General features: G+C 70.7%; 58 protein-coding genes (2 of these 58 only partly in view). 31 read left to right on the top strand and 27 right to left on the bottom strand.

The window, feature by feature from the left end:
• Window positions 1-393, bottom strand: partial view of a bile acid:sodium symporter family protein gene (locus tag OO70_RS07515; protein ID WP_051740849.1) — the start only. 723 nt of this gene lie to the left of the window's left edge; only the first 393 of its 1,116 coding nucleotides appear in the window; its start codon is at window positions 391-393; its stop codon lies off the left edge, out of view.
• A 239-nt stretch (window positions 394-632) separates the two neighbouring features.
• On the opposite strand from OO70_RS07515, the gene OO70_RS07510 reads away from it, so the two are divergent.
• From OO70_RS07510 to OO70_RS07495, 4 genes are all read left to right on the top strand, one after another.
• A complete protein-coding gene (locus OO70_RS07510) occupies window positions 633-995 on the top strand; it encodes a BlaI/MecI/CopY family transcriptional regulator (RefSeq protein WP_043665890.1) in 363 nt (120 codons plus the stop codon).
• A gap of 30 nt (window positions 996-1,025) precedes the next feature.
• Entirely contained in the window at window positions 1,026-1,958 is a 933-nt protein-coding gene (locus tag OO70_RS07505) for a M48 family metalloprotease (protein ID WP_043665887.1), read from the top strand.
• A 165-nt stretch (window positions 1,959-2,123) separates the two neighbouring features.
• Entirely contained in the window at window positions 2,124-2,519 is a 396-nt protein-coding gene (locus OO70_RS07500) for a VOC family protein (protein WP_043665884.1), read from the top strand.
• 42 nt (window positions 2,520-2,561) lie between these two features.
• Window positions 2,562-3,632, top strand: coding sequence for an adenosine deaminase (locus OO70_RS07495; protein WP_043665880.1), 1,071 nt, complete (start codon window positions 2,562-2,564; stop codon window positions 3,630-3,632).
• Here the strand turns inward: OO70_RS07495 and OO70_RS07490 are convergent.
• Together OO70_RS07490 and OO70_RS07485 are read right to left on the bottom strand one after the other, a co-directional pair.
• Window positions 3,614-4,129, bottom strand: a complete 516-nt coding sequence (locus tag OO70_RS07490) for a mycothiol transferase (RefSeq protein ID WP_043665877.1) — start codon at window positions 4,127-4,129, stop codon at window positions 3,614-3,616. The two genes, OO70_RS07495 and OO70_RS07490, sit on opposite strands and share 19 nt — an antisense overlap.
• 27 nt (window positions 4,130-4,156) lie before the next feature.
• Entirely contained in the window at window positions 4,157-5,047 is an 891-nt protein-coding gene (locus tag OO70_RS07485; protein ID WP_043665874.1) for a LysR substrate-binding domain-containing protein, read from the bottom strand.
• 125 nt (window positions 5,048-5,172) lie between these two features.
• Between OO70_RS07485 and mgrA the strand changes: the two genes are divergently transcribed.
• Window positions 5,173-6,165, top strand: coding sequence for an L-glyceraldehyde 3-phosphate reductase (gene mgrA / locus OO70_RS07480; RefSeq protein ID WP_043665872.1), 993 nt, complete (start codon window positions 5,173-5,175; stop codon window positions 6,163-6,165).
• Between the two features lie 3 nt (window positions 6,166-6,168).
• Here mgrA and OO70_RS07475 read toward each other — a convergent pair whose 3' ends face one another.
• Window positions 6,169-7,152: an oxidoreductase gene (locus OO70_RS07475; RefSeq protein WP_043665869.1), complete on the bottom strand. Its 984-nt coding sequence runs from the start codon at window positions 7,150-7,152 to the stop codon at window positions 6,169-6,171.
• Window positions 7,153-7,256: 104 nt separating this feature from the next.
• Between OO70_RS07475 and OO70_RS07470 the strand changes: the two genes are divergently transcribed.
• Complete coding sequence (locus tag OO70_RS07470; RefSeq protein ID WP_051740846.1) at window positions 7,257-8,186, top strand: AraC family transcriptional regulator; 930 nt, start codon at window positions 7,257-7,259, stop codon at window positions 8,184-8,186.
• Window positions 8,187-8,254: 68 nt separating this feature from the next.
• On the opposite strand, the gene OO70_RS07465 is transcribed toward OO70_RS07470, so the two are convergent.
• On the bottom strand, window positions 8,255-8,638 hold the full coding sequence (locus OO70_RS07465) for a nuclear transport factor 2 family protein (RefSeq protein WP_043665861.1): 384 nt from the start codon (window positions 8,636-8,638) through the stop codon (window positions 8,255-8,257).
• A 368-nt stretch (window positions 8,639-9,006) separates the two neighbouring features.
• Between OO70_RS07465 and OO70_RS07460 the strand changes: the two genes are divergently transcribed.
• From OO70_RS07460 to OO70_RS07445, 4 genes are all read left to right on the top strand, one after another.
• Window positions 9,007-9,417, top strand: a complete 411-nt coding sequence (locus OO70_RS07460) for a hypothetical protein (protein ID WP_043666776.1) — start codon at window positions 9,007-9,009, stop codon at window positions 9,415-9,417.
• Window positions 9,418-9,489: 72 nt separating this feature from the next.
• Complete coding sequence (locus tag OO70_RS07455; RefSeq protein ID WP_043665858.1) at window positions 9,490-11,829, top strand: ABC transporter ATP-binding protein/permease; 2,340 nt, start codon at window positions 9,490-9,492, stop codon at window positions 11,827-11,829.
• 9 nt (window positions 11,830-11,838) lie between these two features.
• Window positions 11,839-12,384 carry a hypothetical protein gene (locus OO70_RS07450; protein ID WP_043665855.1) on the top strand — a complete coding sequence of 182 codons (546 nt, stop codon included), beginning with the start codon at window positions 11,839-11,841 and terminating at the stop codon, window positions 12,382-12,384.
• Entirely contained in the window at window positions 12,374-13,351 is a 978-nt protein-coding gene (locus tag OO70_RS07445) for a serine/threonine-protein kinase (protein WP_043665852.1), read from the top strand. Before OO70_RS07450 ends, OO70_RS07445 begins: the two co-directional genes overlap by 11 nt.
• On the opposite strand, the gene OO70_RS07440 is transcribed toward OO70_RS07445, so the two are convergent.
• Window positions 13,348-13,800, bottom strand: a complete 453-nt coding sequence (locus OO70_RS07440; protein WP_043665849.1) for a nuclear transport factor 2 family protein — start codon at window positions 13,798-13,800, stop codon at window positions 13,348-13,350. The genes OO70_RS07445 and OO70_RS07440 overlap by 4 nt on opposite strands.
• Window positions 13,801-13,831: 31 nt before the next feature.
• Window positions 13,832-15,121, bottom strand: a complete 1,290-nt coding sequence (locus tag OO70_RS07435) for a streptophobe family protein (RefSeq protein WP_043665847.1) — start codon at window positions 15,119-15,121, stop codon at window positions 13,832-13,834.
• 171 nt (window positions 15,122-15,292) lie between these two features.
• Here OO70_RS07435 and OO70_RS07430 point away from each other — a divergent pair, with 171 nt between their 5' ends.
• Both OO70_RS07430 and OO70_RS07425 read left to right on the top strand, forming a co-directional pair.
• Window positions 15,293-16,558 (top strand): DUF6777 domain-containing protein, encoded by a 1,266-nt coding sequence (locus OO70_RS07430; RefSeq protein ID WP_199827268.1) that lies wholly within the window; start codon window positions 15,293-15,295, stop codon window positions 16,556-16,558.
• 83 nt (window positions 16,559-16,641) lie between these two features.
• Window positions 16,642-17,106, top strand: a complete 465-nt coding sequence (locus tag OO70_RS07425) for an ATP-binding protein (protein ID WP_043665844.1) — start codon at window positions 16,642-16,644, stop codon at window positions 17,104-17,106.
• A 4-nt stretch (window positions 17,107-17,110) separates the two neighbouring features.
• On the opposite strand, the gene OO70_RS07420 is transcribed toward OO70_RS07425, so the two are convergent.
• Window positions 17,111-17,890: a class I SAM-dependent methyltransferase gene (locus OO70_RS07420; RefSeq protein WP_043665842.1), complete on the bottom strand. Its 780-nt coding sequence runs from the start codon at window positions 17,888-17,890 to the stop codon at window positions 17,111-17,113.
• An 87-nt stretch (window positions 17,891-17,977) separates the two neighbouring features.
• Between OO70_RS07420 and OO70_RS07415 the strand changes: the two genes are divergently transcribed.
• Window positions 17,978-18,367, top strand: coding sequence for a helix-turn-helix domain-containing protein (locus tag OO70_RS07415; protein WP_043665837.1), 390 nt, complete (start codon window positions 17,978-17,980; stop codon window positions 18,365-18,367).
• A 9-nt stretch (window positions 18,368-18,376) separates the two neighbouring features.
• On the opposite strand, the gene OO70_RS07410 is transcribed toward OO70_RS07415, so the two are convergent.
• The 3 genes from OO70_RS07410 to OO70_RS07400 form a co-directional block, all read right to left on the bottom strand.
• Window positions 18,377-18,979: a ClpP family protease gene (locus OO70_RS07410; protein ID WP_043665834.1), complete on the bottom strand. Its 603-nt coding sequence runs from the start codon at window positions 18,977-18,979 to the stop codon at window positions 18,377-18,379.
• A gap of 1 nt (window position 18,980) precedes the next feature.
• Complete coding sequence (locus OO70_RS07405; RefSeq protein ID WP_043665831.1) at window positions 18,981-19,634, bottom strand: ATP-dependent Clp protease proteolytic subunit; 654 nt, start codon at window positions 19,632-19,634, stop codon at window positions 18,981-18,983.
• A gap of 122 nt (window positions 19,635-19,756) precedes the next feature.
• Window positions 19,757-20,980: an epoxide hydrolase family protein gene (locus OO70_RS07400; protein WP_043666772.1), complete on the bottom strand. Its 1,224-nt coding sequence runs from the start codon at window positions 20,978-20,980 to the stop codon at window positions 19,757-19,759.
• A gap of 121 nt (window positions 20,981-21,101) precedes the next feature.
• On the opposite strand from OO70_RS07400, the gene OO70_RS07395 reads away from it, so the two are divergent.
• Window positions 21,102-21,608 (top strand): VOC family protein, encoded by a 507-nt coding sequence (locus OO70_RS07395; protein ID WP_078651317.1) that lies wholly within the window; start codon window positions 21,102-21,104, stop codon window positions 21,606-21,608.
• Window positions 21,609-21,635: 27 nt separating this feature from the next.
• Here OO70_RS07395 and OO70_RS07390 read toward each other — a convergent pair whose 3' ends face one another.
• Complete coding sequence (locus OO70_RS07390; RefSeq protein WP_043665828.1) at window positions 21,636-22,394, bottom strand: ABC transporter ATP-binding protein; 759 nt, start codon at window positions 22,392-22,394, stop codon at window positions 21,636-21,638.
• Window positions 22,395-22,549: 155 nt separating this feature from the next.
• Between OO70_RS07390 and OO70_RS07385 the strand changes: the two genes are divergently transcribed.
• From OO70_RS07385 to OO70_RS07345, 9 genes are all read left to right on the top strand, one after another.
• Entirely contained in the window at window positions 22,550-23,584 is a 1,035-nt protein-coding gene (locus tag OO70_RS07385) for an ABC transporter substrate-binding protein (RefSeq protein ID WP_051740844.1), read from the top strand.
• Window positions 23,585-23,589: 5 nt separating this feature from the next.
• Window positions 23,590-24,390: a class I SAM-dependent methyltransferase gene (locus OO70_RS07380; RefSeq protein ID WP_234336778.1), complete on the top strand. Its 801-nt coding sequence runs from the start codon at window positions 23,590-23,592 to the stop codon at window positions 24,388-24,390.
• Window positions 24,387-25,178, top strand: a complete 792-nt coding sequence (locus OO70_RS07375) for an ABC transporter permease (protein ID WP_234336777.1) — start codon at window positions 24,387-24,389, stop codon at window positions 25,176-25,178. Before OO70_RS07380 ends, OO70_RS07375 begins: the two co-directional genes overlap by 4 nt.
• Before the next feature lie 184 nt (window positions 25,179-25,362).
• Complete coding sequence (locus OO70_RS07370) at window positions 25,363-26,946, top strand: ABC transporter substrate-binding protein (RefSeq protein ID WP_043665822.1); 1,584 nt, start codon at window positions 25,363-25,365, stop codon at window positions 26,944-26,946.
• A gap of 2 nt (window positions 26,947-26,948) precedes the next feature.
• On the top strand, window positions 26,949-27,905 hold the full coding sequence (locus tag OO70_RS07365; RefSeq protein ID WP_043665819.1) for an ABC transporter permease: 957 nt from the start codon (window positions 26,949-26,951) through the stop codon (window positions 27,903-27,905).
• Window positions 27,902-28,780, top strand: a complete 879-nt coding sequence (locus OO70_RS07360; RefSeq protein WP_043665816.1) for an ABC transporter permease — start codon at window positions 27,902-27,904, stop codon at window positions 28,778-28,780. The genes OO70_RS07365 and OO70_RS07360 overlap by 4 nt, the downstream gene beginning before the upstream one ends.
• Window positions 28,780-30,510, top strand: coding sequence for a dipeptide ABC transporter ATP-binding protein (locus OO70_RS07355; protein ID WP_043665813.1), 1,731 nt, complete (start codon window positions 28,780-28,782; stop codon window positions 30,508-30,510). Before OO70_RS07360 ends, OO70_RS07355 begins: the two co-directional genes overlap by 1 nt.
• A complete protein-coding gene (locus OO70_RS07350; protein WP_043665809.1) occupies window positions 30,507-32,513 on the top strand; it encodes a CocE/NonD family hydrolase in 2,007 nt (668 codons plus the stop codon). Before OO70_RS07355 ends, OO70_RS07350 begins: the two co-directional genes overlap by 4 nt.
• Window positions 32,480-33,184 carry a TetR/AcrR family transcriptional regulator gene (locus OO70_RS07345; RefSeq protein WP_043665806.1) on the top strand — a complete coding sequence of 235 codons (705 nt, stop codon included), beginning with the start codon at window positions 32,480-32,482 and terminating at the stop codon, window positions 33,182-33,184. Before OO70_RS07350 ends, OO70_RS07345 begins: the two co-directional genes overlap by 34 nt.
• Here OO70_RS07345 and OO70_RS07340 read toward each other — a convergent pair.
• From OO70_RS07340 to OO70_RS07330, 3 genes are all read right to left on the bottom strand, one after another.
• Window positions 33,141-34,052: a lipoprotein gene (locus tag OO70_RS07340; protein WP_043665803.1), complete on the bottom strand. Its 912-nt coding sequence runs from the start codon at window positions 34,050-34,052 to the stop codon at window positions 33,141-33,143. The genes OO70_RS07345 and OO70_RS07340 overlap by 44 nt on opposite strands.
• 77 nt (window positions 34,053-34,129) lie before the next feature.
• Window positions 34,130-35,794, bottom strand: a complete 1,665-nt coding sequence (locus OO70_RS07335; RefSeq protein WP_043665802.1) for a hybrid sensor histidine kinase/response regulator — start codon at window positions 35,792-35,794, stop codon at window positions 34,130-34,132.
• Between the two features lie 47 nt (window positions 35,795-35,841).
• Complete coding sequence (locus tag OO70_RS07330) at window positions 35,842-36,516, bottom strand: response regulator transcription factor (RefSeq protein ID WP_043665799.1); 675 nt, start codon at window positions 36,514-36,516, stop codon at window positions 35,842-35,844.
• Window positions 36,517-36,748: 232 nt separating this feature from the next.
• On the opposite strand from OO70_RS07330, the gene OO70_RS07325 reads away from it, so the two are divergent.
• Window positions 36,749-37,144 carry an STAS domain-containing protein gene (locus OO70_RS07325; protein WP_234336776.1) on the top strand — a complete coding sequence of 132 codons (396 nt, stop codon included), beginning with the start codon at window positions 36,749-36,751 and terminating at the stop codon, window positions 37,142-37,144.
• Between the two features lies 1 nt (window position 37,145).
• On the opposite strand, the gene OO70_RS07320 is transcribed toward OO70_RS07325, so the two are convergent.
• The 4 genes from OO70_RS07320 to OO70_RS07305 all read right to left on the bottom strand — a co-directional run bounded on the left by OO70_RS07320 (window position 37,146) and on the right by OO70_RS07305 (window position 41,801).
• Window positions 37,146-38,021: a geranyl diphosphate 2-C-methyltransferase gene (locus tag OO70_RS07320; RefSeq protein WP_043665796.1), complete on the bottom strand. Its 876-nt coding sequence runs from the start codon at window positions 38,019-38,021 to the stop codon at window positions 37,146-37,148.
• Between the two features lie 49 nt (window positions 38,022-38,070).
• Window positions 38,071-39,120, bottom strand: a complete 1,050-nt coding sequence (locus tag OO70_RS07315; protein ID WP_043666758.1) for a family 2 encapsulin nanocompartment cargo protein terpene cyclase — start codon at window positions 39,118-39,120, stop codon at window positions 38,071-38,073.
• A 16-nt stretch (window positions 39,121-39,136) separates the two neighbouring features.
• Window positions 39,137-40,579: a family 2B encapsulin nanocompartment shell protein gene (locus OO70_RS07310; protein WP_043665793.1), complete on the bottom strand. Its 1,443-nt coding sequence runs from the start codon at window positions 40,577-40,579 to the stop codon at window positions 39,137-39,139.
• Window positions 40,580-40,790: 211 nt separating this feature from the next.
• Window positions 40,791-41,801 carry a zinc-binding alcohol dehydrogenase family protein gene (locus OO70_RS07305; RefSeq protein ID WP_199827281.1) on the bottom strand — a complete coding sequence of 337 codons (1,011 nt, stop codon included), beginning with the start codon at window positions 41,799-41,801 and terminating at the stop codon, window positions 40,791-40,793.
• 121 nt (window positions 41,802-41,922) lie between these two features.
• Between OO70_RS07305 and OO70_RS07300 the strand changes: the two genes are divergently transcribed.
• Window positions 41,923-42,717 (top strand): VOC family protein, encoded by a 795-nt coding sequence (locus OO70_RS07300; RefSeq protein WP_043665789.1) that lies wholly within the window; start codon window positions 41,923-41,925, stop codon window positions 42,715-42,717.
• A gap of 16 nt (window positions 42,718-42,733) precedes the next feature.
• Here OO70_RS07300 and OO70_RS07295 read toward each other — a convergent pair whose 3' ends face one another.
• Complete coding sequence (locus OO70_RS07295) at window positions 42,734-43,345, bottom strand: TetR/AcrR family transcriptional regulator (protein ID WP_043665786.1); 612 nt, start codon at window positions 43,343-43,345, stop codon at window positions 42,734-42,736.
• Between the two features lie 57 nt (window positions 43,346-43,402).
• Between OO70_RS07295 and OO70_RS07290 the strand changes: the two genes are divergently transcribed.
• A complete protein-coding gene (locus tag OO70_RS07290) occupies window positions 43,403-43,870 on the top strand; it encodes a nuclear transport factor 2 family protein (protein ID WP_051740842.1) in 468 nt (155 codons plus the stop codon).
• Window positions 43,871-43,882: 12 nt separating this feature from the next.
• Here OO70_RS07290 and OO70_RS07285 read toward each other — a convergent pair whose 3' ends face one another.
• Together OO70_RS07285 and OO70_RS07280 are read right to left on the bottom strand one after the other, a co-directional pair.
• Window positions 43,883-45,094, bottom strand: a complete 1,212-nt coding sequence (locus OO70_RS07285; RefSeq protein ID WP_043665783.1) for a low temperature requirement protein A — start codon at window positions 45,092-45,094, stop codon at window positions 43,883-43,885.
• 16 nt (window positions 45,095-45,110) lie between these two features.
• The gene (locus OO70_RS07280) at window positions 45,111-46,043 is read right to left on the bottom strand and encodes an SDR family NAD(P)-dependent oxidoreductase (protein ID WP_043665781.1); all 933 of its coding nucleotides are present in this window, start codon (window positions 46,041-46,043) and stop codon (window positions 45,111-45,113) included.
• Window positions 46,044-46,161: 118 nt separating this feature from the next.
• Between OO70_RS07280 and OO70_RS07275 the strand changes: the two genes are divergently transcribed.
• Window positions 46,162-46,857, top strand: coding sequence for a ribonuclease H family protein (locus tag OO70_RS07275; protein WP_043665778.1), 696 nt, complete (start codon window positions 46,162-46,164; stop codon window positions 46,855-46,857).
• 7 nt (window positions 46,858-46,864) lie between these two features.
• Here the strand turns inward: OO70_RS07275 and OO70_RS07270 are convergent, their stop codons facing one another.
• Window positions 46,865-47,329 (bottom strand): hypothetical protein, encoded by a 465-nt coding sequence (locus tag OO70_RS07270; RefSeq protein ID WP_043665776.1) that lies wholly within the window; start codon window positions 47,327-47,329, stop codon window positions 46,865-46,867.
• Between the two features lie 86 nt (window positions 47,330-47,415).
• Here OO70_RS07270 and OO70_RS07265 point away from each other — a divergent pair, with 86 nt between their 5' ends.
• The 3 genes from OO70_RS07265 (at window position 47,416) to OO70_RS07255 (ending at window position 50,830) form a co-directional block, all read left to right on the top strand.
• On the top strand, window positions 47,416-48,633 hold the full coding sequence (locus tag OO70_RS07265) for an FAD-dependent monooxygenase (RefSeq protein ID WP_043665774.1): 1,218 nt from the start codon (window positions 47,416-47,418) through the stop codon (window positions 48,631-48,633).
• Between the two features lie 119 nt (window positions 48,634-48,752).
• The gene (locus tag OO70_RS07260; protein ID WP_043665772.1) at window positions 48,753-50,246 is read left to right on the top strand and encodes an MFS transporter; all 1,494 of its coding nucleotides are present in this window, start codon (window positions 48,753-48,755) and stop codon (window positions 50,244-50,246) included.
• Window positions 50,243-50,830: a TetR/AcrR family transcriptional regulator gene (locus tag OO70_RS07255; protein WP_043665770.1), complete on the top strand. Its 588-nt coding sequence runs from the start codon at window positions 50,243-50,245 to the stop codon at window positions 50,828-50,830. The genes OO70_RS07260 and OO70_RS07255 overlap by 4 nt, the downstream gene beginning before the upstream one ends.
• On the opposite strand, the gene OO70_RS07250 is transcribed toward OO70_RS07255, so the two are convergent.
• A complete protein-coding gene (locus OO70_RS07250) occupies window positions 50,827-51,750 on the bottom strand; it encodes a phytoene/squalene synthase family protein (protein ID WP_043665768.1) in 924 nt (307 codons plus the stop codon). The genes OO70_RS07255 and OO70_RS07250 overlap by 4 nt on opposite strands.
• A gap of 42 nt (window positions 51,751-51,792) precedes the next feature.
• Window positions 51,793-53,526, bottom strand: a complete 1,734-nt coding sequence (locus tag OO70_RS07245; protein WP_051740958.1) for a cholesterol oxidase substrate-binding domain-containing protein — start codon at window positions 53,524-53,526, stop codon at window positions 51,793-51,795.
• A 136-nt stretch (window positions 53,527-53,662) separates the two neighbouring features.
• On the opposite strand from OO70_RS07245, the gene OO70_RS07240 reads away from it, so the two are divergent.
• On the top strand, window positions 53,663-54,646 hold the full coding sequence (locus OO70_RS07240; RefSeq protein WP_043665765.1) for an aldo/keto reductase: 984 nt from the start codon (window positions 53,663-53,665) through the stop codon (window positions 54,644-54,646).
• Here OO70_RS07240 and OO70_RS07235 read toward each other — a convergent pair.
• The gene (locus OO70_RS07235) at window positions 54,618-55,307 is read right to left on the bottom strand and encodes a DUF2238 domain-containing protein (RefSeq protein WP_043666754.1); all 690 of its coding nucleotides are present in this window, start codon (window positions 55,305-55,307) and stop codon (window positions 54,618-54,620) included. The two genes, OO70_RS07240 and OO70_RS07235, sit on opposite strands and share 29 nt — an antisense overlap.
• A 111-nt stretch (window positions 55,308-55,418) precedes the next feature.
• Window positions 55,419-55,561, bottom strand: the 3' end of a protein-coding gene (locus tag OO70_RS07230; RefSeq protein WP_043666752.1) for a hypothetical protein. Its footprint extends 880 nt past the window's final position; 143 of the gene's 1,023 nt are visible here — the last part of the coding sequence; its start codon lies off the right edge, out of view; it ends in the stop codon at window positions 55,419-55,421.

Here is a 55,561-nt window from a genome sequence, read left to right as displayed (position 1 = left end):
GAGGATCATCGCGGCGATCATGCCGCTGCCCCCGTCGTGGTCCGGCGAAAGACGCAGCGCGAGGGCGACCCCGGGGACGATCAGCAGCGGCACCAGGATGTGCAGCGCGAGGCCCGCGAGCAGGGCGGCGGGGCGTCGTACCAGCAGGCGCAGTTCACGCAGCGGCACCTGGAGACCGGCGCCGAACAGGACGAGGCCGAGGAGTAACTGGGGTGTTCTGAAGGGGAGTTCGGCGATACCCGTCGCATGCGGGTACCGGAGCCACAGGCCCGGGCCGGGCAGCACGGCCGCGGCGACATACGTCACGGCGACGGCTCGCCCCAGGTGGCGGCGCAGCAGGGTGAACAGGTGAGGTACGGAGGGAACCCTGGCGGGCTGGGGCTGGGGACACATCGCGGCGCTCTTCCGTCGTAGGACCTGGGCGGAGACGGAACGCCGGTATCGCGTGGAAGCTCGTCGACGCGCGCGGGGGAATGAGTGTGCGAAGCCCTGCGGTCATCGGCGACGGTCCCTTCCATAATGGGCACGCGGGAATGGGTACACGGGTGCGGTGACGAGACGGCACCCGAGTGACTACAATCCTGTAGACGGTCTACTGAACTGTAGACGAGGACGGGGTGAGGATCGTTCCCATGGCCGACGCGAAGGACGAACGCCGACCGGCGGGTGAGCTGGAGGCCACCGTCATGGCCGCCCTCTGGGCCGCCGGCGACCCGCAGACCCCCGGCGAGGTGCAGCTGAGCCTCGGCACGGGGCTGGCCCGCACCACCGTGACGACGATCCTGACGCGGCTGCACGACAAGGGTGTTGTCGATCGCCGGCGTCAAGGCCGGGGCTACGCCTACTTTCCGGTGCAGGACGCGCAGGGGCTCACCGCCCGCCGTATGCACACCGAGCTCGACCGGGACGCCGACCGGGAGACGGTCCTCGCCCGTTTCGTCGCCCAGCTCAGCGCCGACGACGAGCGTGTTCTGCGCGACCTCCTGGAACCATGACACCCTGAGCGTGATGAAACTCGGTGAGCGATGATCGCCCTGCTGCTCCTCCCGCTCGTGCTGCCGTTCGCGCTGCGGTCGCCGGCCCGGCGTGCCCTGGAGCGGCTCACGCCGGTGGCCGCGCTGTGGCTGCTCACCGGCTCCGCGGTGATCGCGGCCGGTTGTTCTCTCGCCGCGCTCGGTGTGTTCGTCCTGACCGGACTGCTCCGGCTGCCGTTGTTCGCGGCGCTCGGTGAACTCGTGCACCCGTTGCGCACCTCCGCCAACGGTCTCGTGGTACCGGCGGCCGTGGTGTCGGCCGGTGCTCTCGCCGGGTGCGCCTGGTCGCTGACCCGGTGGGCGCTGCGGCAGTCCCGTGCCCTCCGTGACGCTCGCGCGCAGGCCGGGTGCGGGCCCGCCGCGGGCGACCTGTGCGTGGTCGAGTCCGCGCACCCGGACGCGTACGCCCTGCCCGGACGGCCGCACCGCATCGTCGTCACCACCGGGATGCTGCGCAGTCTCGACGCCGCCGAGCGCGAGGCGCTGTTCGCGCACGAGCGGGCGCACAACGCGGGCGGCCACCACTACTTCCTCGCCGCCGCCGAACTCGCCGCCCGCTGCCACCCCGCGCTCCGCCCGGTCCGCGACGCGATCCGGCTCGCGGCCGAACGCGCCGCCGACGAGGCTGCCGCCAGGGTCGTAGGCGACCGGCGCCTGATCGCCCGCGCCATCGCCCGAGCGGCCCTCGCCGGACAGTCGGCCCGCGCCGCGCGCCCGGACTTCGTCCCCGGCGCCACGACAGGGCCGGTCCCGCAAAGGGTGAAGGCCCTCCTGGCGACCCCGCACGTCACCCACCGTGCCGCCGCCTGTGGACTTGCCGCCCTGCTCATCGCCTGCGCCACGGTCTCTTTCGCGGCCTCGGCGACCGGGATGGTCGACGTCCACCATCGGGTGGAGGTGGCTCAGGGGGAGGAGGCGGGGTGACGGGCGCCCCGCTGACCTGCAGATATGCCCGGCCGCCCGGGACTCCCTGAAGTTCGGGAAACCCCGTCGGCTCACCTCTCTCCGGCTCGGACTGGCATCCGTGACGTTTTACGTATAACCTCACCCGTCAATCCCACCGAACGGAACCCGCACGGAGACCCCCCGATGAGCCGTATCGCCCTGGTCACCCTCGTCGTCGACGACTACGACGAGGCGATCCGCTTCTACACCGAAGCCCTCGGCTTCCGCCTCGTCGAGGACGCGGCCCGCCCCGACGGCTCCCGCTGGGTCGTCGTGACGCCGCCCGGCACGGACGGCGACGGCACCGGACTGCTGCTCGCCCGTGCCAAGGGCGAGGACCAGCGTGGCCGGGTCGGTGACCAGACCGGTGGGCGCGTCGGGTTCTTCCTGCACACCGACGACTTCGCCCGCGACCACGCCCGCATGCTCGCCGCGGGCGTGACCTTCCTGGAGGAGCCGCGCCACGAGCCGTACGGCTCGGTCGCCGTCTTCCAGGACCTGTACGGAAACCGCTGGGACCTGCTCCAGCCCGCCGCCTGACCCGAACCCGCTCACCCGAGAACCGTCGAGGAACGACCGCACATGACTTCTACGCGCATAGACCCCGAGATCATCCGCCGGCTGCCCAAGGTCGTGCTGCACGACCACCTCGACGGCGGCCTGCGCCCCGCCACCGTGGTGGAGCTCGCGGAATCGGTCGGCCACACCCTGCCCACCACCGACCCGGACGAGCTCGCCGCCTGGTACTTCGACGCCGCGAACTCCGGTGACCTGGTGCGCTACATCGCCACCTTCGAGCACACCCTCGCCGTGCTGCAGAACCGCGAGGGCCTGCTGCGCGTCGCCGAGGAGTACGTCCTCGACCTCGCCGCCGACGGTGTTGTGTACGGCGAGGTGCGCTATGCCCCCGAGCTGAACACCAATGGCGGGCTCACGCTCGCCGAGGTCGTCGAGACCGTCCAGGAGGGTCTCGCCGCCGGTATGGCGAAGGCCGCGGCGGCGGGGACGCCGGTCCAGGTGCGGACGTTGCTGTGCGGGATGCGGATGTTCGACCGGGTCGGCGAGGCCGCCGACCTCGCGGTGGCCTTCCGGGACGCCGGTGTCGTCGGCTTCGACATCGCCGGTGCCGAGGACGGTTTCCCGCCCGCCGACCACCTCGCCGCCTTCGAGCACCTGCGCCGCGAGAGCGTCCCGTTCACCATCCACGCCGGTGAGGCGCACGGCCTGCCCAGCATCCACCAGGCCCTCCAGGTCTGCGGCGCCCAGCGCATCGGCCACGGCGTCCGCATCACCGAGGACATCGTCGACGGCAAGCTCGGCCGCCTCGCGGGCTGGGTCCGTGACCGTCGTATCGCCCTGGAGATGTGCCCGACCTCCAACCTCCAGACGGGCGCCGCCACTTCGATCGCCGAGCACCCCATCACCGCCCTGAAGGACCTCGGCTTCCGCGTCACCCTGAACACCGACAACCGACTGGTGTCCGGTACGACGATGACGCGCGAGATGTCCCTCCTGGTCGAGGAGGCGGGCTGGAGCGTCGAGGACCTGCGCACGGTCACGGTGAACGCCCTGAAGAGCGCGTTCATCCCGTACGACGAGCGCAAGGCCCTCATCGAGGACGTCGTCCTGCCGGGTTACGCCTCCGCGCTCTGAAGCAGCCCCCGCACATACTGGGCCTGTCCGACGTGCTCCAGATCGTCGGACAGGACGCTGACCAGCCGCACGCCCAGACTGACCGGCGGGTCCCAGCGCTCGTCCACGATCCGCTCGTAGTCCTCCGGGGTCAGCCCGCGCAGGTACTCCAGGGTCTGCTCGTGTACGGCGTCGTAGTACCCGGTCAGCTGCCCGGCCGACTCGACGCGCACCTTGCCGACCTGCTCGGAGGTGTGGCCGTATCCGTGGTCCCGGGGCGGTAGATCGAGTCCGAAGCGCTTCTCCCAGCCCTGGGTGAGCCACACCTGGTCGAGGCCGGCGGCATCGGCGACATGGTCGTCCTGGATGCGCGTGAGATGCCAGATCAGCCAGGCGATGGAGTTGGCGTCGGCGCCCACGCGCGCGTGCAGTTGGTCCGGGGTCAGGCCGTCGAGGGCGGCATGGACTTCTTCCTGGATACGGCCGTAGGCGTCAATGAGGATGTCGTTGGCATGCATACGGCCACCTTCGCGCATTGTCGTTCGTCACGCGGGCGGAGTCCCGGTTTCGAGGAGGGTCATGAGCGCCCTCGCCGCCGGACTGGTGGCCTGGGGAGGCGGCAGCAGTGCGACCGTCTCGTAGACCTCCTCGCCGGTGCCCTTGAGGGGGAGTGCGGTGAGGGGCTCGCGCTTGTGGCGGAAATGCTGGGGGACCACCGCGATACCGAGGTTCTCGTCGATCAGGTCGAGGAGGCTGTGCACGTCGTTGACCTCCAGTGCGACCGTCCGCCGTACGCCCGCGGTGGCGAAGACGGCGTCGGTGGTGCGGCGCGAGGCCCAGTCCGGGTGGAAGTCGACGAAGACCTCGCCGCCGAGATCGTCCGGAGTGACCGCCGCGCCGACCTGTGCGAGCCGGTGGCTGGGATGGCACAGCACGGTCATCGGCTCGCTGGTGAGGGACACCGAGCGCAGCTGGTCGGTGTCCGCCTGGGTGCGGTAGGCGAAGGCCAGGTCGAGGCGCCCGGCCGCGACCTCCTCCGCCAGCGCACCGGAGCCCGCCTGCCGCAGCCGGATCTCCACGTCGGGATGCCGGCGCCGGAACGCGGCGAGCAGCCCCGCCACATGCACCCCGGCGATGCACTGCTCGGTGCCCAGGGAGAGGGTGCCGCGCAGCACGCCCTGCACCGCGGCCACCGCCTCGTGCGCCGACCGCACCTGCGCCAGAATGCGCTCCGCCTCGCCGAGCAGCGCCCGGCCGGCCTCCGTGAGCGTGACCCGGCGCGTGGTGCGGACGAACAGCGGGGTCTGCAACTCCCGCTCCAGGGCACGGATCGACGCCGACAGGCCCGACTGGGACACCATCAGCCGCTCGGCCGCCCGGGTGAAGTGCTGGTCCTCGGCCACGGCGATGAAATGCTGGAGATGACGCAGTTCCATGATTGAGAAGCGTAGCCGCTGAATTCCATCGGATTCTTCTGTTGGACCACTGCCCGCAGGTCGGACAGAGTGGACGACGGTTCCCTGGAACCGGTATCTCGTGTGCCAACCCCTCTGGAGTCGCGTTGTACACCGCACACCCCGACCGCTACACGGACCTGCCCTACCGGCGCACCGGACGCAGCGGCCTGAAACTTCCCGCGATCTCGCTCGGCCTGTGGCACAACTTCGGGCCCGACCGCCCGGTCGACACCCAGCGCGCCATCCTGCGCCGCGCCTTCGACCTCGGCGTCACCCACTTCGACCTGGCCAACAACTACGGCCCGCCCCCCGGCGCCGCCGAGTCCGCCCTCGGCGAGGCGCTGAAGGCGGACTTCGGGTCGTACCGCGACGAGCTCGTGATCTCCACCAAGGCCGGCTATCTGATGTGGCCCGGCCCCTACGGCGAGTGGGGTTCGCGCAAGTACGTGCTGTCCTCGCTGGACCAGAGCCTGAGCCGGATGGGCCTGGACTACGTCGACATCTTCTACTCGCACCGCCCCGACCCGGAGACTCCCCTGGAGGAGACGATGGGCGCCCTGCACTCCGCGGTCCAGCAGGGCAAGGCGCTCTACGTCGGCATCTCCAACTACTCGGCGGAGCAGACCCGGGAGGCCGCCCGCATCCTCGGCGAGCTGGGCACCCCGCTCCTCATCCACCAGCCGCGCTACTCGATGCTCGACCGCCGCCCCGAGGACGAGGGCCTGCTCGACGCCCTCGACGAGTTGCAGGTCGGGTCCATCGTCTTCTCCCCGCTGGAGCAGGGGCTGCTCAGCTCCCGCTACCTCGACGGCATCCCGGAGGGGTCCCGGGCGGCGAGCGACAGCCCGTTCCTGAACTCCGACGCCGTCACCGAGGACCTGGTGGGACAGCTCCGGGCCCTCGACGACATCGCCAAGGGACGCGGTCAGACCCTGGCCCAGCTCGCCCTCGCCTGGGTGCTGCGCGGCGGCCGGGTGACCTCCGCGCTGGTCGGTGCGAGCAGCCCGCAGCAGATCGAGGACAGCGTGGCGGCCACCCGCAACCTGGACTTCGACGCCGACGAGCTGGCCCGCATCGACGCGATCGTCAGGCCGTAACGGCTAGGCGGTCAGCTGCTTGCTGACCTCCCAGAGACGGGCCGCCGCCTCCGGGTCCACGGCGCGGGGGAGCACCCCGGGGATCGTGTCCCCGCCGGCCCAGGCGGCCTCGTTCTCGGGGGCCACCAGCGGGCTGATGTCGACGTTCTCGCAGTAGACGCCGCCCAGGCCGTCGAGCTGCGGGCTGGTCGCGCACCAGACGCTGGTGGCCGCGCCCTGCTGAACGTTCTTCATCTGGCGCTCGGGGTCGCGGATGGGCCTGCCCTCGTTGTCTAGCGCACCCGCAGCCTGGAGCATCTTCGGGTCGATGTGCCTGACCAGTCCGGTGTCGATGATCAGGCCCGGGTGCACGGCGAAGGCACGGATGCCCTGTGCCTTGCCGCGCCGGTCCACCTCCACGGCGAAGAGGGCGTTGGCCGTCTTCGACTGGCCGTAGGCGAGGAACGGCTCGTACGTCCGGTGCTCGAAGTTCAGGTCGTCGAAGTCGACGCCGGCGAAGCGGATGCCCCGCGACGACAGCACCACGACCCGCGCGCCCTTCGCCGCGACCAGCGCGGGCCACAGCCGGGTGGTCAGCTGGAAGTGCCCGAGGTGGTTGGTGGCGAACTGTGCCTCGTAGCCGCGCGCGTCCCGCGCCAGCGGCGTCGCCATGATCCCGGCGCTGTTCACCAGGAGGTGCAGCGGGCGCCCGGAGGCCAGGAACTTCTCCGCGAAGGTGTCGATGGACGCCGGGTCCAGCAGGTCGAGGTGCTCGACCTCGGCGCCGGGGACATCCTTGACGGCGGCCCGGGCGCGCTCGACATCCCGTGCCGGTACGACGATCTCGGCGCCGGCTGCGCGCAGGACGCGGGCCGTCTCCAGACCGATGCCGGAGTAGCCGCCGGTGACGATCGCGACCTTGCCGGTCAGGTCGATGCCCTTGATCACCTCCTCGGCGGTCGATGCTGCGCCGAAGCCGGAATTCAGGGGCTGCTGTGCGGTGGTCATGTCTGCTCTCTCCTCATCAGCTTGGGCTGTCCGGACCACCGTAGGTCGACCGTTCCGTACGATGAATACTTGAGAATCCGCATTACTTGCGTGATAGTTCGAGCATGTCTGCCGATCCACTGTCCGACGCCCTCGCCGTCGCCGATGCCCGCAGTGTGTTCTCCGGTGGCTTCACGGCCGGCGGGGACTGGGCGATCGAGCTGCGCGGACGTCACCGGCTGAAGGTGAAGGCCGTGCTGCGCGGCAGCTGTCTGCTGGTCCGTGAGGGCGGCGGTGAACCCCTGCGGCTCTCCGAGGGGGACGTGGTGGTCTCCGACGGCGACCAGCCGTACGTGCTGTGCAACCGGCCCGGCGTCGAACCGACCGACCCCGCCGACGTGGTCATGGACCCGGCGACGCGGATGGCCCGGCTCGGCCAGGGCGACGCGGTGGACGTCTCCTGTGTGTCCGGGCACATCGACCTGAGCCGGGACCGCGGCGACCTGCTGCGCCGGGCGCTGCCGGAGCTGGTCCACGTCCGGGCCGACTCGCCCGAGGCCGGCGTACTGCGGTGGCTCATCGGGCAGTTGGTGGCGGAGATGAGGACGAGTCGGGCCGGTGTCGAGTTCGTCTCGGCGCAGCTCGCGCAGCTGATGTTCGTGCAGGTGCTGCGGATCTGCCTGATCGAGGCGGACGGGCTGCCGCCCGGCTGGCTGCGTGCCCTCGCCGACGAACGGCTCGCCCCGGCGCTGCGCCTGATGCACGGCGACCCGGCCCACCCCTGGCAGCTGGAGGAACTGGCCCAGGCGGCGGCGATGTCCCGCACCACGTTCGCCGTACGGTTCAAGGAAGCGGCCGGGGTACCGCCCCTGACGTACCTGCTGAACTGGCGCATGAGCCTCGCTGCCCGGGCCCTCCGTCAGGACACCGCCCCGGTCGGGACGCTCGCCCGTTCCGTCGGCTACACCTCCGAGAGCGCCTTCAGCAACGCGTTCAAGCGGGCGGTCGGTGTGGCACCGCGGCGGTACCGCGAGGAGGCTTTGGCCAAGAGCTGAACCGCTGGGGCTGGCCTTTCGTACGACAGGCCAGCCCCAGCGGAGAAACTCCTCGCAGACGCCGGCCCTCAGGCCCCGGCGGGTACCCGGTCGAGGAACCCGAGCACGGAGCGGATACGACCGTCCGCGTCCAGCGTGATCACATCGAACCCGGCGACGGGTGCGGTGCCGTCGGCCTCGCTGACCAGCTCCCAGGCGAAGCGCGCGGTGTCGTGGTGCCCGTCGACGGCGCCCAGCGGACGGAAGGCGAACCCCGGGAACTGTTCGTGCGCCCCGGCGATCAGCCCCGCGATCTCCGCGTGGCCGGTGACAGTCGCCAACGGGTCGGTGTAGGTACCCTCGACGGACCAGGCGGCGGCGACCGCCTTCGCCAGTGCCTCCGGCTCGCCCGCGTTCCAGGCCTCGAAGTAGCGGGCGACGGCACTCTCGTATCGGTCGGTGTTCGCGGACATGGTGAATCAGCCTCCATCGAGGTCGTTCATGCTGGTCAGGGACCGGATGTCGGTGCGTGCCGACCCGGTGCCTCCACCATGCCGGGGCTCGCGGGAAGCGTCGATTACCCCTCGGGTAATGACGGCGGAAGATCGCCGGAAAGGGCACCCGAAGCATTTCAGCCAATAGAGGCTGTGAATATGCCAAGAGACTGGCTAAAAAGTCGTGGTGACAGTGTTTCAGGAGTGAACATACTCGTCTGCTAGGGCATAACTTCACGAGGCAAATCCGCCATCGTGCGCACCACCTGAGCCACCCGAGCCGCCATCAGAGCCGCATGGAAAGCGAGGCCCGACCGGCAATCGAGACACGCGACGGGGGAGTGATCGTGCACGACGAATTCCTGTGCCATGTCACCGCGTACGGCAGCTGCGGCGGCAAGCGCGTCGGGGTGCCTTTGGGAACCTACCGCGCTCCCACCCTGGCACTCGCCTTGTGGTGGTTACGGGACCGTGCGGTCTGGATGGCCGACCGGCTCGACCCGCAACCGGAGAACCCGCGCTTCCCCAGGCGAGCCCTGGTGCCGGTCGCCGACTCGGTGGTCGACGTGCCCAGGGCGTTACGCACCTGGAGCGGTGACGTCTCCCAACAGGAGGTCGTGGCCTACGAGTTGGCGGCCGGCCGATTAGTACGGATCGCCATCAGTGACGACACCACCGAGTACGAGCTGCTCGCCGAATCGGTGGACGCCCTCCGTATGCAGCGGACCACTCCGGCACTCGTCGTCCCCGTCGCCTGACATGTGTCGCCCGCGGTACACCCCTGACCGCTGACCGGGCGCACAGGTGAACGAATCGGTAGAATTCGGGGCATGTCAGAGCGGCCGATGGCGCCGACAGCGCCCGAACTCCTGCTGGAGACCGAGTCGGGCTCCACGGTCATGACCCCGAGCCGCGACTACCACGTCGGGCGCGACCCCCTCAGCGACATCGTCATCGACGACGCCCGGGTCTCCTGGCACCACGCGGTGCTGCGACCCGAGGCCGACCACTGGACGCTGGCGGACGAGCACAGCACGAACGGCACCTACGCCGACGGTCGCCGTGTCCAGGAGTGGGGCGTCGGTCCGGGCAGCGTGATCCGCTTCGGCAATCCGGCCGACGGTCCGTGCGTCACTCTGGCCGACCGCCCCGCCCCGGCACCCGAACGCCCCTCGGCCGTGTCCATGCCCGCCTTCACCGGCACGTTCCGGCAACCGACCACCGTACGGCCGCTGCCCGCCCGTACCGTCCGCATCGGCAGGGCCGCCGACAACGACCTCGTCGTCGACGACCTGATCGTCTCCCGCCGCCACGCCGAACTGCGCGCCATGCCGGACGGCACGTACGAGATCGTCGACCTCGGCAGCCACAACGGCACCTACCTCAACGGCCAGCCCGTCGCCCGCGCCCCGGTCGGGCCGGGCGACATCGTCGGTATTGGACACTCCGCGTTCTGTCTCGTCGGCGACCAGCTGCAGGAGTACGTCGACACCGGCGAGGTCTCCCTCGACGTACAGGACCTCACGGTCGCCGTCGACCGCGGCCGTAAGGTCCTCCTCGACCAGGTGTCGTTCCCGGTCGGCGAGAAATGCCTGCTCGCCGTCGTCGGACCCAGCGGCGCCGGCAAGTCCACGCTTCTCAACGCGCTCACCGGCCAGCGCCCCGCCGATCGCGGCACCGTCCTGTACGACGGACGCGACCTCTACCGCGACTATGCCGAACTGCGCCAGCGCATCGGCCTCGTCCCGCAGGACGACATCCTGCACGCCCAGCTGACCGTCCACAGCGCCCTGTCCTACGCGGCCGAACTCCGCTTCCCCCAGGACACGGCCAAGGCCGAGCGGCGCGCCCGGGTCGACGAAGTCGTACGGGAACTCGGCCTCGAACAGCGCGCCGGGCAGCCCGTGCACAGCCTCTCCGGCGGCCAGCGCAAGCGCGTCAGCGTGGCCCTGGAACTGCTCACCAAGCCCTCGCTGCTCTTCCTCGACGAACCGACCTCCGGCCTCGACCCGGGCATGGACCGCTCGGTGATGCACATGCTGCGCGGCCTCGCCGACGACGGCCGTACCGTCATCGTCGTCACCCACAGTGTCCTCAGCCTCGACGTCTGCGACCGGCTCCTGGTGCTCGCGCCCGGCGGCAAGGTCGCCTACTACGGACCGCCCGACGACGCCCTCGCCTTCTTCGGCTTCGAGCACTGGCCGGAGGCGTTCGAGGCCTTCGAGCGGGACCAGGAGCGGGACTGGGCGAGGGAGTTCGCGGAATCGCCCTTCCAACGCCAGTACATCCGCAACTCGACCGCGCAGCCCCACCAGCTCGGCTCCGGCCCCGTCGCCGTGGCGCCGCCGCCCCGGCCCCGCAGCCGCAGCGCACAACTCGGCACCCTGGTCCGCCGCTACACCGCGGCCCTCGGCGCCGACCGGACCTTCCTCGCCATCATGATCGCGCTGCCGTTCGTGATGGGTGCGATGGCCCGCGCGCTCGCCGGGAGCAGGCTGACCCAGGAGACGGCGATGAACGCGCTGCTCATCCTGTGCGTCGGCGGTGTGCTGACCGGCGCGGCCAACGCCGTGCGCGAACTCGTCAAGGAACGGGCGATCTACCGGCGCGAGAGAGCCGTCGGCCTGTCCAGATCGGCGTATCTGTTGTCCAAGGTCGTCGTGCTGGGCGCGATCACCGTGGCGCAGGCCGTGGTGCTCACCCTGGTCGGCCTGTTCGGCGTCGACCTCAACGCGCCGGGCGGCAAAGGGGTGTTGATGCCACCCCTGATCGAAATCACCGTGGCCGTGGCCCTGTTGGCCTTCACGGCGATGATGCTCGGCCTGCTGGTCTCCGCGATGGTGCGCAAGGAGGAGGTGACGATGCCGCTGCTCGTGCTGCTCGCCATCGTCCAAGTGGTGTTCTGCGGCGCCCTGTTGAAACTGCACGGTGTACCCGGCCTCGAACAGCTCTCCTGGCTGGTGCCCTCGCGATGGGCGCTCGGCGGGATGGCCGGCACCGTCGGGCTGGCCCGGATCGTGCCGGGCGAGCTGACCGGCGATCCGCTGTTCCGGCACTCGGCCGGGGTGTGGCTGCTCAACATGGGCATGCTGGTCGTGCTGTCGCTGCTCTTCGGCATCCTGGTGTCCCGACTGCTGCGGCGGCACGAACCCGCCGTGATGCGGAAGTAGGGCGCCACGATGACGACCCCCGGCTTCCGGCCCACGCACGTCGTCCCCGAGCACGGGATGCCCGCCTGGGAGGCCCCGGACCCCGCCCGCCCCACCGTGCCGCTCGATGCGCTGCTGCCCGTGCAGTTGTTGGAACGGCGCGGCGACTGGGCCCATGCCCTGTGCTCCAACGGCTGGTCGGCGTGGGTCGACGGCCGCCATCTGATTTCCGTCTCCCAGGACCCGCCCGCCGCCGGTGGCCCGCTGACCCGCACCGCCGACCCACGCCCGCTGCTCGCCCGCGCCGAACAGGCCCTCGTCCGCTACCGCAGCGCCGTGGAGGATCTCGCGGGCGGCGGCCTCGACGGCGCGTCCTTCGAGGCCCGCACCAAGGGCCTGCGGATCGGAGTGGTCGTCGACGGCGAATCCGTCTGGCTCTACGACGCCGACCACGAGCGCTGGGTGTACGGCGACGGCACCCGGCTCAGCACCTACGCCTCCGACGACGGACCCCACGCCGAACCGGCCGACCCCGGCCACGCTCCCACCCAGGTCGTGAGTCCCGATGGCCCGTGACGCGAGCCTCTTCTCCGGCCGTCCCTCCGAGCTGATCGGGCAGCAGATCGCCGGATACCGCATCGAGGACGAGATCGGCCGCGGTGGCATGGCCGTCGTCTACCGCGCCCACGACCTGCGCCTCGACCGCACGGTCGCCCTCAAACTGCTCGCCCCCGAACTCGCCCGCAACGACACCTTCCGCAAACGCTTCACCCACGAGTCCCGCGTCGCCGCCGCGATCGACCACCCGCACATCGTGCCCGTCTTCGAGGCGGGCGAGACGGACGGCGTCCTGTACATCGCCATGCGCTACGTCTCCGGCAGCGACCTGCGTCATCTCCTGGACCGGGCGGGCCCGTTGGCGCTCCCGACGGCCACGCGCATCGCCACGCAGGTCGCGTCCGCGCTGGACGCGGCCCACGAGCACGGGCTGGTCCACCGGGACGTGAAACCCGGCAACATCCTGGTCGCCCGGGGTACCGACGACGACCACCCCGAGCACGTGTACCTCACCGACTTCGGCCTGACGAAGAAGTCGCTGTCCCTGACCGGGTTCACGACCGTGGGGCAGTTCGTCGGCACGCTCGACTACGTGGCTCCTGAGCAGATCTCCGGGCGGCCGGTCGACGGGCGGTGCGATGTGTACGGCCTCGCCTGCGTCGTCTACGAGACCCTCGCGGGGCGGCCGCCGTTCCGGCGCGACGACGACATGGCTCTGCTGTGGGCCCACCAGTACGACGTGCCGCCGGCGGTCACCGAGTCCCGGCCGGAGCTGCCGGCTCACGTGGACGCGGTCTTCGCGAGGGCGTTGGCGAAGAGTCCGGATGATCGGTACGAGTCGTGCCTTGCATTCGTCACGGAGTTGCGGGGTGGTGTTGCCGGGCATGCGGCGACGGAGGTGGATCTGCGGGTGGGTGGAGTACCGGACAGGCGGCCACCGGCGCCGCCGCGGTGGGCGGAGCCGGTGTTCAGGCGGCTGAACTAGTTGTCTGTCGTCTGCGGGTTCGTTGTGGCTGGTCGCGCAGTTCCCCGCGCCCCATTCAACGGCACGCGTCGCGCCGACACCCTGCGATGCCCGATGCGCCAACTCGCCCCCACCCGCACCACCGTGTCGACATACGTCACCGATCCGCATGAGCCGTCCGCCTTGATGCCCAGACCCTTTGACCGGACCCGGGCGCCTCCCTCGGCCAGCTCCTCGATCACCACGTTCGTGACGTGATGCGCGACGGGGTTCCCTGCGCCCAACGCGAGGGACGCGTCCACGAGTTCGGCCAGGCCGGTGACCGTGCCCTGGCCGAAGTCGGTCAGGTCGTACTCGACGTCCGGGGTGAACACCTCGGCCATGCGGTCCAGTTCGCCCTCGTCGGCCAGGTGACCGTGCAGTGCGATCAACTCCGTTATGGCCAGGCGGTCTTCGAGGAGCAACGCCATGTCTGTCCTTCCCTCGGCTGCGCGCACACTCTCACGCCGGAGGCTGCGGCTGCGCGGGAATTTCGATCTCGCCCCGCCGGTGTACGGGCCTCGCCAGCAGTGCTCCCAGGAATCCCGCGACCAACCCCCACAGCGCGGCGAGCCCCACCGCGGACCACAACTCGGGCTTCAGGAACAGGTCTCCGGACAGGCCGCCGCCCACGTCGCCGATGCCGAGGAGGGAGAGGCCGTAGTGGGCGGAGACGCGGCCGACGAGGCAGATCATGAGGACGGCGAGGGCGAAGGCGACGGCCAGGTGGACGGCGTGCTGCCAGGCGCGTACGTGGGCCGGTGAGCGGGCGGCCATCAGGAAGGCGGCGGCCAACAGCAGGACCGCGTCCATCACCAGGAGCCACCACACCCTGCCGTCGTAGGAGGCGAGCGAGCTGAGGTTGAGCGTGGAGATGTCCGGGGTGCGCAGTACCTCGTCCAGCAGGTGGGGCATGGGCAGGCCGAAGGGGCCGTCGACGCGGCCGTTCCAGGTGGCGCCCAGGCCGATCGTCAGGGTCAGCCAGACCAGGTTCGGCATGCCGAGCAGGATCAGGGCGAAGGTCTGGCCGGCGTACCCGCGTGTCGCGGCGACGACGAGGGACATGGCGACGCCGAGCGCGACGTAGGCGAGCAGGAGGGCCACCACGGCGTACGCGGCCGGGCGTACGGATGCGTGGAAGCGCAGCAGCCGGGCCGGGAGCGGCGCTCTTGGCGACACCAGGAGGGCCAGCACCAGGACCCCCGCCAGCCACAGCAACCCGAAGAGCACGGTCTGCGCTACGTCCGCCTCGAAACCGACCTCGGGTGACGCGCCGAGCAGGTCGCCGATGTCGCCGAGTGTTCCGCTGCCGAGGGAGATCGAGAACTTCTGGCGCGCGCCGAGAGCCAGTCCGATCAGGGCGAGCAGCCACAGGACGGCGATGCGGGCGGCCCAGCCGGCCAGTTCCGCGGCCGAGGCGACCGCGCGGTGCCGCAGGGGCCGTAGGAAACCGGTCGCGGTCGCCAGGGCGCCGGCCAGGGTCACCGAGAGGGGGATGACGGTCATGCCGGCTTTTGTGTCGGCCAGGGCGCCGGCGTTCCCGGAGAGTTTCACCGTGCCGCCGACGGCCGTCACCACCGTTGCCGTGACGACCCGGGGGAACGCGCCGTCGGGGAGGTCCGTCGCGCCCGCCGCCCACAGGCCCAGCGCGGCGACCACGCCCATGGTGAGCATCCCGGCCAGCACCGTGCTCAGGGCCTGGACCCAGCCGTGGCGGGCGACTGCCTGGTCAGAGGGGGTTCGGGGGGTCACGTCTGCCACGCTAAGCAGCCCCCGGGAAGCGCGCCCGCCGGGAGGGCCGTCCGCGTCGGCTTGCGGGCGGACCGGGACCGGAGCACACAATGGGTTCGTTGTGGATAAAGCGGCATGGATCTGTATAGATCGCCTGAAATGCCGCTCGAGCCGCGTCGGGAAGAAGAGCTCGTGAGCGTCGAACCTCCGTCTTCAGGCCGCCCCACCGGACCGCCCTCAGGCCCGCTGTCGGGACCCTCCCAGCCGCCTTCGGGCCCGCCCTCGCAGCCCTCGGGCAGCGGCGGCGCCGGGGCACCGGAGCCGCACCGCCCCTGGTGGAAGTCGGCGCCGCGCGTCGCGATCCTCACGACCGCCGTCGTGGCCGCCGTCGTCCTGGCCATCGTCTTCACCAGCTCCGGCGGTGGCTCCGGCAAGACGGCGACCAAGGGCGAGGTCTTCCTCCAAGCCGCGGCCAAGACCGGGCCCGACCCGTTCACCGAGTCCACGGCGAAGGAGAACTCCGCCCCGCCCGTCTCCGCCTCGCCCACCGCCTCGGAACCGGTGAACGCGGTACGCGGCGTCGACGGCGGCGCCCCCGGCCTCTACGGGGGCACCCAGAACGTCTCCAGCTGTGACGTGGAGAAGCAGATCAAGGCGCTCCAGGCGGCCCCGGCGAAGGAAAAGGCCTTCGCGTCCGTCGTCGGCGTCCAGCCCGCCGGAGTCCCCGCCTACCTGCGCTCGCTCACCCCCGTACAGCTGCGGATGGACACCCGCGTCACCAACCACGGCTACCGCGACGGCGTCGCCACCAGCTACCAGGCCGTCCTCCAGGCGGGTACCGCCGTCCTCGTCGACAGCCACGGCGTGCCTCGCGTGCGCTGCGCCTGCGGCAACCCGCTCTCGCCGCCCGTCGCCCAGCAGACCACCCCGAAGCGGACCGGCGACACCTGGTCGTCGTACCGGCCGCAGAACGTCGTCGTGGTCACCCCCGCACCGCAGATCATCAACATCTTCGTGATCTACGACCCCCACCACGGCGACTGGTTCGGGCGCCACCACGGCGACACGGGCCGGCACGACCACAAGACCCCGCCGCCGGTGAACCCGGCCAGCCCCTCGGTGACCGTGTCCCCGCCGACCTCACCGCCGACGTCACCGTCCTCCAACTCCCCGTCGCCGTGCGCCTCCTCGGCCGCCCCCGGCACGCCGGGCACGCCCGGCACGTCCACGAGCCCGTGCCCGCCGATGTCGAGCGCGCCGTCCTCGAAGTCGCCGAGCTCCGAGTCCCCGTCCTCCGAACCGCCGTCGACGGAGTCGTCAGCAGCCTCTTCGGCCTCCTCGGCATCTTCGTCTCCACCCGAATCGGTCGCCTCCGACACGACCACGACGTCCGCCTCCACGTCGGCGTCCACCTTCAGCGCGCCGGTTTCCTCGGCGACGAGTTCACCGTCACTCTGATCGGGGGGACTGTCGGGCGTGGTGCTGGGTACGAGCACTGATACGACAGCGACCGGCCTAGCCGCCTTCCGAGAGAGACACGCATGATCGACCACCGGGACGGGGCAGTGATACCGACTCGTTTCGACGTGCCCGTGGAACCGCTGAGGCGGGCGGCGCACTACACCGGAGAACCGGGCTGCATCTCCGCGGCACGGCACTTCACCCACCAGTTCCTGGAGCAGCTCAGAACCGAGTGGTGCGCCACGATCTCCGACCAGGCCGACGGCGAACTGCTGCTGGTGGTCAGTGAGTTGGTCACCAACGCGGACCGGCACAGCAACGGCCCGTACATCCTGGAACTGGAGGGCACGGACGCCTCGGTGACGGTGTCCGTCTGCGACAGCAGCGTCGCCCTGCCCCGCCTCTTCGCCCGCGACCCCGAGCGCATCGGGCGGCACGGCCTGGAGATAGTCCACGCCCTGGCCGAGCAGGTGACCGTCGAGCGGGTACCGGTCGGCAAGCGGGTGCGCGCCGTGGTGCCCCTGGGCGGCGGCGAGGAACGCTAGGACGTCAGGTCCCGGTCCGGGTGGCCGTGATCAACTCGTGGAAGTACCGCTTGGTGACCCGGCCGCCGTGCCGGGTCTCCAGCAGCTCTCTGAGGCAGGCCAGGAGGCCCTGGCGCGAGGGCTCGTCCAGAGCGAGATGGTTGGAGTACGTGAGCACGACATCGATGTACTCGTCGGTCGTGTACGTGATCTCCTGCGCGCCGCGCCGCACCGTGACGTCCTCGAAGTGCGCGGAGCGCTCGAACTCCCCGGTGTCCGTTGCCGATTCGTCCTCGGTGGGACTCCTGAAGCCGGGCACTGTGGTCGGTTCCCACCGCTCGTAGCAGCGCTGCATCCGGTCGAAGAAGTCCTGGGTGCCGCCCGCCACATGGTGGGTGGTGACGACCGCGAGGTGCCCGCCGGGACGCAGCGCGGCCGCCGCCTTCGCCACGAACTTCCCTGGATCGAACCAGTGGTACGCCGTCGCGATCACCACCAGGTCGAACGGCTCGGCCGGCAGTTCCCACAGCTCGAAGTCGGCCACCTCCACGTCCACCCGCGGGAACGCGCTCAGATTGCGCCGGGCCACGGCGGCGAGCGCCGGCCCCAGCTCGACGGCGGTCAGCCGACAGCCGAACTCGGCCAGCGGGACGGTGAGTTGACCGGTCCCGGGAGCGATCTCCAGAACCCTGCTGTGTGGGCCGAGGCCCGCCGTGCGGGCCAGCTCCTCGACCAGCGGGCGCGGATACCGGGGCCGAGCCCTGTCGTACCGCTCGGCTACCTGGTCGAACGTGTCGCGCAGCACCGTTCCCGCACCCTTCGCATCGGCGATTCCACCCAGGGCAGAATGCTGATCCCTTGCCCTGGCGTCCAACGCTTTTAGTCTGAGGGGGTGACCAACCAAGCGCCGAACCAAGCCCGCGTGATCCCCCTGCGCCCGCACGAGCCGGCCCCCCACCTGCCGGAGCCCACGGTTCCCGCGCCCAAGGAACCCCTGTGGCGCGACCTGGTCGGTGACGTCCTACGGCGCGAACGCCTCGCCCAGGAACGCACGTTGAAGGATGTGGCCGACGCCGCCCGGATCTCCATGCCGTATCTCTCGGAGGTGGAGCGGGGCCGCAAGGAGGCCTCCTCGGAGGTTCTCGCGGCTGCCGCCCACGCCCTCGGTCTCGACCTCGGCGATCTGCTGTCGCTGGCCCACAGCGAACTCACCGAGCACCGCAACAGGCGTCAGGGCAGGGTGAGTTCGCCGTACAACGGGTTGTGCCTGGTCGCCGCCTGACGGTGTCGCTCAGACCCCGGCGAGGCGTCGGCTGACGACCTCGTCGGCGAGGCCGTACGCCACGGCCTCGTGTGCGGTGAACACCTTGTCCCGGTCCATGTCGGCACGCAGCGTGGCGATGTCGTGCTGCGTGTGCCGCGACAGCACCTCCTCGACCTGGGCGCGGATCCGCACCATCTCCTTCGCCTGGAGGGCGAGATCGGAGACCATGCCGCGCTGCCCGCCGCTCGCCGGCTGACCGAGCAGCACGCGCGCGTGCTCCAGGACGAACCGGCGTCCGGAGTCTCCGCCGGCCAGCAGCACGGCCGCCGTCGAGGCGGCCTGGCCGACGCAGAACGTCGAGATCGGGGCCTGCACGTACGTCATGGTGTCGTAGATCGCCATGAGCGAAGTGAACGAGCCGCCTGGGGAGTTGATGTAGATCGCGATCTCGCTCTCCGGGGACGACGACTCCAGATGGAGGAGTTGCGCGATGACGACGTTGGCGACGCCGTCGTCGATCTCGGTGCCGAGGAAGATGATCCGCTCGGACAGCAGGCGGCTGAAGACGTCGTAGGACCGCTCGCCGTTCGGGGTCCGTTCGACGACGTTCGGAATCGTGTACGTCCCCATGTCAGAGCCCCATCCGTCGCTTCGAGGCGGCCGGGCGCACGTCGGCCAGTGAGGCCACGACCCCGTCCACCATGCCGTACTCCTTGGCCTGTTCCGCCGTGAACCAGCGGTCGCGGTCGCCGTCGCGGGAGATGGTCTCCTCGCTCTGGCCGGTGTGCCGGGCGGTGAGGCGTTCGATGGTCTTCTTCGTGTGCTCCAGGTTCTCCGCCTGGATCTCGATGTCGGCGGTGGTGCCGCCGATGCCCGCCGACGGCTGGTGCATCATGACGCGGGCATGGGGGAGGGCGTAGCGCTTGCCGGGGGCGCCGACGGTCAGCAGGAACTGGCCCATGCTCGCGGCGAATCCCATCACCAGCGTCGAGACGTCGTTCGGGATCAGCTGCATGGTGTCGTAGATGGCGAGGCCAGCCGTCACCGAGCCGCCGGGGCTGTTGACGTACAGGCTGATGTCCGTGCGCGGGTCCTCCGCGGACAGGAGCAGCAACTGGGCGCAGACCCGGTTCGCGGAGACCTCGTCGACCTGCGTGCCGAGGAAGACGATCCGCTGCGCGAGGAGCTGCGCTGCCAGGTGGTCGTCGAAGCGGGAGGGCGGGGTGTCGCCCTCCTCGGCGCGAGGCATGAGGGCCGGGGCGAGACCGGCGGTGAGTGGAGACATCGGTCCTCCTTGTCGAGGCTGTGTGGTGTCTCCACTGTCGGCCGGGAGCCGCCCGAACTGCGGGTTTCTAGGCTCCTAGCAGATTCGCCGTGGGCAGAGCCGTCAGTCGGCCCCCCTTCCGCTCACTCGGCGTCCTTCTCGCGGAGCTGTCGGAAGAAGGCCCGCACGTCCTGCGCCAGCAGGTCCGGTTCCTCCATCGCGGCGAAGTGGCCGCCCCGGTCGAGCTTGGTCCAGCGGACGATGTTCTCGGTGCGCTCGGCCTTGTGGCGGAGCGGGATCTGGATCTCGGCCGGGAACAGGGCGAGCGCGGTGGGGGCGGTGGACGGGAGGGTGGGCGCGGTGGCCCGTACTCCGGTGGCGTGGGCCCGCTCGTAGTAGATCCGGGCGGCCGAACCGGCGGTCCCCGTCAGCCAGTACAGCATCACGTTCGTGAGCAGCCGGTCCCGGTCGACGGCCTCCTCGGGCAGCTCCTCCGAGTCGGTCCACTCCCTGAACTTCTCGACGATCCAGGCGAGTTGGCCCACCGGCGAGTCCGTGAGGCCGTACGCCAGGGTCTGCGGGCGGGTGGCGTGGAGGACGGCGTATCCGGTGCCCTCGGCCTGCCAGGCGGTCCAGCGGCGCCAGGACTCCAGGGCGTCCGCCTGCTCCTCGGGACCGAGCGCGGCCAGCTCCTCGGCGGTGGGCTCGGTGAGTGCCTGCGCGCCCGGCAACAGGTTGAGGTGGACGCCGATGACACGGTCGGGGTGGGCGCGGCCCAGCCCGCGGGAGATCGCCGCGCCCCAGTCGCCGCCCTGCGCGCCGAACCGCTCGTAACCGAGCCGCCGCATCAGCTCCGCCCAGGCGTCGGCGATGCGGCCCGCTTCCCAGCCGGTGTCGGCGGGTGGCCCGGACAGTCCGAAGCCCGGGATGCTGGGCACGACCACGTGGAAGGCGTCGGCCGGGTCGCCGCCGTGGGCCGCCGGATCGGTCAACAGGCCCACGATGTCGACGAATTCGACGATCGAGCCCGGCCAGCCGTGCGTGATGATCAGCGGGGTGGCGTCCGGTTCCGGGGAGCGGATGTGCGCGAAGTGGACGTTCGATCCGTCGATGGTGGTCGTGAACTGCGGCCACGCGTTCAGCTCGGCCTCGGCTGCCCGCCAGTCGTACTCGTGCCGCCAGTACCGCACCAGCTCCCGCAGATAGCCGGCCGGCACGCCGTAGGCCCAGCCCGTGCCGGGCAGCTCGTCGGGCCAGCGGGTGCGGTCGAGGCGGTCGTGCAGGTCGTCGAGGTCGACCTGGGGGATGTCGATGCGGAAAGGCTCGATACGGGATGGGTGGACGCTGTCTGCCTGCGAGGACGTCATGGGGTCCGACACTAGTTCCGGGCGGCGGATCGGCCACCTGAATTGTCCGGCGTCCCGACCGATGAGTTTCGCGGCGGGCGTCAGTCGATACAGATGACCGTGTTCGATGCCCCCGGAGCCCATGGAGGAGCTCATGACCACCGACGCACTCACCGACGGATTCACCACGTGTCTCTGGTTCGACGGCCAGGCCGAGGAAGCCGCCCACCACTACGTGTCGATCTTCAAGAACTCCAGCATCGGTCGCATCAGCCACTACGGCGAGGGCGCCCCGCAGCCGGCGGGCTCGGTGCTCACGGTGGAGTTCACGGCCTTCGGCCAGAAGTTCGTCGCGCTGAACGGCGGCCCGATGTTCAAGTTCACCGAGGCGATCTCCTTCCAGATCCCCTGCGCGAACCAGGAGGACATCGACTACTACTGGGCCAAGCTCATCGACGGCGGCGGAGAGCCCGGCCCCTGCGGCTGGCTCAAGGACAAGTACGGTCTGTCCTGGCAGGTCGTCCCCGACCGGCTCATCGAGATGATCACCGACCCGGACCCCGCGAAGGTCGCCCGGGCCACCGAGTCCTTCATGGCGATGGGCAAGTTCGACCTCGCCGCGCTGGAGAAGGCCTTCGCGGGGGAGTGACGGCCGGACCGGACGGGGTGGCCGGGATCAGCTCTCGCTGTCCAGCAGCAGCGCGTGCAACTCGGCTGCCCGCCGGGCCAGTTGCTCCGCATGGTCGGCCTCGGTGCGGGTGCGCGGGCGGGGCAGGGCGATGTCGAGGACCGTACGTATCCGGCCGGGCCGGGGCGTGAGGACGATCACCCGATCGGCGAGCAGGACCGCCTCGTCCACGGAGTGGGTGACGAGGACGACGGTGGACGGATGTTCGCGGTGCGTCCGCTGCAACTCGGCGCACAACTCGTCCCGGGTGAGCGCGTCGAGCGCGGAGAACGGCTCGTCCATCAGCAGTACCCGGGGCCGCTGCATGAGCGACCGGCACAGTGCCACGCGCTGCTGCATCCCGCCGGACAGCTCGTGCGGCAGGCGCCGCTGGAAGCCGTCGAGGCCCATCGTCTCGATCAGTCCCAGCGCCAGTTTCCGTGCGCCATCGCCGCGCTCGCCGGAAATCTCCGCAGGCAGCAGCACGTTGTCCAGCACCGACCGCCACGGCAGCAGCGCCGGGCGCTGGAAGAGGACGGCGCAGTCGCGGCGCGGCCCGGTGACGGCATGGCCGCCCATCAGCACCTCGCCCCGCGTCGGCGGCACCAGCCCGGCGATCAGCCGCAGCAGCGTCGACTTGCCGCAACCGGAACGCCCGACGACCGCCACGAACTCACCGTCGTCCGCCTCCAGATCGATGCCGTGAAGCGCTTCGACGGAGCCCCGCCGATGTGCGAACTCCTTGGACACACCCCGTAGTTGGATCATCCGTCGACTCCCGCCGGCCGCCGTGCGCGGAGTACCGAAAATCGCTCTGCTGGATTGTGGCACGCACGCGTACGCTTTTCCGGATCGCGACCCCGGCGATAACGCCCCACCGACTGCCGCCGTCCCCCCACCCATTCCCCCTCCGGGGAGGTCGCATGATCCGCTCCTACCGTACGACCGCGGTGTTCTGCGCGACGCTCACGTTACTGGCCGCCGCTGCCTGTGACTCCAACTCGTCCTCGAAGAGCACGAGTTCGGCCAAGGATCACCTCACCTATGTCACCGCCTTCGGCGCGGCGGGACGGGACGCCTTCGCCTGGGTGGCCGAGCAGAAGGGCTATTTCAGGGACGCCGGAATCGACGTACAGATCGAACTCGGAAAGGCCACCGGCGAGAATCTCAAGGCCCTCGCCTCCGGGAAAGCCCAGTTCACGAGTCTCGACCTGACGGGCGCGATGATTTCCACCGGCGCCAGGAACTCCACGGGCTACCGCGACTTCCGCGCCGTGCTCGCCATCCACCAGCGCACGCTCGTCTCCATCATGGCCATGCAGGGCTCAGGCATCACAACGCCGAAGGACCTCAAGGGCAAACGGATCGCGGCCGCCGCCAACTCCGTGAACCAGATGCTCTTCCCCGGCTACGCCAAACTCGCCGGGATCGACACGGCCGGAATCCACTGGATCGCCGTCCAGCCCGTCCAGTTGGGCCCGGCACTCGCCAGCGGAAAGGCCGACGCGCTCAGCACGTTCCTGATCGGCCGGCCCACCGTCGAGAAGGCCACCGTGCAGGCCAGGTCGAAGCACGTCGTGGTGTTTCCCTACAGCACCTACCTGCCCGACCTGTACGGCAACGCCACGGTCACCACGGCCTCCCTCGCCACCAAGAAGCCCGACCTGGTCAAGCGCTTCCGCGCCGCCCTGCTCAAGGCGCTGAAGTACACGATCCAACACCCGGACGAGGCGGGGAAGTTGCTGCACTCCAAGCACCCGGAGACGGACGCCACCGCCGCGGCCGCCGAGATCAAGCTGATGACACCGGCGGTGACGGCCGAGGGCACGGAGAACATCGGGCTGATCACCCAGGCCCGGATGCAGCGTGCCCTCTCCAGTCTGCAGAACGCCGGGGTCATCCAGCCCGGTCTGACCCCGCAGGACGTCGTCGACTTCGCGGCCATGAAGGAGAGTTGACGGCTGTGGAGACCCCGCACTCGTACGTCTTCGACAACGACCATCCGGAGGCCGCCGACCGGCACGGCCAACTCCCTGCGATCCTCGACGAGTTCACGATCTCGCGGCTCTCGTCCCTGGGCGATCTGACCGGCCTGCGCTGTCTGGAGACCGGCGCCGGGGGCGGCAGCATCGCCGAGTGGCTCGCCCGCGCGTCGGGACCGACGGGGCGGGTGCTGGCCACCGACGTCAACACCCGTCATCTGCCACCGAGTCCACCGTACGACGTGCTGGTGCACGACCTGGAGAACGAACCGGTGCCGGAGGGCCCCTGGGACGTGATCCACGCCCGCCTGGTGCTGCTGCATCTGCCCGGACGGGAGGCCGTGCTCCGGAGGCTCGCGGCGGTACTCGCACCCGGTGGCGCGCTGGTGGTGGAGGACTTCGAGACGACCTTCCGCAAGATGGTGCTCGCGGCCCCCACCCCGCAGGCCGCCCAACTGGTGGACCTCTACCACGAGTTGCTCGTCGAACGGGTGCTGCCCGCCCACGGCAACGACCCCACCTGGGCGGGCCGGGCGCCCGCCGCCATGCTGGAGGCAGGTCTGACCGACGTGGACACCGTGATCCAGGCCCGGTCCTGGCCGGGCGGCACCGCGGGCGCGCTGCTGATCGGCGCGAACATCGCGCAGGCACGGGAGGACTTCCTGGCGGCCGGCATGACCGAAGCCCAGCTGGACGAGCTGAGCCGGCTCGTCACCGATCCCCGGCTCGTGGTGCGCGGCCACTTCACCTACTCGACCATTGGCCGCAGGCCCCCGGCGTGAAACGTGTCCCGTCGGCGCGGGTCCTCGGCGTGAGACGCGTCCTGGCGGCGGGCCCCCCGGTCCTCGCGACCGTGTGCGCCCTGGCGGGGTGGTGGCTGATCACCGTCGCCTTCGACATCCGGCCGTTCCTGCTGCCGTCGCCGCCCGATGTCGTCGACGCCTTCGAGCGGCTGCCCGGCTATCTGCTGCGGCAGAGCTGGCAGACGTTCGCCGAGACGGCCGTCGGCTTCGGCCTGGCGGTCGGCGCGGGACTGGCGACCGCCGTGCTGCTCACCGCGTCCCGTGGCGTGGAGCGTGCGGTCATGCCGCTCCTGGTCGCCGTCAACGCCGTACCCAAGATCGCGGTGGCACCGCTCCTCGTGGTCTGGCTCGGCTTCGGGACCGCCCCGAAGGTGTTCATGGTGGCCCTGCTCGCCTGGTTCCCCGTGGTCGTGTCGACGATGGCCGGGCTGACCTCGGTCCCCCTGGAGCTGACCGAACTGGCCCACTCCCTCACCGCCTCCCGCTGGCAGACGTACCGAAAACTCCGCATCCCCTGGGCCCTGCCCCAGGTCTTCGTCGGCCTGCGCCTCGGCGTCACCCTGGCCGTCGTCGGCGCGGTCGTCGGCGAGTTCGCGGGCGGCGACCAGGGCCTCGGCTACGTCATCGTGGCCTCCGGCGGCAACGCCGACACCCCTCTCGCCTTCGCGGCGATGGCCCTGCTCAGCGTCATGAGCGTCCTGCTCTTCTACGTCGTCGTCCTCGCGGAGCGGGCGCTGCTGCCCTGGGCCCGCGAGATCACCGGCTGAGCGACCGCACGGGCCATACCGACAACCCCTGCGCGACGCCTCCCGGTAACCAGTGCGTTTCGGACGTTAATTTCCGCCTCCAAAGGGTTGGCGGGAAACCATCCCCTCGTTATCGTTCACGCACTTCACTCAATCGTTCCGCTGAACGAATAGCTGAACGAATAGCGACAAGGACGGTCGGTACATGTCCGACATCCACCACCCGGGCCGCCGGTCGGTGCTCGCCGCGGGCGTCGCCTCGGCCGCCGCGCTCGGCGGGTCCTGGCTGCTGACCGGCTGTACCGGGGCCTCGGCCGCCCCCGTCCTGCCGGCCGCGGCCGCGAAGGGCGCCCCCGACCGCGGCGGCACCCTGCGCATCGCCCGGCCGCCCGCCTCCGACGCCGAGACCCTCGACCCGGCCAGCTCGCTGTCCGCGTACGAGTACCTGGGCGCCCTCTACAACCGGCTCGTCCGCGTCGCAGCGAACGGCGAGCTCGCCCCCGACCTCGCCGAGTCCTGGGAGACCGACGCCAAGGCCCGCACCTGGACCTTCCGTCTCCGCAAGGGCGTCGCCTTCCACAACGGCCGCGCCTTCACCTCCGCCGACGCCGCCTACACCCTGCGTCATATCCTTGACAAGACGACGGCGTCCCCGCAGGCCGCGGTACTCGCCCCGCTGATCGACCCCGAGAAGCTGGGCACCCCGGACGCCCACACCCTCGTAGTCCCGCTGAAGAGCCCGAACGCCGAGTTTCCCAGCCTGCTGACGCACTACAACTGCTACGTCATCCCCGACGGCAGCGCGAAGTCCATCGGCCGCACCGGCATCGGCACCGGCCCCTTCAAGCTTGAGTCGTTCGCCCCGGCGGGCCCCGGCCGTGTCACCGCGTACAAGGACCACTTCGCGGGCCGCCCCGTCCTCGACGCGATTGCCTTCTACTCGGTCGCCGACATGTCGGCCCGCTCAAATGCCCTGCTGGCAGGCCAAGTTGACCTGCTCTCGCAGACCAACCTCGACTTCGCGACGGCCCGTGTGGTCGCCGCCTCGGACCGCGCGACCATCGCCCGCGTGAAGAACGCCCAGTGGTACGTGCTCCCGATGCTCACCACCGAGAAGCCCTTCACCGACGTCCGCGTCCGCCAGGCGATGAAGCTCGCCTACGACCCCGAGCACGTCGTGCAGGTCGCCCTCCAGGGCGCGGGCACCCCCGGCTGGGACAACCCCGTACCGCCGAGCGACCCCGCGTACATCTCCGCGCACCCGAAGCACGACCCGGAGAAGGCGAAGTACCTGCTGAAGCAGGCCGGCCACGAGGGCCTGGCGATGGACCTCTACACCTCCTCCTACGACCCGCTGTTCACGCCGATGGCGCTCGCCTACCAGGACTCGGCGAAGCGGGCCGGTATCCGCATCAAGGTCAAGACGGCCTCCGCGGACTCCTACTACACCCAGATCTGGATGAAGAAGCCGCTGATGGCCACCTACTGGTTCACGGGCCGGCCCGTCGACCAGCTCTTCACCCAGATCTTCCGCAGCGGCTCCTCCTACAACGAGACCGCCTGGTCCGACAAGGAATTCGACGCGGTGCTCGACCGGGCGCGCGCCGAGATCGACGAGACCAAACGGCGCGAACTGTACGGCGAGGCGCAGACGTTGGTGATCGAGAGAGGCGGGGCGATGACCCCGATGTTCGCCGACCGGCTCGTCGGCATCTCCCGCAAGGTGCGCGGATACGCCGAGCACGGCTTCGAGTTCGACTATCTCAACATCGGCCTGAAGGGAGCCTGACCATGCTCTCCTTCATAACCCGCCGTATCGCGGCCGCAGTTGGCACCCTCTTCCTCTCCTCCATCCTCGTCTTCCTCGCCGTACAGGCCCTGCCCGGCGACGTCGCCACCCAGATCCTCGGCAAGGACGCGACCCCGGACGCGGTGGCCGCCCTGCGCGAGAAACTGAAGCTCGACAAGCCGGCCTGGGAGCGGTACTTCGACTGGGTGGGAGGAGCCCTCCACGGCGACTTCGGCACCTCCCTCGTCTCCGGCAAGGCAGTTGGCGGCGAGGTCAGCATGTATCTCGCCAACTCGGCGCTGATCGCGCTCGTCACGGTCCTCTTCGCGGTCACCGGCTCGATCGTCCTCGGCATCCTCGCGGGCCTGTACCGCGACCGCTGGCCCGACCACGTCATCTCCACGGTCAGCCTCGTCGGCATGAGCGTCCCCGAGTTCGTCGTGGCCACCGTCCTCGTCCTGTGCTTCTCGGTCGCCCTCCCGTGGTTCCCGGCGGTCGTGCTCTACGGCCCCGACGCCACCGTCGGTCAACTCCTGCCCGCCGTATGGCTTCCGGCCCTCGCGCTCGCCGTGGTGATGGCCGCGTACATCGTCCGCATAGCCCGCACCTCGGTCATCGACGTGATGGCCACCGAGTACGTCACCACCGCCCGCCTCAAGGGCCTCTCCACCTGGCGGGTCGTCACCCGGCACGCCCTGCCGAGCGCCCTGCTGCCCACCCTGCACGTGATCGCGCTCAACGTCGCCTGGCTGGTAGGCGGGGTCGCGGTCGTCGAGAACGTCTTCAACTACCCGGGCATCGGCAAGCTGATGCTCTCCTCGGTGCAGAACCGCGACCTGCCCACCATCCAGGCCATCGCCCTCATCAGCGCGGTCGTCTACGTCGTCTGCAACCTCGCCGCCGACCTCGCCACCATGGCCCTCAATCCCAGGCTCCGCACCCGAGGGAGGACCCGATGACCACGCTCGACACCGTCCCGACCATGGCTGTGCGCGGTACCCGCGCCTGGCGCACCCTGAGCACGTCCCGCACCGCGCTCATCGGCCTCTCGATCGTCGCCGTACACGTCCTGATCGCGTTGCTGGCACCCCTCCTCACCTCTTACGACCCCATCGCCAACGATGCCGGCCACGCGCTCCTCGGCCCGAGTTGGTCGCACTGGGCCGGAACCGACCAGTACGGCCGCGACGTCCTCGCCCGCGTCCTCTACGGCGGCCGGTACGCCCTCGGAATCTCCGTCACCGCCACCCTGCTGACCGTCGCACTCGGCACGGTCATCGGCTGCGCCGCCGCACTGCGCGGCGGCTGGTTCGACGACGTCCTGGGCCGGGTCCTGGACGCGATCCTGTCCATCCCCTCGGTCCTGGCACTCCTCGTCGTCGTGACCGCCCTCGGCACCGGCCCGGCGGTCATCGTCCTCGCCGTCGCGGTCACCTACGTCCCGCAGGTCGTCCGCGTCGTACGCGGCGCCGCCCTCGCGGTCGTCCCCGCCGACTACGTGACCGCGGCCCGCGCCCGAGGCGAGAGCACCTGGTCGATCCTGCGCCGGGAGATCCTGCCGAACATCACGGACGTGGTGTGCGTGGAGTTCGCGATGCGGGCCTCCTGGGTCGTCCTGCTGATCTCCTCGCTGTCCTTCCTCGGCTTCGGCGCCGACCCGCCGACTCCCGACTGGGGCCTGATGGTCGCGGAGAACCGCACCGCCATCACCGTCGTCCCGATGGCGAGCCTCGCCCCCATCATCGCGCTGGCCACCCTCGTGGTCGGGCTCAACCTCGCGGCCGACGGCCTGTCCAAGGCGTGGGGCGTCGACCGGATCAGGGAGGGCTCCTGATGGCCTCGATCATTTCCGTCAACTCCCTGTCCGTGGCCTACCGTTCGGGCGGCCGTGACGTGCCCGTAGTGCACGAGGTGTCGCTGGACGTCGCCGAGGGGCAGACGCACGCGCTCGTCGGCGAGTCCGGAAGCGGCAAGTCGACCATCGCCGCGACCCTCCTCGGCCATCTGCGACACGGCTCGCGGATCACCGGGGGCTCGGTCGAGGTGGCCGGTGCCGACGTCTTCGCCCTGCCCGCACGGGAGTTGCGGCGACTGCGCGGCGGAACGGTCGCGATGGTCGGCCAGAACGCCGGCCACGCCCTCACCCCCTCCATGCGCATCGGCCGACAGATCGCGGAGGCGGGCGGTGACGTACCGGTCGTGGACCTGCTGGAACAGGTCCGGCTGCCGCACCCCACCGAGCTGGCCCGCCGCTACCCGCACGAACTCTCCGGCGGCCAGCAGCAGCGCGTCGCCATCGCCATGGCCATCGCGGCCCGCCCCAAGGTCCTGGTCCTCGACGAGCCGACCACCGGTCTGGACGTCGTCACCCAGCGCAGTGTCCTCGACCTGATCGCCGCCCTGCGCGACGAACTCGGCCTCGCCGCTGTGCTGGTGAGCCACGACCTCGGAGTCGTCGCCCACATGGCCGACGAGGTGACCGTCCTGCGATCGGGCCGGGTGGTGGAATCGGCGCCCACCAGGCAGCTGTTCGCCCAGCCCCAGGACCCGTACACCAAGCGCCTGTTGGCGAGCGTGCCGCGCCTCGACGACGCCGGGCTCGCGGTCGTCGGCGAGGCGGGGGAGCGGGAGGTCAGGCCCAGGGCCGAGATACCCGACGACGCTCCTGTCGCCGTCTCCGCGCAGGACGTCACCATCGACTACGGCAAGACCCGTGCCGTGCACGGCGTCTCCTTCGACGTCCGGCGCGGCGAAGTCCTCGCCCTCGTCGGCGAGTCGGGCAGCGGCAAGTCCACCCTCGCGTGGTCCCTGGCTGGACTGCGCACCCCGTCCGGCGGCACGATGCGCCACGCGGACGGCGACCTGGCACCGCCCGCACAGCAACGGCCGCTGTCCCTGCGGCGCCGGGTGCAGCTCGTCTTCCAGAACGCGGACACCTCGCTCAACCCCCGCCGCTCCGTGGGCGACGCGGTCCGTCACCCGCTGCGCTTCTTCGGCACGGTGACCGACCGCACGGAGGCGGCCGAGCGGGCCCGACAGCTCATCACCGACGTACGGCTCGACCCGGCCCTCGCCGACCGCCTGCCCGCACAGCTCTCCGGCGGTCAGCGCCAACGCATCGGCATCGCACGCGCGTTGGCGGGCGAACCGGACGTCCTCATCGCCGACGAGATCACCACCGCCCTGGACGTCTCCGTCCAGGCCGACGTCCTGCGGCTCCTCGACGACCTGCGGCGCGAGCGCGACCTGGCCTGCCTGTTCATCAGCCATGACCTGGCCGTCGTGCGAGGCATCGCGGACCGGGTCGTCGTACTGCGCCACGGAGTTGTCGTCGAAGAGGGCCCGACGGAGACCGTCTTCGCCGACCCCCAACACCCCTACACCCGCCAGCTCATGGCCGCCGCCCTCGAACCCGACCCCGACGCGCTGCCCTACGTCGACGACACCGCCGACTGGGCCGACGGGGCGGACGGGGACGACATCTGGACCGACCACGGCGACGACGGCCACCGCGTCCGACGCTGGCGCCCCCTCAACGCCCCCGTGGCGGAAGGAATTCTGTGAAGTACCGCGAACAGTTCGACCGCCAGGTCGTCCGCGAGGACGTCTGGATCCCCACCCGGGACGGAAGGACCCGGTTGCACGCCCGTATCTGGCGGCCGGTCGACGCCGAGCCGGACCCCGTACCCGCACTGCTCGAATACCTCCCGTACCGCAAGAGCGACTGGACGGCACCCCGCGACGCCCAGCGCCACCCCTGGTACGCCGGACACGGCTACGCCTCCGTCCGCGTCGACATCCGCGGCCACGGCGACAGCGAGGGCCTGCCCGGCGACGAGTACGACGCGCAGGAACTCGCGGACGGCGTCGACGTCGTCAACTGGCTTGCCGCACAAGCCTGGTGCACCGGCAAGGTGGGCATGTTCGGCATCTCCTGGGGTGGCTTCAACGCCCTCCAGATCGCCGCCCTCGCCCCCGAACCGCTCAAGGCGATCGTCACCGTCTGCTCGACCGACGACCGGTACGACAACGACGTCCACTACACGGGCGGCGCCGTCCTCGGCATCGACATGCTGGCCTGGGCCGGCACCATGCTGGCCTTCGCCTCCCGGCCGCCGGACCCGGCGAGCGTCGGCGCGGACCGCTGGGTGCCGATGTGGCGCGAGCGCCTCGACGCCCTCGAACCCTTCCTGCACACCTGGCTCGACCACCAACAGCGCGACGACTACTGGAAGCACGGCAGCGTCTGCGAGGACTACACCGCGATCGACGCGGCCGTCCTCGCGGTCGGCGGCTGGAACGACCCGTACCGGGATGCGGTGCTGCGGCTCGTCGAGCACCTGCCCGAGGACCGCGTCCGGGGCATCGTCGGCCCCTGGTCGCACCAGTACCCCGACCGCGGTCTGCCGCCCGGCCCCGCGATCGGCTTTCTCCAGGAGACCCTGCGCTGGTGGGACCAGCATCTCAAGGGCATTGACACGGGGGCCATGGAGGAGCCCCTGCTTCGGTCCTGGATCACCGACCCGGTCCCGCCGGCGACGTCGTACGAGGTGCTGCCCGGCCGTTGGGTGGGGGACTCCAAGTGGCCGAGCCCTAAGATCAGTTGGGATTCGCGTCCACTCGGTACAAGCGCTGCCCCCGTCCTCGTGCGCTCTCCGCAGCACACCGGTCTCGACGCCGGCCGGTTCTTCCCCTTCGGCAACGCGAGCGACCTGCCGCCGGACCAGCGCGAGGAGGACGGCCGTTCGGTCTGCTTCGACTCCGAACCGCTCACCGCACGCGTCGAGATCCTCGGCCGACCGCGTGTCCGGCTCCGCCTCGACAGCGCCACCCCGCGCGCCCATGTCGTCGCCCGGCTGTGCGACGTGGCCCCGGACGGCTCGTCCACGCTCGTTACCCGGGGAGTGCTCAACCTGCTGAGCCGGCAAGGCCGTGACCGGGCCGTCGAGTGGACACCGGGGACGTACGAGGACGTCGAGTTCGAGCTGACCGGCATCGGCTACGCCGTCCCGCCCGGCCACCGCATCCGGCTCGCCGTCTCCGACACGTACTGGCCGTGGGTCTGGCCGCACGGCGAGCGCGGCGAGTTGCGTGTCGTACCGGCTGAGAGCGCCGTACAACTGCCCGTGCGGGAAGCCGGGGAGGAACCGACGATCACCTTCGAGGAGCCCGAACAGGCGCCCCCGCTCGACGTGACCTACGACCGGCCCGCCGAGCCCACCCCCGAGCGGCTGGTCACGCACGATGTCGCCAAGGGGGAGTGGACACTGGAGGTCGACCCCAACTACGGGGGATCGCGGACGTATCCGGACGGGCTGCGCTACGAGGAGAGCGCGCGTGAGACGTACCGCATCCGCGGCGACGACCCGCTGTCCGCGCACGCCGTGTCGGAGTGGCGCATCCGGTTGCGGCGCGGGGACGACTACGACGCTGAGATCATGGCGCGGACGGAGCTGCGCGCCACGGCCGCGGACTTCGTCATGGACAGTCGCGTCGAAGCACGGGCGAACGGAGAGACAGTGGCCAAGCGCGCATGGCACCGCACCACCCCGAGGACGTCGGGATGACGGCCGCCAAGCAGCCCCAGCCGGCCGCCAAGTCCCCGCGCCGTGCGGTCGCCGCCGCCGACCGCACCCGGCAGCCCACCGAGGTGCGCCGCCGGCTCATCGTCGAGGCGGCCGTCCCGTTGATAGCGGAACGCGGCTACGCCTCGGTCGGCGTGCGGGACGTGGCAGCCGCCGCCGGGGTCTCCGTCGGCACCGTCACGTACCACTTCGGCAGCGTGCAGGAGATCCTCTCCGAGGCGATGGTCCTGCACATCGAGCGCTACTACGCCGAGTTGAGCGAGGCCGCCGAGCAGGCGACGAGCGGGGCGGAGGCGCTGCGGCTGCTCGTCGACGCGCTGTTCACCGAGGACACCGACCGGCACTGGCGGATGTGGTTCGACTACTGGAACGCCGGTGAGCAGGGCACGGACGCGGCCTTCAGCGGCGGACAGGCCCGACGGTACGAGACCTGGCACCGGCAGATCCGCTCGCTGGCCCAACGGGGCGTCACCGACGGGGAGTTCGCCTCCGACGACCTCGACGGCTTCACGGTCCGCTTCGCCGCCCTCGCCGACGGCCTCGCCCTGCAACGGCTGCGCCAGGCACCTCCGTTGAGCACCCAGGACGCCCGCCGGCACCTCAACCGGCTCATCGAGACGGAGCTGGGGCCTGGGCGCCGATCACCCGAGTGATCTCCCGCGCGATCCGCAGGATGCCGGGGGAGCGCACCGGGCACGGCCTGGGCGTCGAGGTCGTCGGCACCAGGCAGAAGTGCAGGTAGTCCTTGTCGAGGTGCAGGGCCGTGCGGCCGTTGCCCGGCTGGGTGCAGTAGTCGGGGTGGGCGCGTTCGTAGGCGGTGCAGGGCAGGTACTGCGTCCAGGTGTAGCGGGCTCCGGCGGGACTCACGGTCCTGCCGGCGTCGGCGACGATGTCGCCCGTGGCCCTGGCCTGTGCCTCGTAGAGCGCGTTGACGGCCCGGACGCGCTCGGGGGTCATCGGGTCGGGGCCCTGCAACACCCAGACGATCGTGGGGCGTTGCGCGCCCCCGGCGGTCGCGATCTGCGCGGTGAGCTTCCTGACGTCGGCCTTGTACCGCGCGAAGTACGTCTCCCGGTCGGCGGCGTAGGTGATCCCGTCCATGCAGGGCGTATAGGCCCACGCGTTGCCCCAGAACTGCAGCACCACGAAGTCCGGGTGCAGTGCACGCACCAGCGTGGCGGCCTTGTCGGCGTCCGGGACCAGCGAACCCGCCTTTGCGCCCTCCAGGTAGTCGCACGGCGTGGTCCCCGAGTACGGGGCACTCGTGTACGTCGCGTCCAACGTGTCGCGAAGTTCCCGCCCCAGCACGTTCTGGCTCTCCATCGCCAAGGAGTCCCCGAGATACAGCACCCTGGGCGCCGACTTCACCGGGGTACTGCTCGGCGAGACCGGCGCTTGCTGTCGTGTGGTGATCGGCACGGAGGGGGTGGGCGGCGCGGCCTCGGGCCCGGACGACGGGTCCGTGCACGCCCCGAGCAGCACTCCGGCCAACACCACACCCACGATCCACGGCTTCCGCATACGGCAACTCCCGCCCCGGGCACCGGAAAACGGCTCCCCAGGCAAGCACAGCCGGGCGGAAGGGGGAAGACACCCGGCTACTCCAGGCGCTCCAGGAGGTCCAGCAGATCGGTCAGCGGGAGCGGCTTGGCGAGATGGGCGTCGAAACCGGCCGCCCGGGACAGTGAGCGGTCGGTGCCCTGGCTGAAGCCGGTGACCGCGATCAGGCGGGGCCGGTCGCCGTGCGGGCGGGCGCGTACCGTACGGGCCACCGTGTAGCCGTCGGTGTCGGGCAGGCCCAGGTCGCACAGGACCACGTCGAAGACGTCGGACTCGGTCGCGGTGAGCGCGTCCGCGCCGGTGTGGACGGCGGTGACGTGGTGGCCCTGCCGCTCCAGCAGGGTGCGGTAGGTCGCGGCCAGGTCCGTGTTGTCCTCCACGATCAGGATGGCCAGTTGGCGCCGGGAACGAGGGGGCATGGACGGCCGTACCGGTTCCGGAGCCGTCGCGTCGGCCTGCGGCAGCAGGACCGTGAACGTCGCTCCTTTGCCGGGCCCCTCGCTGTGCGCGGCGATCCGGCCGCCGTGCAGTTCGACCACCGTGCGCGCGACCGCGAGCCCCAGGCCGAGGCCCTCGGGAGTGTTGGGGCCCGCCGGTGCCGCCCGCGTGAACACCCCGAACAGGTCCTCGGCCTGGGCGGGTTCGAACCCGATGCCGTCGTCCCGCACGGTGAGCCGGACCTGCTCGTCCTCGCCCTGGAGCCTTACCTCCGTACGCCCGCCGGGCGGGGTGTACTTGAGCGCGTTGGACAGCAGGTTCGTCAGCACCTGCGCCAGCCGCAGCCGGTCCCCGTCGACCACAACGGGCGTGTCCGGCAAGGTGACTTCGAGGGCGCGCTCCGCGTGTCCGAAGAGGCTGCGGATGTCGGCGCACGCGCCCTCGACCACCGACCGTACGTCGACCCGCTCGGGCACCAGCTCAAGACGCCCGGTCAACGCCCTTGTCCCGTCGAGGAGATCGTTGCTCATCCGCACCAGCGTGCCCAACTGCCGTTCCAGGACGGCCAGTGCGGGATGACCGGCGTCCGGCAGGTCCAGGGCGAGGAGTTCCACGGCCGCGGTGGCTGCGGCGAGGGGGTTGCGCAGTTCGTGCGAGAGCGTGGCGATGAACCGGTCCTTGGCCCGCTGCTCCTCCCTCAACTGTCGTCCAGCCGCGTCCAGTTCGGCGTTGGCGCGGCTCAGCTGCTCGTTGACCTCGCGGATCTCCCGGGCCCGCACGAACAGGTCGATCTCCATGCCCTCGGCCCGCATCTGTGCCTCGGCGGCGGCCCGTTCCTGTTCCCGGCCGACCCGGCGCAGATGCACGAAGTCCGTGACGTCCTCGACCCGGTGGATGATGTGCGTGACGTGTCCGTCGGCGTCCAGGACGGGGGAGTTGACCGGACTCCAGTACCGCTCGGCGAAGCCACCCGCCTCGCCGGTCGGGATGTCGTAGCGCTGCAACGCCATCGTGTCCTTGCGACCCGTCGCCACCACCGACTCCAGCGAGCGGCGCAGATTGGCGACGCCGTCGGCCGACGGGTCGTCCGGGTTGTCGGGGAAGACGTCGAAGATCCGCTGCCCGACGATCGTGCGCTCCGTACGGGTGGCTGCGAGATACGCGCGGTTGACCTCGACGATGGTGAAGTCGGGACTGAGGATCAGCAGCGGGGACAGCGAGGAGTCGAAGAGCAGCCGGAAGTCGGGCGCGGCGAGGGGCGGCATGGCGGCTCCCAGAGGTCTCGGGTCTCAGGGGTCTCGGGTCTCGGGTCTCAGGGGTCGAGGCGGTAGCCGTAGCCGCGGACCGTGGTGATCCGGGGCGCGGGCACGGGGAGTGCCGCGAGCTTGCCGCGCAGGCGGTACACGTGCTCGATCACGGTCGCGGGCTGCTGCCAGGACGCGCCCCAGATCCGCTCGAGCACCTGCTCGGTGGAGAACACCCGGCCGGGCGCCTGACCGAGCATCTCCAACAGGGCGTACTCCTTGGGCCGTAGCGTCAGCAGGACGCCGTCGGCGGACGCCTGGCGGGCGGCCGTGTCGATGCGCAGCGAGCCGACCTGGAACACCGCCGGGACCTCAGGCGGCTGCGACCTGCGCAGTACCGCCCGGATGCGGGCCACCAACTCCCGCTGCGAGAACGGCTTCACCAGGTAGTCGTCAGCGCCGATCTCCAGGCCCGCGACCCGGTCGGCCTCCGCGCCCCGCCCGGTGACCACGATCACCGGCAGTCGGCTGGTGGACCTCAGCGCCCGCAGGAGTTCCAGGCCACTGCCGTCGGGCAGTCCCAGATCGAGGACGGCGAGATCGATCCTGCTCTCGTGGAGGACGGACTTGCCGGCGCGGGCGTCCATGGCCCAGGTGACGGTGAAGCCCTCGTGCTCCAGATAGGAACGGCACATCAGTGCGAAATCGGGTTCGTCCTCGATCAGTGCCAGGTGCGGACGCATCGCACATCACCCGGCCCGACCTCGGCCCGCTCGTTGTGTCGCTGATGAGCGGGCGTTGATGCCCCGACCATGTGGCGAAGGTAGAACAGTAGGCACCCACGGTTCAAGGGGGAGCCGCTCGGGGGGAGTTCCGGCGCGGGCTCGCGCGGTGCGGGGATGTCGAAGCCGCCGCACGGACCCGCGCCGGATCGCGCGCCCGCGCGCGGAAGGCACGGAACGGGGACGGAACATCTTGCACGAGAACAGCCTGAAGCCGGTGTCCATACCGGCCTGGCCCGCGCCCGGCGAACACGCCCTGCTGGGGGCGCGGGACGGCCTGCTGGTCGTCGACCTGCACGGCGACATCGATCTCGCGACCGTCACCCGGCTGCGCGAGTGGCTGGACTCCGTCGTCGCGCTGCGCGCGCCCGCCTACGTCGTGGATCTGCGGCGCACCACCTTCATCGACTCCACCGGGCTCAATCTGGTCCTGCGATTCCGGCGCCGGGTGCGGGAGCGCGAGGCGGGCTTCGCCGTGGTGTGCGCCCCGCGCACCGTGCGCCTGTTGCGCGCGCACGGCACGCTGGACGTGCTGGACCCGGCGCCCGGTCTCCCGGAGGCGGCCGCACAGATCGCCGGCCGTTGTTGAGTCAGACCCGGTCGGCCGCGATCAGCAGATACTGGAAACTGCCGTTGCGGTAGGCGGTCAGGAAGGTGTCCTCGATCCCCGTGACCAGATGGTCGGCCTGCCTGCGCAGCGCCCAGTAGGGGATGGTGTCCTCGGTGAGGTCCTGGACGTGGACGGGGACCAGGCGGTTGCGGGCCATCGCCCGGAAGTACTCCGACCTGGGGTGGATGTCGCAGATGTAGTGGGCGTTGATGAGGGACACCTCGCGCGAGGCCCGACCGTACGTGTCGTTGTAGCAGCCGGTGATCACCACATACCGTCCGCCGCGGCGCAGCAGCCGGGCGTGCTCGGCGAACAGCAGGTCCAACTCGACGTACATGGTGGACTCGTTGTTCCACGACGCGGCGAACGCGCCCGTCGGGAAGCCGGTGTCGAGCATGTTGCGGTGGTGGTAGCGCACCTTGCCGTCGATGCCCCGCTTGCGTGCCTGCGCGTTGGCGAACTCGGCCTGCTTGGCGGAGATCGTGACCCCGTCGGCCCGGCAGCCGTAGCGCAGATGCGCCACCACACTGCCGCCGCCGCGCCCGCAGCCCGCGTCGAACACCCGGTCGTCCGGGGTGAGTTGGCCGAGGTGGGCGGCGAGGAGTTCGGCCTGCGCGTGCTCCAGCCGGTGCAGCTCGGCGGTGAGCCGCTCCCGGCGCCGTACGGGATCGGGCTCCTCCAGCACGGATTCGTCGGCGCCGCCGATCCCGTAGTGGTGGTGGTACAGATCGTCTATCTGTCCGAGGTCGAGGTTGACCGGGTTCTCTTCGGCGTTCCAGTAGTCCGCGACACGGTTCTGGTACGTGGACTGGGTCGGCACCGGTGCTGCTGTGGTGCCGGCGTCGGCGGTGGTCAACGGTGACTCCTAGCGTGGTACGTCCGACAGTGCGTCAGGAACCGGGCTGTTACCAGTAGTTGGGCAAGTGGTAGCGGTGGGTGTTGGTCGCGTGCCACTCGTGGTTGCCGGACACCCAGGCGGCCAAGCCGTGGGTGTAGCGCTCGACGAGGGGCGACGCGGCGGACAGCACCGCGGACTCCTCCTCGAAGGCCTCCATGATCCGGTTGTGGATCTCGACGGACTTCAGATAGGCCGCCTTCAGCCCGCACCGGTCGTTCGCGGCGACGACCTGCGGCAGGTTGAGGTGGGCGGGGTCGGACAGCTCCTTGGTGAAGGAGTAGAGGTCGTTGACGATCGTGGTGGCGTTGCAGGCCAGGGCCGTGACCCGCTGGATCTCGGGCCGGGCGTAGACCTGCTCGGGCAGTTCGTAGCCGTCAATGGCGTCCACGATCGATAGACAGGGGCGGAAGTTGTTGAACTGCCGCATCACGAGGTACTCCCAGATGCGCGGCCTGTACCGGGTCTCGGCCCACGCGGCCTCGGCGAGATAGCCGAGGTGGAGCCGGGCGATGTCGTGCACGAAGCGGTCGGTCTGGCTGGGGGTGGCGAGGAGGGCGTAGTCCTTCAGCGCGAAGTGGTACGAGCGCAGCGGTCCGTCCGCCTGCATGCCCTGGCGCCAGTCCGACTCGAACTCGGGGGTGGAGTGGAACGGGTCGAGCGCCGACTGCCCGAAGATCAGCCGTCCGCCAAGACCGCGGTGCGAGCCGCCCTTGTCCTCGTCCTCCTCGCAGTAGCAGTTGTCGACGATGTTCTCGGCGAGCAGCAACTTGCCTGCGACGGTGAGCCGTTCCAGGTCGAGCGCCCCCGGATGCTGGAGCACCACGGCCCGGCCGAACTGGAACCCGGCGAAGTCCCCGTCCCATGCGGCCGGGAACAGATCGAGTTCGCGGGCCCAGGCCTCCAGCCTGCGGTCGATCTCCGCGGCCTTCTCCGGGTCGGCAGGGGCGGCCGGTTGGTACTTGAGCCCGGGAATCGCCCCGGTGCGCCGGGCGCGCAGGGTGCTGGCCAGGTTCGGCGGTCCGGGCAGCGAAAGGGAGGTGGTCGCGGATGTGGTCATGAGGTGCTCCACGCCGTCATTCGGCGGTCCGGCCGATCTGGACGTTCTCGAGGATTCCCGCCGCGTCGGGGACCAGGATGGCCAGCGAGTAGTACGCGGTGACGAGATAGCGGATGATCGCCGCGGTGTCGATGCCCATGAAGCGGACGTTGAGCCCCGGTTGGTACTCCTCGGGGATCCCGGTCTGGAACAGCCCGATGACGCCCTGGTCGGCCTCCCCGGTGCGCAGCGCGATGATGCTGCTGGTGTGCTGCGGGGTGATCGGGATCTTGCCGCACGGGAAGAACGGGACACCGCGCCAGGCGGGGATCTCGTGCCCGTCGACGTTCACCGTGCCGGGCACCAGACCGCGCTTGTTGCACTGCCGGAAGAAGGCCGCGATCGCCTTCGGGTGGGCGAGGAAGAGCCGCGTCTTGCGCCGCATGGCGAGCAGTTCGTCGAGGTCGTCGGGGGTCGGCGGGCCGGTGAAGGTGCTGATGCGCTGGGTGTAGTCGACGCTGTGCAGCAGCCCGAACTCCCTGTTGTTGACCAGCTCCCACTCCTGGCGCTCGCGGATCTCCTCGATGGTGAGCCGGAGTTGCTGCTGGGTCTGGTCCATCGGGTCGTTGTAGAGGTCGGCGACCCGGGTGTGCACCCGCAGCACGGTCTGGGTGAGCGACAACTCGTATTCGCGCGGGGCGAGTTCGTAGTCCACGAAGCCGCCGGGCAGCGTCGGCTCGCCCACATGACCGGCCTGCACCGGGACGTCGGCCTCGCCCTTGCGGTTCATCGGCAGCCGCTGCCGCTCGGCGTAGGCCTCCAGATGGGCGGCGAGGGACGGCACCCGTTCGGTGAACTCCGCGACGACGTCCCAGGGGAGGACCAGCAGCACGCCCGCGGTCTCGGCGCGCACGGAGCTCAGCCACAGCGGGTCGGACTGCCCTATGGCCTCGTCGCCCATCTGGTCGCCGTCGGTGACGACGCCGAGGACCTCCTCCTCGTCGTACTTGCCGGCGGTGTAGCGGGTGAAGCGGCCGTGGGCGACCAAGTAGGCCTCGGTGACGGGCTGTCCGGCCTCGAAGAGAACCTGGCCGGCCCGCACCTCCCGGACCCGGAACCGGCCCGCGACCTCCTTGAGGACCTCCGTGTCGGAGTACCCGCGCAGCACGGGCAGTTCGGTGAGCGTCTCGGGGATGACCTTGATGTCGTCGGCGCCGTTCTGCTCGAACCGCACCCGGCCGCGGCCGACGCTGAGTTGGAGCCGCCGGTTGACCCGGTAGGCGCCGCCCCTCACATCCACCCAGGGCAGCATCTTCAGCAGCCATCGCGAGGTGATGGCCTGCATCTGCGGTTCGGACTTGGTGGTCGTGGCGAGTTGGCGCGCCGCCACGGTGCTGAGACTGGTGAGTTGGCCGATGCCGGGGGTCGCGGGGTCGGGTTCGTCGGTGGCGGGTCCGTGGGCGCTTTCCGGAGTGGACACATTCCCTCCCGGGAGGTGAACAGGGGTGAGCGCGTCGTCGGTGTACAAGCCAAACAGTCCTGCCCAGGACCGGTAACCGCGCGAAGGGGGCGGCTTCACGCCCTGAAGGCGGTAAACCCGGCGATCGAGGCGGGGCGGGGAAGGGATCGTCCCCGCACCCCGGCGCGCGGGGCGCGGACACAGCCCACCAGCGTGAAACCCCGTGCGCCGCCTACCCGTTGAGGTCGTTCACCAGCACCGCGGCCCCGTCGAAACGGCCGGCCTTCAGATCCGTCAGCGCGTCCGAGGCCCGCGACAGCGGATACGTGTGGGTGGTCGCGCGCACGTCGTGCCGGGCGGCCAGACCGAGGAACTCCCGCGCGTCCGCACGGGTGTTGGAGGTGACGCTGCGCAACTCCCTCTCGTAGAACAGCTCGTGCTCGTAGTTCAGGGGCGGTACGTCGCTCAGATGGATACCCGCGACGGCGAGGACCCCGCCCCGGTCGAGCGCCCGCAGTGCCACCGGTACGAGATCGCCGACCGGCGCGAACAGGATCGCGCTGTCCAGCGGCTCCGGCGGCGCCTCGTACGCATCACGCGCGGATGCCGCTCCCAGCTCGAGCGCGAGCCGCTGCGCCGCCCGGCCCCGGGTCAGCACATGCACGGCGGCCCCCTCGGCGAGCGCCACCTGCGCACACAGATGGGCGCTGCCCCCGAAGCCGTAGAGACCGAGGCGCCCGCCCGGCGGCAGCGAGGCCCGGCGCAGCGCGCGGTAGCCGATGATCCCGGCGCACAGCAGCGGTGCCAGGGCCACGTCGTCGAGGCCGGCGGGCAGTCGGTGGGCGAACGCGGCCGGTACGGTCGTGTACTCCGCGTAGCCGCCGTCGGCGTCCCAGCCGGTGTACTCGGAGCGCGGACACAGATTCTCGGCCCCGCGCAGGCAGTACACGCACGTGCCGTCCGTGTGCCGCAACCACGCCACGCCCACCCGATCGCCGACGGCGAAGCCGGTCACCGCCGCCCCGAGCCCCGCCACGACCCCCACGACCTCGTGCCCCGGAGTCACCCCCGGCCGGTGCACGGGCAGATCCCCCTCGGTGACATGCAGATCGGTACGGCACACCCCGCACGCGCGCACGTGCACGAGCAGTTCGTCGTCACCGGGCACCGGGACGGACTTCTCCACGAACCGGAGCGAGCCCCCCTCGACCGGCCCCGGCTCATCGACCGCCCACGCGCGCATCGTCCTCGCATCCGCCATGCGTCCAGTGTGGAACGGACCCCGGCGTTCGGCGCGCGTCCCGCTCGCCGGGTGACTAGCGTGAGAATCCGGACAACCCGACCGACCGGAGAGGGCCGCAGCCATGGCCGTACAACCTGAGGGAACCCCCTGTTGGGCCGACGCGATGTTCAGCGACGTCGAGGGAGCGAAGAGTTTCTACGGCGACGTCCTCGGCTGGACCTTCGGCGAGGCGTCGTCGGAGTACGGCAACTACACCCAGGCGTTCGTCGACGGAAAGGCCGTGGCGGCCGTCGTACCGCCGATGCCCGGCGCGGAGGGCCAGTCGCAGTGGTGCCTCTACCTCGCGTCACCGGACGCGGCGGCCACCGCGGCGAAGATCCGGGAGAACGGCGGCACGGTGCTGATGGAGCCGATGCAGGTCGGCGAGTTCGGCACGATGTGCCTGGCCAGTGAGCCCAGCGGCGCCGTCTTCGGCGTCTGGCAGGGCGCCACCCACGAGGGCTTCGAGGCCGCGGGCGTGCCCGGTGCCTACGCCTGGGCCGAGTTCTTCACCCGCGAGCCCGACAAGGCGGACGGGTTCCTCCCCGCGGTCTTCCCGTACTCGGCACAGCAGGTGAACGACGACAACGTCGACTTCCGCGTCTACAACCTCGGCGGGAACCCGGTCCTGGGCCGGATGAGGATGGGCGACGAGTTCCCGCCCGAGGTGCCGTCGTACGTCAACGTCTACTTCGGCGTCGACAACTGCGACGACGCCGTCGCCAAGGCCACCAAGCTCGGCGCCGTCCTGCGCTTCGGGCCCATGGACAGCCCCTTCGGACGGTTCGCGGCTCTGAGCGACCCGCAGGGCGCCTCGTTCTCGGTGATCGACATGACCACGACCCAGGGAGAGATGCCGTCGATGACGGACGTCTAGCCGAGCAGGCCGTACGTCATCGGCCGTCGGCCGCCCACCAGGCCGGGGCGCAGGCGACGGCCGCGTCGACCATGTCGTCCTTCGTGACCGACGGGTCCTTCAGCCATGCCCTGATGGCTCCCGCGAAGCCGTGCGCCATGAACTGCGCGATCACCCGCCGGTTGGCCTCGGGCAGCCCCGGGTGGTCGCCGTCCGCCATGAAGGTCAGGGCGTAGTCGCTGAAGTGGCGCACGAGCGCGTCGTAGACGCCACTGTCCGCGGGGTCGTCGAGGGCGTGCCGGTAGACGGCGAGGTACCGCTCGACGTGGTCGCCGACCTCCGCCGTGGACATGCGCAGCAGTTCGTGGGCCGAGTGGTCGCCCCGCGCTCGGAGCTCGGCCTCCCGGCTGTGGCCGCGCTCCAGGTCGTCGTAGAGCACCTGGATGAGCAGGTCCAGCGGGGAGCTGTAGCGGTTGTAGAACGTGGCCCGGGTGACCCCGGCGCGGTCGGCCAGTTCGCCGATCGTGATCTGGGAGACCGGCCGGCGGCCGGCCAGGTCGACGATGGCCTCCTCGAAGGCACGGGTCGTACGGGTGATGCGTGGATCGATCCGCTGGTTCAGCGCTCCGCCCTCCGGGTCACGTTGCACTCTGCCATGGAGAGTGATTTTATACACATGTCAAATAGTGTGGCGAAAGGAACGGCCATGGCCTCGCACACCGATATCTCACCTCAGGAAGCCGCCGACCGACTGGCCATCCGGGAACTCGTCGACGCGTACGCGCACTGCGCGGACCGGCGGGACGCCAAGGGGCAGATGGGTCTGTTCACCGAGGACACGCGGTTCCTGGTGTTCATGGACGCGAAGGCGGCCGAGCCGACGCAGACCCTGCACGGGCGCGAGTCCCTGGCCCCGGTGTTCGACAACCTCAACACCTACCAGGCGACCACGCACTTCAACGGCCAGAGCACCGTCTCGCTGGACGGCGACCGGGCGACCGGCGAGAGCTACTGCATCGCCCACCACATCGCGGTCGACGAGTCCGGGCAGCGCACGCTGATGATCGCCTCCATCCGCTACCTCGACGAGTTCACCAAGCAGGACGGCGAGTGGTACTTCGCCGAACGCCGGCTGATGGTCGACTGGACCGAGACGCGCCCCTCGACGCCCTGACGCGTGCGCGGGTCACGCGGCGACCTCCTCCGCGTGGGCCACACGGTTGGCGACGGCGTATCCCCAGGGGATGCCGAGGAACAGGACGAGCAACAGGCCGAGGGTGAGTGGAGCCGGGCGTACGGCGCCCACTCCCACGCACAGCACGGCCATGGCGGCACTGGTGCGGGCCAGGGGCCGGTAGAGCCCGAGGTTCTCGTTCCAGGCGCGCAGGGACGCCGCGAGCACCATCGTCGCGCAGAGCACGACGGCCGTACCCCCGCAGAGCACCCAGGCCGTGGCGGCCGGGGTCCGGCTGTCGTGGGCGTGCTCGACGAGGCCGACCATCGCGGCGCCCATGGCGGCCACCGCGCCCGTGAGCGGCAGGTGGATCATCATCCACTGCAGGGCGCCCGCGCGTGTGGGCCTCGGCAGCCGGTGGCCGGCGAAGTCGAAGTAGGTCCACCAGGCGCCGAAGCCGACGACGACGGCGACGAGTCCGACGGCGAGGGTGAGTGCGTTGGTCGGCTCGTGGGCCAGTCCGTCGACCACCCCGGTCACGTTCTCGCCGAGCACGATGATGATGAACAGCCCGAACCGTTCCGCGATCGCGTCGGTCACGCTGAGCCCGACGACCTGTTCCGGAATGGCCCTGCCGAGCACGAACACGAACCCCGCCAGATAGACGACGGCCAGCGCACCCCACGTCAGCACCCGGGCGTCCGCGGGCAACGCGGCGCTCGCGGCCAGCACGACCGCGCAGAGCGCCGTACCCGTCACGAACAGCTTGCTGGGGCGCCGGAATTCGGCACTGTCACCGCGCGATGCCAGCAGCCACAGCAGCGCCAGCACCGCGAACAGCACCCCCGCGTCCACGGCGAACGCGACTCCGCGCGCGTCACCCGCCTCGGGGATGAACGCCCCCAGCGGGACGAGCACCAGGATCTGCAACAGGAACATGCTCCGGCCGCGCGCGTCCTCGTGGCCGTGCAGTTCGTGGTGCAGGCTGCCGTTGAGCCACGCGATCCACACCAGCGCGAACACCGCGGCGAACAGGCCGAGGCCGTGCCAGTCGAGTTCCCCGGACAAGTGATGGGCGGCCTGCGCCACCAGCACGACCACGACCAGGTCGTAGAAGAGTTCGAGCGGCCCGACCACCCGCTCGCGGGGCTGCTCACCGTGGGGGCGCGGAGGCCGCCACAACTGACGGCGCAGCCGGGCCCACTGCTCGTGTCGCGAGGTCATGCGCGCAGCGTAGGGGCTAGCCGACGAGATCTTCGGATACGGCCCACAGCCGGGCCGCGTTCTCCCGGTCCAGCGCGTACGGCGCGACGCCGGCGACGGCACCGGCCCGCTGGGTGACCGGTTCGGAGCGGGCGCAGTCCTCGAAGTAGCCGCCGGTGACGCCTTGCACGGTCGGCGAGGCGGCCAGCAGCACCGAGGTCGCGGCGCCCTGCTCGACCGACTTCTGCGGGGGCAGCGCCAGTTCGCCCGAGGCGATGAAGGCGGCCACCTGGTCCATGTCCATGTGCCGGGCCAGGGACGTGTCCGCGATGTTGCCCGGCATCAGCGCGTTCGCGGTGATGCCGTCGTCGGCCCAGCGCTCGGCGGCACCGACGGCGAACAGGGCGTTGGCCGTCTTCGACTGCCCGTACGAGGTCCAGGGGTCGTAAGGGCGGAAGCGGTAGTCCAGGTCGTCGAAGACGACCGGCGAGAAGAGGTGGCCGATGGAGCTCACCGACACGACCCGCGCGCCGTCCGCCGCGGCGAGTGCCGGATGGAGGCCGGTGGCGAGGGCGAAGTGGCCCAGGTGGTTGACACCGAACTGCCATTCCCGGCCCTCGGGCGTGCGGGTGAGTTCGGGGGTGGCCATCACTCCGGCGTTGTTGACCAGGATGTGCAACGGGCCCTGCCAGGCCGCCACGAACGCCGCGATCGTCGACCGGTCGGCGAGGTCGAGCCGTCCCACCGTCAACTGCCCCGATCCCGGCGGCAGTTCCTTCTCCAGGCGCTCCACCACTCGGGCTCCCGCGTCGGTGTCCCGCACGGCCAGCGTGACATCGGCACCGGCCGAGGCGAGCGCCCGGGCCGTCTCCACCCCGATCCCGGAACTGGCCCCGGTCACCACGGCCCGGCGGCCGTGCAGGTCGACGCCGTCGATCACTTCGGCGGCGGTTGCGTCCGCACTGAACATCTGGCACCCCAAAGGTGGGTTATTTGACACCTGTATATTAGCACTCGCTGTGAGAGACGCCCTTTCGAAGCGGCCCCGCCCGTCCGGGGCGACGCGGAGTCCGTCGCGCGGCCATGGCATGATCGGGCGCATGCGTGAACGTGTGGTGGCCGCGTGCGACGGGGCTTCGAAGGGGAATCCCGGGCCGGCTGCCTGGGCCTGGGTCGTGTCGGACGACAAGGAGAGCCCGGCCCGCTGGGAGGCGGGACCGCTCGGCAAGGCCACCAACAACGTCGCCGAACTCACCGCGCTGGAGCGCCTGTTGACGGCGACCGCACCGGACGTACCGCTGGAGATCCGTATGGACTCGCAGTACGCCATGAAGGCGGTCACCACCTGGCTGCCCGGCTGGAAACGCAACGGCTGGAAGACGTCCGGCGGCAAGCCGGTCGCCAACCAGGAACTGGTCGTCCGCATCGACGAGTTGCTCGACGGCCGCTCGGTCGAGTTCCGATACGTCCCCGCCCACCAGGTCGACGGCGACCCCCTGAACGACTTCGCCGACCGCGCCGCCAGCCAGGCCGCCGTCGTCCAGGAACCCGCGGGCAGCGACCTCGGCTCCCCGGAACCGCCGCCCTCGCCCGACACCCCGAAGAAGTCCGCCCGCACGAGTGCGGCCAAGTCGCCCCGGAAGAGCGCGAGTTCGGCCCCCCGCACCATCAAGGCGAAGTTCCCCGGCCGCTGCCTGTGCGGTCGCGCCTACGCGGCCGGCGAGCCCATCAGCAAGAACGCCCAGGGCTGGGGTCACCCGGAGTGTCGCACCGCTGAGGCCTGAGGCCGACTCAGTCCGAGGTGAGGTCCGAACGCATCGCCGCCCGAAGGGACTTGAGGGACTCACTGACGGCGCTCATCGTCGACGACCACTCGGGGTCCGTGCCGACGTCGGGTCCGTCGAAACGGTCCCGTAGGTCCCGGACGCACCTGAACGCCTGGTCCGCCGTCGCGCCGAGAGGCTCGGGGGCGATGATCAGCATCTGGTAGCGGAGATTGTAGGCGGCGGTGGACCCCAGGATCTCGCCCGCCCGCCTGATGCGCTCCTCCCTCGTCAGGCCGGTGTTGCGCTTCAGATCCCTCAGCTGATGTGTGGTCAGCGAGAGCGCCCCGAGGTACTCGGCGTACAGCTGCTGTTTGACGGCGCGTTCGCGGGCCGTGTGCTCCCGCCGCCACCGTGACCGCTCGGCGACAAGCGTCGTACCGACACCCAGGACGGCGCCGAGGGCCGTGCCCGCAAGAGTTCCCCAGTCCACCGTCCGATGGTGGAGAAGCGCGGCACCGCCCCTCCAGCCTGCTACTCTGCGGTCCTACTTGACCACTTTGAGTAATCTCCAGGGGTGTGCGCGTGAAGGTCGCCTGTGTCGGAGGCGGGCCCGCCGGTCTGTATCTCTCGATCCTGCTGAAGCGGCAGGACCCGTCCCACGACATCACCGTCTACGAGCGCAACCCCGAGGGTTCGACCTACGGCTGGGGCGTGACGTACTGGCGCGGGCTGCTCGACCAACTCCGGGAGTACGACCCGGAGTCGGCGCAGGCCGTCGACGAGCATTCGGTGCGCTGGAGCGACGGGGTCGCCCGCATCCGGGATCTGACGACCACTCAACCCGGTGACGAGGGCCACGGCATCGGCCGCCACCGGCTCCTCAAGATCCTCGCCGAGCGGGCCAGATCCCTCGGCGTGCGGCTGGAGTTCGACCACGACATCACCGCCGACGACCTGCCCGACGCGGATCTGGTCGTGGCCGCCGACGGTGTCAACAGCGCACTGCGCACCCGCCACGCCGACCACTTCGGCACCGAACTCAAGCCCGGCCGCAACCAGTACATCTGGCTCGGCACCAGCAAGGTCTTCGGCTCCTTCACCTTCGCCTTCGTGGAGACCGACCACGGCTGGATCTGGTGCTACGGCTACGCGTTCGGCCCCGAGGGCAGCACCTGCGTCATCGAGTGCGCGCCCGAGACCTGGACCGGCCTCGGCCTCGACACCGCGGCGGAGGCCGACGGCCTCGCCCTGCTGGAGAAGCTCTTCGCCGACCTCCTGGACGGCCACTCCCTGATCGGCCGCGCCTCGTCCGACGGCAGCGCCCAATGGCTGAACTTCCGCACCCTCACCAACAGCACCTGGCACCGCGGCAACCTCGTCCTGCTCGGCGACGCCGCCCACACCACCCACTACTCCATCGGCGCCGGCACCACCCTCGCCCTGGAGGACGCCATCGCGCTCGCCGACGCCCTGCGCGACCACACCGAACTGCCGCGGGCCCTCGCGGACTACGAACAGCGCCGTAAATCCGCCCTGTTGTCCATCCAGAGCGCGGCCCGCTACAGCGCCCAGTGGTACGAGAACCTCCAGCGCTACATCCACCTGCCCCCGCACCGCATGTTCGCCCTGCTCGGCCAGCGCCACTCGCCCCTGCTGCCGTACGTGCCGCCGCAGGTGTACTACGGCATCGACAAGGCGGCGGGCCGGCTGGAGGCGCTGCGTCGGTTCAAGCGCTGGCTCGGCCCCAAGGTCGCCCGGACCGTGCACGCGCGGGCGCTCGCCTCCCGCAAGTAGGGCGCCCTCCGCGAGCGGTCGGCCCTCCGGGCGCAGGTCCGAGGAGATTGGGTGAATGGCTATTCACCGGATAGGGTGAATAGCCATTCACCTTCTTTTTCGTGCCAGCTGGAGTGCCCATGGGCCAGCCCGCCCCGATACCCGACCCGCCCGGCACCACTGCCGGGCGGCCCCCCTTGCGGGACCGGCTCACCGTGCCGGTGCTGGCGTTCGGCGGGATCCTCATGGCGGTCATGCAGACCGTGGTCGTACCGCTGCTGCCGTCCCTGCCCCGGCTGACCCACTCCTCCGCGGGCGCCGTCTCCTGGATGGTCACCGCGACCCTGCTCTCCGGCGCCGTCCTCACCCCCGTGCTCGGCCGGGCCGGTGACATGTACGGCAAGCGACGGGTCCTGACCGGCGCCCTGAGCCTGATGACCGTGGGTTCGGTCATGTGCGCCCTGTCCTCCGACATCCGCGTGCTCATCACCGCCCGCGCGCTGCAAGGCGCGGCCGCCGCCGTCGTCCCCCTGTCGATCAGCATCCTGCGCGACGAACTGCCCCCGGAGCGCCGGGGCAGCGCGGTCGCGCTGATGAGTTCCACGGTCGGCATCGGCGCCGCGCTCGGCCTGCCGCTCGCGGCGCTGATCGTGCAGTACGCCAACTGGCACGTCATGTTCTGGGCGACCAGCGCGCTCGGTGCGGTCGGCGTGTGGGGGATCTGGTGGGCGGTGCGCGAGTCGCCTGTCCGTGAGCCCGGCCGTTTCGACGTGCTCGGCACGCTCGGGCTGGCCGCAGGGCTGATATGTCTGCTGCTCGGGGTGTCGCAGGGCGGCCAGTGGGGGTGGGGGAGCCCGCGCATCCTGGCCCTGTTCCTCGCCACCGTCGTCGTGTTCGGCCTGTGGTGGTGGCAGCAACTGCGCACCGAACTCCCGCTGGTGGACCTGCGGTTGGTGTCCCGCCCCAGGGTGGGCCTCTCCCATGTGGCGGCCCTGCTGACCGGCTTCGCGTTCTACGCCAACTCCCTGGTCACGGCCCAACTGGTGCAGGCGCCCAAGGCCACCGGGTACGGGCTCGGACTGACCATCGTCCAGACCGGCCTGTGCCTGCTGCCCGGCGGCGTCACCATGCTGCTGCTCTCACCCGTCTCGGCCCGGATCTCGGCGGCCCGCGGCCCGCGCATCACGCTCGCCCTCGGCGCCGCGATCATCGCGCTCGGCTATGTGGTGCGCATCGCCGACAGCCGTGACCTGTGGACGATCATCCTGGGCGCGACGGTGGTGGCCACCGGCACCACCTTCGCCTACTCGGCGCTGCCCACGCTCATCCTGCGCGCCGTCCCGGCCGGCCAGACCGCGTCCGCCAACGGCGTCAACGTCCTGATGCGCACCATCGGCCAGGCCGTCTCCAGCGCCGTGGTGGCCGCCGTACTGGTGCACCACACCAGCCTGGTCGGTGGGCTCCCGCTGCCCACGCTGCACGGATACCTGATGGCGTTCGGCATCGCGGGCGTGATCGCCCTGGTGGCGTGTGCGGCGGCACTGACCATCCCGGGCGATCCCACCTCCGACGACACGCGGCGCGCCCGGGGCCGTGCGGAGGGCGCGCGGGACGAGGCGTTGGAGGGAGCATGAGTGCCGTGAGCACCACTCCACCCACCGCGTCCCCGCCCGCACGCCGGGACGCCGAGGCGACCAAGGCGGCCATCCTCAGGGCGGCCCGATACCTCCTCGCGCGGAACGCGCACGCCGACATCACCCTCAAGGCCGTCGCCGAACGCGCCGGTGTGAGCGCGCCGTTGATCCTCAAGTACTTCGGCAACAAGGACGCCCTGTTCGCCCGTGTCATGTCCTTCGAGACCGACGCGGAGGATCTCCTGGACGCCCCGCTCGACGCGCTCGGCCGCCACATGGTCCGGCACGTCCTGGTCAGCCAGCGCGAGCGGGGTGCCGACCCGCTGCTGCGGATCGCGTTCGCGCCTCTCCAGGGCGACCACGGCGACATCCTCCGCGTCAACTTCCGCGCCCAGGTGGTCGACCGCCTCACCGAACGCCTCCCCGGCCCCGACGCCGCCCTGCGCGCCGAACTCGCCGTCGCGACGCTCCTCGGCCTCGGCGTCATGTACGGCATCGCGCGCGGCGCCCGACTGCGCTCGACCCCGATCGACATCATCGTCGACCACTACGGACCCACCGTGCAGGCCCACTTGATGCCCTAGGCGTACCGGCGTGCCCGTCGGTACTGCCGGGCCAGGACGCGCAGGGTGGCGAGAGTCGGCGGACCCGTGTCGTGCAGCAGGACCCTGCCCCCTTCGCGTCGCACCGCGCCGAGTCGCAGTTCCTGGACGGCGATCAACGCGTCGAGGAACGGCCGGTGTTCCGCCGCGACGAGTTCGGGGAGCGTACGGCAGCCGGCGAGCGTGGCCTCCGCGAGGTCGGCCTGCGCCCGAACCACCCGGTCCAACGCCGGTACGCATCCCGGTGACTTGCTCAGCAGATCGTCGAACTTCAGCCCGTGCCGGGCGAGTTCGTCACGTGGGATGCCGACGCGGTTGTTCTCGGCGTCCTCGCAGAGGTCGGCGAGGAAGTCGCTGCGCTGCCAGCCCTCGATCAGGTCCCGGCACCCCTTGACGTACGACTCGTAGGTGTCGGGGTCGGCGGGCGCGAGCAGTGACGCGGTCAGCATCAGGCCGGGCAGCGAGTAACCGTCCACGTACGCCTGGAAGTCGGCCTCCGTCTCGAATCCGGTCCAGCTCGCGTCGACGGGAGCGGCGTCGAGGAAGGCACGCACCCGGGCCGCCATGTGCGGGTGACGGCGTGTGGTGTCCCAGAGCGCCAACAGGGTGTCCTGGGCGGGCGGTTCGCCGCTCTCCAGGGCCGCCGTGGTCTCGGCGTCCCAGGAGGCGAGGGCCGCCGTACGCGCGTCCACGGCACCGGTGTCGATCAGTTCGTCGGTCGCGTGCATGAAGGCCACAGCGGCGACGACCGGCGGATGGAGCTCCGCCGGCAGCAACAGCCTTACCGCCACGTACTCGTGCAGCGCGTACCTGCGCACGATCCCGCACTGGGCGTCGTAGGCACGCCGCAGTCGCGGATCGGTGATGCCCGCCTTCGTCAAAGCGGTCGACCAACTGCTCACAACTCTCCCCGTTTCGAAGATCCGGAGACAGCCTAGTCAGTGCTAGCCGAACAGCCGGTCCAGGAAGGCGTTCCCGAACACCCCGTGCGGGTCCAGCCGGTCGAAGGTCCCCGCCGCCTGCCCCCACACCGACTCCCCGAACGAGCCCGGGATCGCCGTGCCCAGCACCTCCTCGTCGCTCCACGCGGCCTGCTCGGTGTAGGCCCAGCCCTTCGACCACTCGACCCGGGTCAGGGCGTCCGTGCCGTCGTAGGAGCGGTACAGGAACTGCTCCAACTCCCGCAGGAACTCCTCCGCGTACGGCGTGCCGGGCAGCGTGAGTACGTCCAGCCAGACGGCCGTGTCCCACTCGGGGTGCTCGGTGCTCGGCCGCAGCGCGGACAGCAACGGGGCGCGGGCGCCGTCCAGTTCGGTGTCTGCGGGGTGGTCGAGGCCGGTCACCCGGATCTCGACGGTGCCGTTGACGGGGAAGCGCCCGAGCGCGGCGTACGCGGCGAGCCGCTCCCGGTAGAACTCGGTGAACTCGTGGACCACGCGCTGCACTTGGGCCCGCGAGGTGAGCACCGCATAGCCGTTCGCGGTCTCCCGCAGTGTCGTCGGCTTGATGTAGAGCAGCGTGTTCTTCGACGGCCCCCAGATGTCCGCCGACAGCGTCGTCACCAACCCCAGCGCGGCCACGTCGAGTTGGGCGTTGCCGAGCACCGGCGCCAGATACCACGCGCCGTCGGCCAGGATGCGTCCGACGAGATCGGCGACCAGCGTCGGCACGTTGTCGGAGAACGGATAGTTGTACGGCGACGAGACGCGCCGCGAGGTCAACGGCTTGGTCGGTGCGACGCTCCAGACCTTCAGCCAGGGGAACTCGGTGAACGCGAACCAGATCGCCTCGGCCCGCCCTGCCTCGTCCAGGAAGCTCGCGAAGGTCCGACCGCCGGACCCGGGTGCCGCGAACAGTTCGGTTGCCGGGATGTCCGTACGGCTCACGCACCGCAGGTTCGCGTTCGCCCCGACCCGCAGCACGACCTCGGTGATCAGCGCACGCCCCAGATGGGCGAGGAGCGCCGCGCAGTCCGCCTCGTCGCGGGTGTAGGTCCGCAGAACGTACGCGCCGGTGTCCGTGTCCCAGACCACCGCCGTCAGCGACAGCACCAGATTGCTGAGAGACCCGAACGTGTGCCCGGCCGTCCGCTCCTCGCCGTGCGCCGGTACGGCCGTGCCGTGTGCGTCGATGGCCAGGGCGCCGCCGAGGGTCAGATCGCCGGGGGCGGGCGAGGCGGTGAGACCGAGGCCGTGCCCCTCCAGGAAGGTGAGCAGCGCCTCGAGGGTGATACCGGTGCCGGCCCGGACGGCCGAGGCGGAGTCCAGGGTCAGGCCCGTGAGGTGCGGGGCGGTGTCGACCAGCAGCACCGGCGCGTCGGACGCCGTACCGGACTCGATGGTCAGCGGTGACCAGCCGTGCGAGGAGCCGCGGGCGCGGGCCCGCCAGCCGTGCTGCCAGGCCCAGTTGACGACGGACACCACCTGGTCGGCGTCGGTCGGCGCGCACGCCCAGAGCCCGTCGGCGGTGATCTCGCCGACCCAGTTCCGGTACGCCGAGCGGTAGAGGTCGACATCGGCCGGGAAGTCGGGCAGCTCGGCTGCCGCGGCGGCGGGATCGGCCGTCAGGAGTACGGGTACGGCGGCCAGGGCCGCCGCCGAGAGAAGGAAGCCGCGACGGGTCCAGGGAGCGGAACTGCCGTTCCCCGACCGGAGGTTGTTCGAGACATGATCGGTCACGCGCACACGCTAGGTGGGTGTTGACACGAGTAGGCATCCTGTCGAACCGGTTCACTCGTGTGAGTGAAAGATTCACAGGTCGCGGCCCGGAGGAGGCCGTTCCGCGCATGTCAGTGGCGGATGACAGACTGAGGGCATGGACGAACGTGTAATCGGCAGGTCGAATCAGCAGCTGTCCGTCGTCGGTCTCGGCACCTGGCAGCTGGGCGCCGACTGGGGAGACGTCGACGACAAGGAAGCCCTCGCGGTGCTGGAGGCGGCGGCCGAGTCGGGGGTGACCTTCTTCGACACGGCCGACGTGTACGGCGACGGGCGCAGCGAGCAGACCATCGCCACCTTCCTGAGCGGCCGGCCCGATCTGCATGTCCTGGTCGCGACGAAGATGGGCCGCCGCGTCGACCAGATCCCCGAGAACTACGTCCTGGACAACTTCCGCGCGTGGAACGACCGTTCGCGCCGCAACCTCGGCGTCGACCGCATCGACCTCGTGCAGCTGCACTGCCCGCCCACGCCGGTCTACTCCTCGGACGAGGTGTTCGACGCCCTCGACACCCTGGTCGCGGAGGAGCGCATCGCCCGGTACGGCGTCAGCGTGGAGACCTGCGAGGAAGCCCTCACGGCGATCGCCCGGCCGAACGTGACCAGCGTGCAGATCATCCTCAACGCGTTCCGCATGAAGCCCCTGCTCCAGGTGCTCCCGGCCGCCCAGGAGGCGGGCGTCGGCATCATCGCGCGCGTGCCGCTCGCGTCGGGCCTGCTGTCCGGCAAGTACACCAAGGACACGGTCTTCCCGGAGAACGACCACCGCACCTACAACCGGCACGGCGAGGCCTTCGACCAGGGTGAGACCTTCTCCGGCGTCGACTACGCCACGGGCGTCGAGGCCGCCGCCGAGTTCTCCGCCCTCGCCCCGGAGGGGTACACCCCGGCGCAGCTCGCCCTGCGCTGGATCATCGACCAGCCCGGTGTCACCACGGTGATCCCCGGCGCCCGCTCGCCCGAACAGGCCCGCGCCAACGCGGCGGCCGCCAAGCTGCCCGCCCTGTCCGAGGACACGCTCACCGCGATCCGGGACCTCTACGACCGCCGGATCAAGGACCAGGTCGAAGGCCGCTGGTAGCGCGGACCACGGCTCCAGGAGCAGCCGGCCCGCCGCTGCTGGAGCCCCGGCCCTCCGCACGCTCGGCCGGGCGCCCGATGACACCGAGCCGCGCCATCTGCCGGTCGTGGACGCGGCTGAGCACCAGCACCGAGACAGTGGCCCCGATCAGCGCGCAGAACATGTCCCACTGGGTGTCCCACACATCCCCCTGGGTGGCCAGGAAGGCGTCCGCGCTGTGCCCGCCGATCACGGCCGCCGCCCACTCGAACAGCTCGAAGAGCGCGCTGAAGGCGAGACACGCGCACACCGTGAGCGGCGCCAGCCAGCGGCTGCCGCGCAGGGGTGAGGTACGGGTGAGCAACTCCCGTACCAGGACCGCCGGTACGAAGCCCTGCATGAGGTGGCCGAGACGGTCGTAGGGATTACGGCTGAGCCCGAACGTGTCCCGGACCCAGTCGCCCGCTGGCACCTCCGCGTACGTGTAGTGGCCGCCCACGGCGAGGACCAGGGCGTGCGCGGCGAGCAGGCAGCACAGGAGGCCGGTCATCGGGAAGCGGCGCCAGGTCAGGACGATCACCGGCAGTCCGACGAAGACCCACACGGTCTCCAGGAACCAGGTCGTGCGATCGTGCGGATGCCAGGCGGAGAGGGCCATGCCGACAACCACCAGCGCGACCATGGCGGCGGGCAGACGGCGCCGCGGTGCGGAAGCGAGAACGGACACGATGGGGCTCCCTTGTCGTGGGGAGCCCCATCGTGTCCGAAGGCCGAAGGCGCTACATGAGTACGGCTACTCAGCCGGAGTGGTGGTCTTGCGCAGTGCGTTGAGGCAGCTGTCGATGGCCTGCTGGAGTTCCTCCAGACGCTGGACCATGTCGTCCTCGTAGAAGTCCTGGGCGTCGTCGAAGGTGAGCTCCTCGAAGGCCTTCGTGG

The organism is Streptomyces xylophagus (genome assembly GCF_000716435.1).
In the GTDB taxonomy this organism is placed as follows: Bacteria; Actinomycetota; Actinomycetes; order Streptomycetales; family Streptomycetaceae; genus Streptomyces; species Streptomyces xylophagus.
This window is presented reverse-complemented; position numbering and strand designations above follow the sequence as displayed.

Coding starts and splice junctions, on each gene's coding strand:
- OO70_RS07510 (WP_043665890.1), top strand. CDS start 633: ATGGCCGACGCGAAGGACGAACGCCGACCGGCGGGTGAGCTGGAGGCC.
- OO70_RS07505 (WP_043665887.1), top strand. CDS start 1,026: ATGATCGCCCTGCTGCTCCTCCCGCTCGTGCTGCCGTTCGCGCTGCGG.
- OO70_RS07500 (WP_043665884.1), top strand. CDS start 2,124: ATGAGCCGTATCGCCCTGGTCACCCTCGTCGTCGACGACTACGACGAG.
- OO70_RS07495 (WP_043665880.1), top strand. CDS start 2,562: ATGACTTCTACGCGCATAGACCCCGAGATCATCCGCCGGCTGCCCAAG.
- OO70_RS07490 (WP_043665877.1), bottom strand. CDS start 4,129: ATGCATGCCAACGACATCCTCATTGACGCCTACGGCCGTATCCAGGAA.
- OO70_RS07485 (WP_043665874.1), bottom strand. CDS start 5,047: ATGGAACTGCGTCATCTCCAGCATTTCATCGCCGTGGCCGAGGACCAG.
- OO70_RS07475 (WP_043665869.1), bottom strand. CDS start 7,152: ATGACCACCGCACAGCAGCCCCTGAATTCCGGCTTCGGCGCAGCATCG.
- OO70_RS07470 (WP_051740846.1), top strand. CDS start 7,257: ATGTCTGCCGATCCACTGTCCGACGCCCTCGCCGTCGCCGATGCCCGC.
- OO70_RS07465 (WP_043665861.1), bottom strand. CDS start 8,638: ATGTCCGCGAACACCGACCGATACGAGAGTGCCGTCGCCCGCTACTTC.
- OO70_RS07455 (WP_043665858.1), top strand. CDS start 9,490: ATGTCAGAGCGGCCGATGGCGCCGACAGCGCCCGAACTCCTGCTGGAG.
- OO70_RS07450 (WP_043665855.1), top strand. CDS start 11,839: ATGACGACCCCCGGCTTCCGGCCCACGCACGTCGTCCCCGAGCACGGG.
- OO70_RS07445 (WP_043665852.1), top strand. CDS start 12,374: ATGGCCCGTGACGCGAGCCTCTTCTCCGGCCGTCCCTCCGAGCTGATC.
- OO70_RS07440 (WP_043665849.1), bottom strand. CDS start 13,800: ATGGCGTTGCTCCTCGAAGACCGCCTGGCCATAACGGAGTTGATCGCA.
- OO70_RS07425 (WP_043665844.1), top strand. CDS start 16,642: ATGATCGACCACCGGGACGGGGCAGTGATACCGACTCGTTTCGACGTG.
- OO70_RS07410 (WP_043665834.1), bottom strand. CDS start 18,979: ATGGGGACGTACACGATTCCGAACGTCGTCGAACGGACCCCGAACGGC.
- OO70_RS07405 (WP_043665831.1), bottom strand. CDS start 19,634: ATGTCTCCACTCACCGCCGGTCTCGCCCCGGCCCTCATGCCTCGCGCC.
- OO70_RS07400 (WP_043666772.1), bottom strand. CDS start 20,980: ATGACGTCCTCGCAGGCAGACAGCGTCCACCCATCCCGTATCGAGCCT.
- OO70_RS07395 (WP_078651317.1), top strand. CDS start 21,102: ATGGAGGAGCTCATGACCACCGACGCACTCACCGACGGATTCACCACG.
- OO70_RS07390 (WP_043665828.1), bottom strand. CDS start 22,394: ATGATCCAACTACGGGGTGTGTCCAAGGAGTTCGCACATCGGCGGGGC.
- OO70_RS07385 (WP_051740844.1), top strand. CDS start 22,550: ATGATCCGCTCCTACCGTACGACCGCGGTGTTCTGCGCGACGCTCACG.
- OO70_RS07370 (WP_043665822.1), top strand. CDS start 25,363: ATGTCCGACATCCACCACCCGGGCCGCCGGTCGGTGCTCGCCGCGGGC.
- OO70_RS07365 (WP_043665819.1), top strand. CDS start 26,949: ATGCTCTCCTTCATAACCCGCCGTATCGCGGCCGCAGTTGGCACCCTC.
- OO70_RS07360 (WP_043665816.1), top strand. CDS start 27,902: ATGACCACGCTCGACACCGTCCCGACCATGGCTGTGCGCGGTACCCGC.
- OO70_RS07355 (WP_043665813.1), top strand. CDS start 28,780: ATGGCCTCGATCATTTCCGTCAACTCCCTGTCCGTGGCCTACCGTTCG.
- OO70_RS07345 (WP_043665806.1), top strand. CDS start 32,480: ATGGCACCGCACCACCCCGAGGACGTCGGGATGACGGCCGCCAAGCAG.
- OO70_RS07340 (WP_043665803.1), bottom strand. CDS start 34,052: ATGCGGAAGCCGTGGATCGTGGGTGTGGTGTTGGCCGGAGTGCTGCTC.
- OO70_RS07335 (WP_043665802.1), bottom strand. CDS start 35,794: ATGCCGCCCCTCGCCGCGCCCGACTTCCGGCTGCTCTTCGACTCCTCG.
- OO70_RS07330 (WP_043665799.1), bottom strand. CDS start 36,516: ATGCGTCCGCACCTGGCACTGATCGAGGACGAACCCGATTTCGCACTG.
- OO70_RS07315 (WP_043666758.1), bottom strand. CDS start 39,120: ATGACCACATCCGCGACCACCTCCCTTTCGCTGCCCGGACCGCCGAAC.
- OO70_RS07305 (WP_199827281.1), bottom strand. CDS start 41,801: ATGCGCGCGTGGGCGGTCGATGAGCCGGGGCCGGTCGAGGGGGGCTCG.
- OO70_RS07300 (WP_043665789.1), top strand. CDS start 41,923: ATGGCCGTACAACCTGAGGGAACCCCCTGTTGGGCCGACGCGATGTTC.
- OO70_RS07290 (WP_051740842.1), top strand. CDS start 43,403: ATGGCCTCGCACACCGATATCTCACCTCAGGAAGCCGCCGACCGACTG.
- OO70_RS07285 (WP_043665783.1), bottom strand. CDS start 45,094: ATGACCTCGCGACACGAGCAGTGGGCCCGGCTGCGCCGTCAGTTGTGG.
- OO70_RS07280 (WP_043665781.1), bottom strand. CDS start 46,043: ATGTTCAGTGCGGACGCAACCGCCGCCGAAGTGATCGACGGCGTCGAC.
- OO70_RS07275 (WP_043665778.1), top strand. CDS start 46,162: ATGATCGGGCGCATGCGTGAACGTGTGGTGGCCGCGTGCGACGGGGCT.
- OO70_RS07260 (WP_043665772.1), top strand. CDS start 48,753: ATGGGCCAGCCCGCCCCGATACCCGACCCGCCCGGCACCACTGCCGGG.
- OO70_RS07255 (WP_043665770.1), top strand. CDS start 50,243: ATGAGTGCCGTGAGCACCACTCCACCCACCGCGTCCCCGCCCGCACGC.
- OO70_RS07240 (WP_043665765.1), top strand. CDS start 53,663: ATGGACGAACGTGTAATCGGCAGGTCGAATCAGCAGCTGTCCGTCGTC.
- OO70_RS07235 (WP_043666754.1), bottom strand. CDS start 55,307: ATGGTCGCGCTGGTGGTTGTCGGCATGGCCCTCTCCGCCTGGCATCCG.